53 protein-coding genes and 1 tRNA gene (2 of these 54 only partly in view) are annotated in these 56,108 nt (G+C 67.0%); 25 read left to right on the top strand and 29 right to left on the bottom strand.

The features are described from left to right. From tig to NU688_RS05310, 5 genes are all read right to left on the bottom strand, one after another. A protein-coding gene (tig, locus tag NU688_RS05330) for a trigger factor (RefSeq protein ID WP_257859484.1) crosses the window boundary here: on the bottom strand, positions 1 to 866 show its 5' portion. Its footprint begins 454 nt before the window's first position; the window shows 866 of its 1,320 coding nt (coding positions 1–866); the start codon lies at positions 864 to 866; its stop codon lies off the left edge, out of view. Between the two features lie 26 nt (positions 867 to 892). Next, a tRNA-Leu gene (locus tag NU688_RS05325) sits at positions 893 to 979 on the bottom strand. A gap of 108 nt (positions 980 to 1,087) precedes the next feature. Further along, positions 1,088 to 4,276: an efflux RND transporter permease subunit gene (locus NU688_RS05320; protein WP_257859483.1), complete on the bottom strand. Its 3,189-nt coding sequence runs from the start codon at positions 4,274 to 4,276 to the stop codon at positions 1,088 to 1,090. Next, positions 4,273 to 5,463, bottom strand: coding sequence for an efflux RND transporter periplasmic adaptor subunit (locus NU688_RS05315; RefSeq protein WP_257859482.1), 1,191 nt, complete (start codon positions 5,461 to 5,463; stop codon positions 4,273 to 4,275). Before NU688_RS05315 ends, NU688_RS05320 begins: the two co-directional genes overlap by 4 nt. A gap of 116 nt (positions 5,464 to 5,579) precedes the next feature. Further along, a complete protein-coding gene (locus NU688_RS05310; protein ID WP_257860524.1) occupies positions 5,580 to 7,424 on the bottom strand; it encodes a potassium transporter Kup in 1,845 nt (614 codons plus the stop codon). A 148-nt stretch (positions 7,425 to 7,572) separates the two neighbouring features. Here NU688_RS05310 and hpnC point away from each other — a divergent pair, with 148 nt between their 5' ends. The 4 genes from hpnC to NU688_RS05290 are packed head-to-tail and all read left to right on the top strand — an operon-like array spanning position 7,573 to position 10,878. Then, positions 7,573 to 8,487, top strand: a complete 915-nt coding sequence (hpnC, locus tag NU688_RS05305; RefSeq protein WP_257859481.1) for a squalene synthase HpnC — start codon at positions 7,573 to 7,575, stop codon at positions 8,485 to 8,487. Beyond that, a complete protein-coding gene (gene hpnD, locus NU688_RS05300; protein ID WP_257859480.1) occupies positions 8,484 to 9,323 on the top strand; it encodes a presqualene diphosphate synthase HpnD in 840 nt (279 codons plus the stop codon). Before hpnC ends, hpnD begins: the two co-directional genes overlap by 4 nt. Next, on the top strand, positions 9,320 to 10,579 hold the full coding sequence (gene hpnE / locus NU688_RS05295; RefSeq protein WP_257859479.1) for a hydroxysqualene dehydroxylase HpnE: 1,260 nt from the start codon (positions 9,320 to 9,322) through the stop codon (positions 10,577 to 10,579). The genes hpnD and hpnE overlap by 4 nt, the downstream gene beginning before the upstream one ends. Then, complete coding sequence (locus tag NU688_RS05290; RefSeq protein ID WP_257859478.1) at positions 10,576 to 10,878, top strand: hypothetical protein; 303 nt, start codon at positions 10,576 to 10,578, stop codon at positions 10,876 to 10,878. Before hpnE ends, NU688_RS05290 begins: the two co-directional genes overlap by 4 nt. Here the strand turns inward: NU688_RS05290 and NU688_RS05285 are convergent, their stop codons facing one another. Continuing rightward, positions 10,879 to 11,520: a LysE family translocator gene (locus NU688_RS05285; protein WP_257859477.1), complete on the bottom strand. Its 642-nt coding sequence runs from the start codon at positions 11,518 to 11,520 to the stop codon at positions 10,879 to 10,881. Positions 11,521 to 11,644: 124 nt separating this feature from the next. On the opposite strand from NU688_RS05285, the gene NU688_RS05280 reads away from it, so the two are divergent. After that, on the top strand, positions 11,645 to 11,950 hold the full coding sequence (locus NU688_RS05280; protein ID WP_093433255.1) for an NIPSNAP family protein: 306 nt from the start codon (positions 11,645 to 11,647) through the stop codon (positions 11,948 to 11,950). 3 nt (positions 11,951 to 11,953) lie between these two features. Here the strand turns inward: NU688_RS05280 and NU688_RS05275 are convergent, their stop codons facing one another. Then, the gene (locus tag NU688_RS05275) at positions 11,954 to 12,685 is read right to left on the bottom strand and encodes an HAD family hydrolase (protein WP_257859476.1); all 732 of its coding nucleotides are present in this window, start codon (positions 12,683 to 12,685) and stop codon (positions 11,954 to 11,956) included. Positions 12,686 to 12,700: 15 nt separating this feature from the next. Between NU688_RS05275 and hemH the strand changes: the two genes are divergently transcribed. Both hemH and NU688_RS05265 read left to right on the top strand, forming a co-directional pair. After that, positions 12,701 to 13,744, top strand: coding sequence for a ferrochelatase (hemH, locus tag NU688_RS05270; RefSeq protein WP_257859475.1), 1,044 nt, complete (start codon positions 12,701 to 12,703; stop codon positions 13,742 to 13,744). After that, the gene (locus tag NU688_RS05265) at positions 13,741 to 14,598 is read left to right on the top strand and encodes a bifunctional 2-polyprenyl-6-hydroxyphenol methylase/3-demethylubiquinol 3-O-methyltransferase UbiG (RefSeq protein WP_257859474.1); all 858 of its coding nucleotides are present in this window, start codon (positions 13,741 to 13,743) and stop codon (positions 14,596 to 14,598) included. Before hemH ends, NU688_RS05265 begins: the two co-directional genes overlap by 4 nt. Before the next feature lie 25 nt (positions 14,599 to 14,623). Here NU688_RS05265 and NU688_RS05260 read toward each other — a convergent pair whose 3' ends face one another. From NU688_RS05260 to NU688_RS05205, 12 genes are all read right to left on the bottom strand, one after another. Then, positions 14,624 to 15,181, bottom strand: coding sequence for a thioredoxin family protein (locus tag NU688_RS05260; RefSeq protein ID WP_257859473.1), 558 nt, complete (start codon positions 15,179 to 15,181; stop codon positions 14,624 to 14,626). 121 nt (positions 15,182 to 15,302) lie between these two features. Next, complete coding sequence (locus NU688_RS05255; RefSeq protein ID WP_257859472.1) at positions 15,303 to 15,809, bottom strand: DUF1993 family protein; 507 nt, start codon at positions 15,807 to 15,809, stop codon at positions 15,303 to 15,305. 57 nt (positions 15,810 to 15,866) lie between these two features. Further along, positions 15,867 to 16,751: an alpha/beta fold hydrolase gene (locus tag NU688_RS05250; protein WP_257859471.1), complete on the bottom strand. Its 885-nt coding sequence runs from the start codon at positions 16,749 to 16,751 to the stop codon at positions 15,867 to 15,869. After that, the gene (locus NU688_RS05245) at positions 16,748 to 17,815 is read right to left on the bottom strand and encodes a branched-chain amino acid ABC transporter permease (RefSeq protein WP_206178915.1); all 1,068 of its coding nucleotides are present in this window, start codon (positions 17,813 to 17,815) and stop codon (positions 16,748 to 16,750) included. Before NU688_RS05245 ends, NU688_RS05250 begins: the two co-directional genes overlap by 4 nt. 14 nt (positions 17,816 to 17,829) lie before the next feature. Then, positions 17,830 to 18,813 carry a branched-chain amino acid ABC transporter permease gene (locus tag NU688_RS05240; RefSeq protein WP_257859470.1) on the bottom strand — a complete coding sequence of 328 codons (984 nt, stop codon included), beginning with the start codon at positions 18,811 to 18,813 and terminating at the stop codon, positions 17,830 to 17,832. 148 nt (positions 18,814 to 18,961) lie between these two features. Continuing rightward, complete coding sequence (locus tag NU688_RS05235) at positions 18,962 to 19,690, bottom strand: ABC transporter ATP-binding protein (RefSeq protein WP_257859469.1); 729 nt, start codon at positions 19,688 to 19,690, stop codon at positions 18,962 to 18,964. 145 nt (positions 19,691 to 19,835) lie between these two features. Beyond that, entirely contained in the window at positions 19,836 to 20,609 is a 774-nt protein-coding gene (locus NU688_RS05230; protein ID WP_257859468.1) for an ABC transporter ATP-binding protein, read from the bottom strand. 44 nt (positions 20,610 to 20,653) lie between these two features. After that, positions 20,654 to 22,102, bottom strand: a complete 1,449-nt coding sequence (locus NU688_RS05225; protein ID WP_257859467.1) for a PHB depolymerase family esterase — start codon at positions 22,100 to 22,102, stop codon at positions 20,654 to 20,656. A 164-nt stretch (positions 22,103 to 22,266) separates the two neighbouring features. Beyond that, complete coding sequence (locus NU688_RS05220; RefSeq protein WP_257859466.1) at positions 22,267 to 23,454, bottom strand: substrate-binding domain-containing protein; 1,188 nt, start codon at positions 23,452 to 23,454, stop codon at positions 22,267 to 22,269. 157 nt (positions 23,455 to 23,611) lie between these two features. Beyond that, positions 23,612 to 23,875 carry a hypothetical protein gene (locus NU688_RS05215; protein WP_257859465.1) on the bottom strand — a complete coding sequence of 88 codons (264 nt, stop codon included), beginning with the start codon at positions 23,873 to 23,875 and terminating at the stop codon, positions 23,612 to 23,614. A gap of 21 nt (positions 23,876 to 23,896) precedes the next feature. Then, complete coding sequence (locus NU688_RS05210) at positions 23,897 to 25,015, bottom strand: DUF4272 domain-containing protein (RefSeq protein ID WP_257859464.1); 1,119 nt, start codon at positions 25,013 to 25,015, stop codon at positions 23,897 to 23,899. A gap of 36 nt (positions 25,016 to 25,051) precedes the next feature. Then, entirely contained in the window at positions 25,052 to 26,557 is a 1,506-nt protein-coding gene (locus NU688_RS05205) for a sigma-54-dependent Fis family transcriptional regulator (protein ID WP_257859463.1), read from the bottom strand. 138 nt (positions 26,558 to 26,695) lie between these two features. Between NU688_RS05205 and NU688_RS05200 the strand changes: the two genes are divergently transcribed. The 5 genes from NU688_RS05200 to NU688_RS05180 are packed head-to-tail and all read left to right on the top strand — an operon-like array spanning position 26,696 to position 34,598. Next, positions 26,696 to 27,463, top strand: coding sequence for a CerR family C-terminal domain-containing protein (locus NU688_RS05200; protein WP_374684617.1), 768 nt, complete (start codon positions 26,696 to 26,698; stop codon positions 27,461 to 27,463). Continuing rightward, the gene (locus tag NU688_RS05195; RefSeq protein WP_257859461.1) at positions 27,460 to 28,926 is read left to right on the top strand and encodes an efflux transporter outer membrane subunit; all 1,467 of its coding nucleotides are present in this window, start codon (positions 27,460 to 27,462) and stop codon (positions 28,924 to 28,926) included. The genes NU688_RS05200 and NU688_RS05195 overlap by 4 nt, the downstream gene beginning before the upstream one ends. After that, positions 28,923 to 30,140, top strand: a complete 1,218-nt coding sequence (locus NU688_RS05190; RefSeq protein WP_257859460.1) for an efflux RND transporter periplasmic adaptor subunit — start codon at positions 28,923 to 28,925, stop codon at positions 30,138 to 30,140. The genes NU688_RS05195 and NU688_RS05190 overlap by 4 nt, the downstream gene beginning before the upstream one ends. 19 nt (positions 30,141 to 30,159) lie before the next feature. Further along, positions 30,160 to 33,303 carry an efflux RND transporter permease subunit gene (locus NU688_RS05185; protein ID WP_257859459.1) on the top strand — a complete coding sequence of 1,048 codons (3,144 nt, stop codon included), beginning with the start codon at positions 30,160 to 30,162 and terminating at the stop codon, positions 33,301 to 33,303. A 44-nt stretch (positions 33,304 to 33,347) separates the two neighbouring features. Further along, a complete protein-coding gene (locus NU688_RS05180) occupies positions 33,348 to 34,598 on the top strand; it encodes an acyltransferase (protein ID WP_257859458.1) in 1,251 nt (416 codons plus the stop codon). Between the two features lie 117 nt (positions 34,599 to 34,715). Here NU688_RS05180 and NU688_RS05175 read toward each other — a convergent pair whose 3' ends face one another. From NU688_RS05175 to NU688_RS05165, 3 genes are all read right to left on the bottom strand, one after another. After that, positions 34,716 to 36,239 (bottom strand): tripartite tricarboxylate transporter permease, encoded by a 1,524-nt coding sequence (locus tag NU688_RS05175; protein WP_257859457.1) that lies wholly within the window; start codon positions 36,237 to 36,239, stop codon positions 34,716 to 34,718. 1 nt (position 36,240) lies between these two features. Then, entirely contained in the window at positions 36,241 to 36,792 is a 552-nt protein-coding gene (locus NU688_RS05170; protein ID WP_257859456.1) for a tripartite tricarboxylate transporter TctB family protein, read from the bottom strand. A gap of 98 nt (positions 36,793 to 36,890) precedes the next feature. After that, positions 36,891 to 37,850, bottom strand: a complete 960-nt coding sequence (locus NU688_RS05165; RefSeq protein ID WP_257859455.1) for a tripartite tricarboxylate transporter substrate binding protein — start codon at positions 37,848 to 37,850, stop codon at positions 36,891 to 36,893. A 150-nt stretch (positions 37,851 to 38,000) separates the two neighbouring features. Between NU688_RS05165 and NU688_RS05160 the strand changes: the two genes are divergently transcribed. From NU688_RS05160 to NU688_RS05140, 5 genes are all read left to right on the top strand, one after another. Continuing rightward, a complete protein-coding gene (locus NU688_RS05160) occupies positions 38,001 to 38,681 on the top strand; it encodes a response regulator transcription factor (protein ID WP_257859454.1) in 681 nt (226 codons plus the stop codon). 7 nt (positions 38,682 to 38,688) lie between these two features. Further along, positions 38,689 to 40,107: a sensor histidine kinase gene (locus tag NU688_RS05155; RefSeq protein WP_257859453.1), complete on the top strand. Its 1,419-nt coding sequence runs from the start codon at positions 38,689 to 38,691 to the stop codon at positions 40,105 to 40,107. A gap of 20 nt (positions 40,108 to 40,127) precedes the next feature. Continuing rightward, entirely contained in the window at positions 40,128 to 40,556 is a 429-nt protein-coding gene (locus tag NU688_RS05150) for an RNA-binding S4 domain-containing protein (protein WP_257859452.1), read from the top strand. A 59-nt stretch (positions 40,557 to 40,615) separates the two neighbouring features. Then, positions 40,616 to 41,422, top strand: coding sequence for a PPK2 family polyphosphate kinase (locus NU688_RS05145; protein WP_257859451.1), 807 nt, complete (start codon positions 40,616 to 40,618; stop codon positions 41,420 to 41,422). A 150-nt stretch (positions 41,423 to 41,572) separates the two neighbouring features. Then, positions 41,573 to 41,764, top strand: coding sequence for a hypothetical protein (locus NU688_RS05140; RefSeq protein WP_257859450.1), 192 nt, complete (start codon positions 41,573 to 41,575; stop codon positions 41,762 to 41,764). Positions 41,765 to 41,818: 54 nt separating this feature from the next. Here the strand turns inward: NU688_RS05140 and NU688_RS05135 are convergent, their stop codons facing one another. Beyond that, on the bottom strand, positions 41,819 to 42,490 hold the full coding sequence (locus NU688_RS05135; protein ID WP_257859449.1) for a hypothetical protein: 672 nt from the start codon (positions 42,488 to 42,490) through the stop codon (positions 41,819 to 41,821). A gap of 160 nt (positions 42,491 to 42,650) precedes the next feature. Between NU688_RS05135 and NU688_RS05130 the strand changes: the two genes are divergently transcribed. Then, entirely contained in the window at positions 42,651 to 42,995 is a 345-nt protein-coding gene (locus NU688_RS05130) for a c-type cytochrome (RefSeq protein ID WP_257859448.1), read from the top strand. A gap of 18 nt (positions 42,996 to 43,013) precedes the next feature. On the opposite strand, the gene NU688_RS05125 is transcribed toward NU688_RS05130, so the two are convergent. From NU688_RS05125 to NU688_RS05115, 3 genes are all read right to left on the bottom strand, one after another. Beyond that, on the bottom strand, positions 43,014 to 45,002 hold the full coding sequence (locus tag NU688_RS05125; protein ID WP_257859447.1) for an ATP-binding protein: 1,989 nt from the start codon (positions 45,000 to 45,002) through the stop codon (positions 43,014 to 43,016). 71 nt (positions 45,003 to 45,073) lie between these two features. Then, positions 45,074 to 45,532, bottom strand: a complete 459-nt coding sequence (locus NU688_RS05120) for a (2Fe-2S)-binding protein (RefSeq protein ID WP_042580097.1) — start codon at positions 45,530 to 45,532, stop codon at positions 45,074 to 45,076. A 10-nt stretch (positions 45,533 to 45,542) separates the two neighbouring features. Continuing rightward, positions 45,543 to 47,735: a xanthine dehydrogenase family protein molybdopterin-binding subunit gene (locus NU688_RS05115; RefSeq protein WP_257859446.1), complete on the bottom strand. Its 2,193-nt coding sequence runs from the start codon at positions 47,733 to 47,735 to the stop codon at positions 45,543 to 45,545. 187 nt (positions 47,736 to 47,922) lie between these two features. Between NU688_RS05115 and NU688_RS05110 the strand changes: the two genes are divergently transcribed. Beyond that, positions 47,923 to 48,639 (top strand): Crp/Fnr family transcriptional regulator, encoded by a 717-nt coding sequence (locus NU688_RS05110; protein WP_257859445.1) that lies wholly within the window; start codon positions 47,923 to 47,925, stop codon positions 48,637 to 48,639. A 30-nt stretch (positions 48,640 to 48,669) separates the two neighbouring features. Here the strand turns inward: NU688_RS05110 and NU688_RS05105 are convergent, their stop codons facing one another. From NU688_RS05105 to NU688_RS05095, 3 genes are read right to left on the bottom strand one after another with little or no spacing between them, the layout of a single operon-like run. Then, positions 48,670 to 49,245: a YceI family protein gene (locus NU688_RS05105; protein WP_257860523.1), complete on the bottom strand. Its 576-nt coding sequence runs from the start codon at positions 49,243 to 49,245 to the stop codon at positions 48,670 to 48,672. Then, positions 49,242 to 49,766: a cytochrome b gene (locus tag NU688_RS05100; RefSeq protein WP_257859444.1), complete on the bottom strand. Its 525-nt coding sequence runs from the start codon at positions 49,764 to 49,766 to the stop codon at positions 49,242 to 49,244. The genes NU688_RS05105 and NU688_RS05100 overlap by 4 nt, the downstream gene beginning before the upstream one ends. A 53-nt stretch (positions 49,767 to 49,819) precedes the next feature. Further along, complete coding sequence (locus tag NU688_RS05095) at positions 49,820 to 50,395, bottom strand: YceI family protein (protein ID WP_257859443.1); 576 nt, start codon at positions 50,393 to 50,395, stop codon at positions 49,820 to 49,822. Here NU688_RS05095 and NU688_RS05090 point away from each other — a divergent pair. From NU688_RS05090 to NU688_RS05065, 6 genes are all read left to right on the top strand, one after another. Further along, complete coding sequence (locus NU688_RS05090; RefSeq protein ID WP_257859442.1) at positions 50,355 to 51,377, top strand: LysR family transcriptional regulator; 1,023 nt, start codon at positions 50,355 to 50,357, stop codon at positions 51,375 to 51,377. The genes NU688_RS05095 and NU688_RS05090 overlap by 41 nt on opposite strands. 232 nt (positions 51,378 to 51,609) lie before the next feature. Beyond that, positions 51,610 to 52,146 carry a MarR family winged helix-turn-helix transcriptional regulator gene (locus NU688_RS05085; protein ID WP_257859441.1) on the top strand — a complete coding sequence of 179 codons (537 nt, stop codon included), beginning with the start codon at positions 51,610 to 51,612 and terminating at the stop codon, positions 52,144 to 52,146. A gap of 6 nt (positions 52,147 to 52,152) precedes the next feature. Further along, entirely contained in the window at positions 52,153 to 53,736 is a 1,584-nt protein-coding gene (locus tag NU688_RS05080) for an ABC transporter substrate-binding protein (RefSeq protein WP_257859440.1), read from the top strand. Positions 53,737 to 53,851: 115 nt separating this feature from the next. Then, positions 53,852 to 54,793 (top strand): ABC transporter permease, encoded by a 942-nt coding sequence (locus NU688_RS05075; protein ID WP_257859439.1) that lies wholly within the window; start codon positions 53,852 to 53,854, stop codon positions 54,791 to 54,793. Between the two features lie 34 nt (positions 54,794 to 54,827). Next, positions 54,828 to 55,763 carry an ABC transporter permease gene (locus tag NU688_RS05070; RefSeq protein WP_257859438.1) on the top strand — a complete coding sequence of 312 codons (936 nt, stop codon included), beginning with the start codon at positions 54,828 to 54,830 and terminating at the stop codon, positions 55,761 to 55,763. A 2-nt stretch (positions 55,764 to 55,765) separates the two neighbouring features. Further along, positions 55,766 to 56,108: the beginning of an ABC transporter ATP-binding protein gene (locus NU688_RS05065; protein ID WP_257859437.1), read on the top strand. The gene runs 1,307 nt beyond the window's last position; 343 of the gene's 1,650 nt are visible here — the first part of the coding sequence; its start codon is at positions 55,766 to 55,768; its stop codon lies beyond the right edge, outside the window.

The raw sequence follows: 56,108 nt of genomic DNA, 5'->3' as shown, positions 1-56,108 counted from the left end.
TTGTTGCGGGCCAAGAGGCGAAACTTCACTTCGCGCTCGAGGTTGCGCTTGATGTCGGCGCGCAGGCCTTCGACGGTGGCTTCAGCAATGCCGAGCGACTTGGCGAGTTGCTCGTTGACTTCAGGCAGGTGCGAGGCTTCGATCTTCTTCACGGTGACCATGAAGTCGGCTTGCTTGCCGGCCACGTCCTTGCCGTGATAGTCGGCCGGGAACGACAGCGGGAAGGTGCGGCTGTCGCCGGACTTCATGCCGCGCACGGCGTCTTCGAATTCCTTGAGCATCTGGCCTTCGCCGACCACGAACTGGAAGTCTTCGGCCTTGCCGCCCTGGAAGGGCTCGCCGTCGATCTTGCCTTCGAAGTCGACGGTCACGCGGTCGTCGTCTTGCGCGACGGCGTCTTGCGCGCGCTGGGCGAAGGTGCGGCGTTGCTTGCGCAGGATGTCGAGCGTCTTGTCGATCGCGTCGTCGCCCACTTCGGCCGAGAGCTTCTCGACTTCAGCGCCGGACAGGTCGTTGATCTTGACTTCGGGGAACACTTCGAACACCGCGTCGAAGGCCAGTTCGCCCTCGGGCGACTCTTCCTTCTCGGTGATGCGGGGCTGGCCGGCCACGCGCAGCTTGGCTTCGTTGGCGGCTTGCGAGAAGGCTTCGCCGACCTTGTCGTTCATGACTTCGTAGTGCACCGAATAGCCATAGCGCTGGGCCACGACATTCATCGGCACCTTGCCGGGGCGAAAGCCATCCATCTTGACGGTGCGCGCGAGCTTCTTGAGGCGCGAATCGACTTCGTTCTGGATGGTGCCGACCGGCAGGGTCAGCGTGATCTTGCGTTCGAGCTTCTCGAGAGTTTCAACGGTCACGGTCATGGTGTCTTCCTTGTGAGGGGTGTGGCTGGTGCGCGGGGCCGGACTCGAACCGGCACGTTCTTGCGAACGTCAGGACCTAAACCTGGTGCGTCTACCAATTTCGCCACCCGCGCTATTGCCATTTTTCAGGTGAATGCAAAAGCGGACGGCCCTGGTGCATCGGATACCGGGGTACCCGCTTGCCCAAAGACCGTCCGCCTGAAATCGGTCAACCGCGCATTTTAAACGCTAATTGGACCCGCTTTTGGCTCCCGCTTGACACGGAATGCGGCGGCGTACATTGCCGGCAATGCCAGCAGGGTCAATACCGTCGCCACGATCAGCCCGCCCATGATGGCCACGGCCATCGGCCCCCAGAACACGCTGCGCGAGAGCGGAATCATCGCCAGCACCGCCGCCGCCGCCGTCAGCACGATGGGACGCAAACGCCGCACCGCCGACTCGACGATCGCATCCCAGGCCGGCACGCCGGCCGCGCGGTCGCTCTCGATCTGGTCGATCAGGATCACCGCGTTGCGCTGGATCATGCCCATCAGCGCGATCACCCCCAGCAGCGCCACGAAGCCGAAAGGCCGGTTCAGCAGGAGCAGCGCAGCGGCCACGCCGGCAATGCCCATCGGCCCGGTGATGAACACCAGCAGCGAGCGGCTGAAGCTGTGCAGCTGCAGCATCAGCAGCGTGAACACCAGGAACAGCATGATCGGCACGCCCGCCACGATGGAGGCCGAGCCCTTGCTGCTTTCCTCGACCGCGCCCGCCACTTCGATGCGGTAGGCGCCCTGCCCGGCCGCGAGCCAGCCGGCTTCAAGCTGGCGCAGCTTGGGCAGCAGCTCGGCCGTCACGGTCGCCCCTTGCAGGCCTTCGGACACGTCGCCCTGCACGGTGATGGCGTAGTCGCGGTTCTCGCGCCACATCACGCCGGGCTCCCAGGTGAACACCGGCTTTGCGATCTGCGTGAGCGGGATCGAGCGGCCCGAGGTTGTCGGGATGTAGGCGTTGCCGATGTCCGAGATGGCCTCCCGCTCATCGGGCGACTGACGCAGCACGATGTCGATCAGGAGGTCGTTCTCGCGGTACTGGCCCACGTTGGTGCCGCTGAACATCGTGCGCGAAGCCTGCGCGATGGCCTGGCTCGTCACGCCCAGCGCGCGCGCCTTGGCCTGGTCGATCTCCAGGCGGATCACCTTCACCGACTCGTTCCAGTTGTCGTTCACGCCGCGCATGTTGGCGTTCTCGCGCAGCACCGCCTTCACCTCGTCGGCGTGCGCGCGCAGTTGCGCGGGCTCGGTGCCGATCACGCGGAACTGCACCGGGTAGGGCACCGGCGGCCCGTTCGGCAGCAGCTTGACGCGGCCGCGCACCTCGGGGAATTCCTCGGCCAGCAGCGCGGGCAAGCGCAGGCGCAGGCGCTCGCGCACCTTCAGGTCCTTGGCGAGAACGATGAGCTGCGACACGTTGGTCTGCGGGAACACCTGGTCCAGCGGCAGATAGAAGCGCGGCACGCCCGAGCCGACCCAGGTGCTCACGGTCTTGACGCCCTCTTCCTTCATCACGCGCTGCTCGACGCGCCTGGCCACCTCTTCGTTGGCCGCGAACGAGGTGCCCTCGGGGAACCAGATGTCCACCATGATCTCGGGCCGGCTCGAATCGGGGAAGAACTGCTGCTGCACCTTGCCCATGCCGAAGATGCCGAGCGCGAACACCAGCACCGTCGCACCGATGGTCAGCCACCGGTGCTGCACGCACCAGTCCACTGCATGGCGAAAGCCGTTGTAGAACGGTGTGTCGAAGAGTTCGTGCGGCGGTGCGTCGGGAGTCGACTGGTCAGGCGACTCCTGCGGAGCCGCGTGCGGCTTCACCTTGAGCAGCAGCGTGCCGAGGTAAGGCACGAAATACACCGACACGATCCAGGACAGCACCAGCGCGATCACCGTCACCGCGAAGATCGCGAAGGTGTATTCGCCCGTCACCGACTTCGCCAGGCCGATCGGCAGGAAGCCGGCGGCGGTGATGAGCGTGCCCGTGAGCATCGGCTTGGCCGTGACGTCGTAGGCATAGGTGGCGGCGCGGGCCTTGTCGTAGCCCTCTTCCATCTTCCGCACCATCATCTCGACCGCGATGATCGCGTCGTCCACCAGGAGACCGAGCGCGATGATCAGCGACCCCAGCGATATCTTGTGCAGCCCGATGCCGAAGTAGTTCATCGCGAGGAAAGTCACCGCCAGCACCAGCGGAATGGTGATCGCCACCACCAGCCCCGGGCGCATGTCGATGTACCAGCCGAAGCGCCCGCCCTTGTGCAGGCCGAGCGCGATGATGCTCACGGCCAGCACGATGGCCACGGCCTCGATCAGCACGCCGACGAATTCATTGACCGAACTGGCCACCGACACCGGCTGGTCCTGCACCTGCGCGAGCTTCACGCCAATGGGCAGGCGCTGGTCAATCTGCACGGTCGCCGCCTTCAGCGCCTTGCCCAGCGCGATGATGTCGCCGCCCTTGGCCATGGAAACACCCAGCGCGATCACTTCCTTGCCTTGGTGATGCACCTTGACGGCCGGCGGATCGATGTACCCGCGATGGATTTCGGCGATGTCGCCCAGCTTCAGCTGGTTGCCCGAGGTGCCGCGGATCGGCATGTCGCGCAGTTGGTCGACGCTGGTGAACTGGCCCGCCACGCGCACCTGCACCACATCGAGCGGCGACTGGATGGTGCCGGCGCTCTCCACCGCGTTCTGCGAGCCGAGCTGCGCGAGCACCGCATTGAAATCGAGCCCCAGCTGCGCCAGGCGCTTCTGCGAAATCTCGACGTAGACCTTCTCGTCCTGCACGCCGAACTGGTCGACCTTGGCCACGTCCTTCACGCGCAGCAGTTGCTGGCGGGTTTCGTCGGCCAGCGTCTTGAGCTCGGCGTAGCTGAAGCCTTCGCTCTCCAGCGCGTAGATCACGCCATAGACATCGCCGAAATCGTCATTGAAGAACGGCCCCTGCACGCCGGGCGGCAGCGTATTTCGCATGTCGCCGATCTTCTTGCGCACCGTGTACCAGACGTTGGCCACGTCCGCGGCTTTCGAGGAATCCTTGATCTGGAAAATGATCTGCGACTCGCCCGGCTTCGAATAGCTGCGGATCTTGTCGGCGTAAGGCGCCTCCTGCAGCGTGCGCTCGAGCTTGTCGGTCACCTGCTCGGCCACCTGCTGCGCAGTGGCGCCGGGCCAGTAGGTGCGCACCACCATCGCACGAAAGGTGAACGGCGGGTCTTCGTCCTGCCCGAGCTGGAAGTACGCGAAGGCGCCCAGCACCATCAGCACCACCATCAGGTAGCGCGTGAGCGGCGCGTGGTCCAGCGCCCATTTGGAGAGATTGAAGCCGGTGGACTTGGCAGGGGTGTTCGCTGCGCCTTCCGTCATTTGGCGGCACCTGCAGCGATCTCCTTCTTGGTTGCGGCGACGGGCTCGACGGCCTGCACGACATCCTTCGCATTGGCGGCGGCCGCGGCCGCCTCCTTGGACTGGTAGATGGTGACCTTCTGGCCGGGCGAGAGCACGTGCACGCCGGCGGCCACGACCATCATTCCCGGTGAAAGCCCACCACCGATCACGGCTTCGTTGCCGTCGGCGGTGGCGACCTGCACCGCCTGCGAGCGCACTGTCATCGTCGACTTGTCGAGCACCCAGACCGCCGAGCCCTTGCCTTCCTGGCGCAGCGCGCTGGTCGGCAGCTTGATCACGGCGGCGGCGTTGTGGGCCAGCGCCTGCGGGCGCGCGTAGACCGTGGCACCGAGCGGAGGCGAGGTGGCCGCATCGATGGCGACCTTGACCGAATACGTGCGCGTGACGACGTCGGCACTGGCCGCCACTTCGCGCACCTGCCCCTGCAATTCATTGCCGCCGGACCAGCCGCGCACCGTGACCGGCGAGCCGGGCTTGATCGATTGCGCGCGGTCCTCGGGCACCGCGAACACCACGTCACGCGCGCCGTCCTGCGCGATGCGCACGACCGGCGTGCCGGCCTGCACCACCTGGCCGGGTTCGGCCTCGATGGCGGTGATGACGCCCGCCACGTCGGCGACGAGCGTCGTGTAGTTGGCCTGGTTGCCTTGCGAAGAGAGCTGGGCCTGCGCTTGTTCGAGCTGCGCCTGGGCGGCTTTCCAGGTGGTTTCGCGGCGCTCCAGTTCGGCGCCGCTGATGAAGTTCTGCTCGCGCAGTTCGCGGTAGCGCTTCAGGTCGGCGGCGGCCAGGTCGCGGTTGGTGAGCGCGGCGGCCTGCTGGGCGCGGGCGGCTTCGGCGGCCAACCTGTAGTCCTGCGGATCGAGCTGGGCGAGCACCTGGCCGGCCTGCACATGCTGGCCAAGATCGGCCTGGCGCTTGGTGATCTTGCCCGCCACGCGGAACCCCAGGCGCGATTCGACGCGGGCCCGGACCTCGGCCGAGAACTCGGGCTGGGCGTCGAAGTCGCTGGTGCCGACGGTCACCAGTTTCACCGCTCGCACGGGCTCCTCGGCGGCCGGCTTGGGCGAACAGCCGGCCAGGATGAGGGACGGAATCAGCAGCCACAAGGCGCTGCGCACACGGGGAAAAGCGGTGGAGGCGGTCATGAGACACCCAAGAAAGGACAAACCCGGGCCTTTAATGACCCACTGGTTAGTAATCTAGGGTAAACGTTAAATACTGTCAATGACCCGCGGGTCAGTTGACAGGTACTTTCAGCCTCTCAGGTCCGCTGGCCCATCTCCACGAGCCGGTTGTCGGGCAGTTCGAAGTAATCCGACGCCCGCCCCGCATTGCGCTGCAGCCAGCCGAACAGCACGCGCCGCACCGGGTTCATGCCCGGCAGGTTCTCCTCGCCCACCGAGGCGCGCGAGACGAAATACGAGGTCTTCATCGAATCGATCGCCAGGGTCTTCTGGTAGGCCAGGATGCGGATGAACTCGGGCACGTCGGGCTGTTCCATGAAGCCGTGGCGCGCGGTGACCACCCAGATGCCTTCCATCAACTGCTCCGCCTCGATGCGGATGCGGGCATCGACGCGCGGCGTGTCGCAGGCCAGCACGCGCAGCACGATCACCTGGTCGTGCAGCACCTGGTTGTGCTTCAAGTTATGCAGCAGCGCATGCGGAACCGCCGTGGCGTCGGGGTTCAGGAACACCGCGGTGCCGCTGACCCGGTGCGGCATGTGCTGCGCCAGCGATTCGATGAAGGGCCGCAGCGGCAGGCTCTCGGCCGCTGCCGCCTCCAGCCCCAGCCGCCGGCCCTTGGCCCAGGTGGTGAAGAGCACCATCACCACGGCCGCCACCGCCAGCGTGAGCCAGCCGCCCTCGGCCACCTTCAGGCTGTTGGCGATCACGAAGGTCAGGTCGACCACCGCGAAGGCCAGCACGCCCACCACCACCGCCACCTTGTTCCACTTCCACAGGCCCCAGGCGACGATGCCGGCGAGCAGCGTGGTCGTCACCATCGTGATCGACACCGCGATGCCGTACGCCGCCGACAGCGCCCCCGAGCTGCGGAAGCCCACCACCAGCAGCAGCACGCCCACCATCAGCAGCCAATTGACCGCCGGCACGTAGATCTGACCGATGGCCGAGCCCGAGGTCTGCACCACCCGCATGCGCGGCAGGTAGCCCATGCGCATCGCGTGCGCGGTGAGCGAGAAGGCGCCCGAGATCACCGCCTGCGAGGCGATCACCGTGGCCATTGCCGCCAGCACCACCATCGGCAGCACGCCCCACGAGGGAAAGAGCCGGAAGAAAGGGTTGTCGATGGCCGCCGGGTTCGCCAGCACCAGCGCGCCCTGCCCGAAATAGTTGAGCACCAGCCCCGGCAGCGCAATGAAGAGCCATGCCAGGCGGATCGGCCTGGCGCCGAAGTGCCCCATGTCCGCATAGAGCGCCTCGCCGCCGGTGAACGCCAGGAACACCGCGCCCAGCACCGCGAGCGACTGCGCCCGGTGCTCGATCAAAAAGCCGAAGGCGCGACGCGGATCCAGCGCCGCCAGCACCTGCGGCTGCTGCAACACCTGCCAGAGGCCCGCCGCGGCCAGCACGATGAACCACAGCAGCATCACCGGCCCGAAGATCTTGCCGACCACGCCCGTGCCCTTCTTCTGCACCATGAAGAGCGCCACCAGGATGACGACCGTGATCGGGATCACCGCGCGCTGCAGCACCGGCGCCTGCACCTCCAGCCCCTCGACGGCCGAGAGCACCGAGATCGCCGGCGTGATCAGGCTGTCGCCATAGAACATGGCCGCGCCCACCAGGCCCAGCAGGCCGATCGCGTTCCACACCCAGGGCTTGGTCTTCGGCCCGGCGACGGCACTGCGCGCCAGCGCCTGCAGCGCGAGGATGCCGCCCTCGCCGTCGTGGTCGGCGCGCAGCACGAACACCACGTACTTCAGCGTCACCACGAACATCAGGCCCCAGAAGATCAGCGACAGCAGCCCCAGCACCGAATCGGGCGAGAACGGCACGCCGTGCTCGGGGTTCATCGTTTCCTTGAAGGCGTAGAGCGGCGAGGTGCCGATGTCGCCGAACACGACGCCCAGCGCCGCGATCATCAAGCCCGGCCCCGCCGGATGCCCTGCTGCGCCTTGCGCGGGTGTCTGGGCCTGGGAGGCCGGGGCCGGTGCGTTCATGGGCGAGCTGTTCGAAGTGGCAACGCACCGAGCATAGTGCCGGGGACATCGTGTCGCGGACAATCGTGGCGTGTCCGCCACTCCCCACCTTGCCGCCCCACCGGCGCACTACGAAAACTTCCCGGTCGCCTCGTGGCTCTGCCCGCCGCACCTGCGACCGCCGATTGCAGCGATCTATCACTTCGCGCGCACCGCCGACGACATTGCCGACGAAGGCGATGCGTCGCCCGACCAGCGCCTGGCCGAGTTGCGCGCTTACCGCGATGAGCTCGCCGCCGCCGCGCAGGGCGAACCACTCGCCACGTCGCGCTGGCCGCACGTGTTCGGGCCGCTGGCCCACAGCATCGCGCAGTACAGCCTGCCCGAAGACCTGCTGGCCGACCTGCTGAGCGCCTTCATGCAGGACATCGAGAAGACGCGCGACCACGGCACCTATGCCGACCGCGCCGAGCTGCTCGACTACTGCCGCCGCTCGGCCAACCCGGTCGGACGGCTGCTGCTGCATCTCTACGACGTGCACGATGCACAGGCGCTGGCGCAGAGCGATGCCATCTGCAGCGCGCTGCAGCTCATCAACTTCTGGCAGGACCCGAGCGTGGACCTGCCGCGCGGACGCTTCTACTTTCCGTTGACCGACTGCACCCGGCGCGGCCTCACGCGCGAGCACTTCAAGGTGTTCGAGCCGCTGTCGGCCGCGCCGCCGCCGCAGGAGGCCATCAACCTGGTTTCGGTCGTGTCGTTCTGGGCGCGCGAGCTCATGGAGGAAGGCGCCCCGCTGGTGCACCGCCTGCCGGGCCGCGCCGGATGGGAACTGCGTCTCGTCGTGCAAGGGGGCCTGCGCATCCTCGACAAGATCACCGACCTGGGCTTCGACACCTTCTCCCAGCGCCCCACCATCGGCAGGGCCGATGCGCCCGTATTGCTCTGGAAAGCGCTGCGGATGCGGAGACAATGGCGCCCCATGAAAGCAGCGCCTCCCCGATGAATCCCGAGCAATACGTGCAAGACAAGGCCGCCGCCTCGGGCAGCAGTTTCTATTACGCCTTCCTGTTCCTGCCCAAGCCGCGCCGCGCGGCGATCACGGCGTTCTATGCCTTCTGCCGCGAGGTCGACGATGTGGTCGACGAGGTCAGCGACCCCGGCGTGGCCGCCACCAAGCTCGCCTGGTGGCGCACCGAGGTCGCCCAGGCCTTCGCGGGCACGCCGCGCCATCCGGTGATGCTGGCGCTGATGCCGCACGCCGCGGCCTACGGCATCGAGGCGCGCCAGCTGCTCGAGGTGATCGACGGCTGCCAGATGGACCTGGACCAGACCCGCTACCTCGACTTCCCCGGCCTCGCGCGCTACTGCCACCTGGTGGCTGGCGTGGTGGGCGAGGTCGCGGCGCGCATCTTCGGCCAGACCGATCCGCAGACCACGGCCTACGCCCACAAGCTGGGCCTGGCGCTGCAGCTCACGAACATCCTGCGCGACGTGGGCGAAGACGCGCTGCGCGGCCGCATCTACCTGCCGGTCAACGAGCTGCAGCAGTTCGACGTGAAGGCGCACGAGATCCTCAACCGCGTGCACTCGGACCGCTTCGTGGCGCTCATGAAGTTCCAGGCCGAGCGCGCGCATGCCGCCTACGACGAGGCGCTCGCCCTGCTGCCGGTGGCCGACCGCCGCACGCAGAAACCCGGCCTGATGATGGCCAGCATCTACCGCACGCTGCTGCGCGAGATTGAACGCGACAGCTTCCAGGTGCTGAACCAGCGCGTGAGCCTGACGCCGGTGCGCAAGTTCTGGCTCGCATGGAAAGTCCAGGCGCTGGGGCGGATTTGAAGACAGCCGTCATCGGCGCCGGCTGGGCCGGCCTCGCCTGTGCGGTCGAGGCCACGCGGCTCGGTCATGCGGTCACGCTGTTCGAGGCCGCGCCCATGCCGGGCGGCCGTGCGCGGCGCGTCGACCACATGCACGGCATGGCGCTCGACAACGGCCAGCACATCCTGATCGGCGCCTACACGGCCACGCTGAAGCTGATGCGCGAAGTCGGCGTCGATGTCGAAAAGGCACTGCATCGCCTGCCGCTCTCGCTGCGGTTCGCCGATGGCGGCGGGTTGAAGCTGCCGCGGCTGCCTGCGCCGCTCGATCTACTGGCGGGCATCTTCACGGCGCGCGGCTGGACTTGGCGGGACAAGTCTTCGTTGCTGCGGACGGCCGTCGGCTGGCGCCTCGGCAGATTCCGCTGCGCGCCCGACACCACGGTGGCCGCGCTCTGCACCGGCCTCTCGCCGCGTGTGATGCAGGAACTGATCGAGCCACTGTGCGTCTCTGCGCTCAACACGCCGGTCGCCCAGTCGAGCGGCGAAGTGTTCCTGCGCGTGCTGCGCGACGCGCTCTTCAGCGGCAGCGGCGGTGCGGACCTGCTGCTGCCACGCGTGGACCTCGGGGCGCTGTTCCCGGATGCCGCGATCGCGTGGCTGACGAAGCACGGCGCGACGGTGCGCATCGGCACGCGTGTGCGGGCCATCGCACCTGAAGACGGCCAGTGGCGGGTCGACGACGAAAGCTTCGACCAGGTCATCCTGGCCTGCGCACCCTGGGATGCCGCGCGGCTCGTCCGCGCATCGGGCTTGCCGACAGATCGCTGGTGCGAAACCACCGAGGGGCTGCGCTTCGAAGCCATCGCCACGGTCTATGTGCGCGGCGCCTCGAAGTTGTCGGAGCCGATGCTGGCCCTGCGCAGCGATCCGGCCGCGGCGCCCGCACAGTTCGTGTTCGACCGCAGCCAGCTCGGCGGCCCGGATGGCGTGCTCGCGCTGGTCATCAGCGCCAACGAGGCATCACGCGAAACGCTCGAAGAGCAAGTGATCGCGCAAGCCGCGACGCAGTTGGGGCAGACCGCGCTCGAGATCATCCAGACCGTCGTTGAGAAGCGCGCCACCTTCGCCTCCACGCCCGCGCTCGCACGGCCGCCGATGCGCATCGCGCCCGGCCTGCAGGCCTGCGGCGACTACACCGAAGGCCCCTACCCCGCTACGCTCGAGGGCGCGGTACTCAGCGGGCTGGCGGCAGCCAAGGCATCGACCACCTCATGACCGAACTGCGTTACCTCGACTTCGACTACAGCGAAGACACCGAAGGCCACGGCACCTTCGACGCCATGGCTTCGACCGCGCCGGAGAAATCGCCCAAGGTACATGCCGAGATCGAACAGGTACTCGCCTGGGCCGAAGCCACGTTTCCGCATGCGCGCGGCGCATTGGACGAAGGCGCGACCTGGGACTGCGACCTGCAGGAAACACGCGAAGACCCGCGCTTCACCACCGTCACCTTCTCGCTCAGCGGCACCGCCGACTTCTGCGCCGCGCTGCGCGAGCAATTCGCGCTCGATTGATCAGGCCGCCTTGTTCGGCAAGCGCAGCAGGCTCAAGCCCAGCAGCACGAAGGCGCCGCCGGACACGCGATTGAAGAGCTTCGACCGGCGCGGATCGGACAGCTGCTTCTTCAGCATCCGCGCCAGCAGCACATAGAACGCGTGCGACAGCACTGAGCCCGCGGCGAAGGTGGCGGTCAGCACCGCGAACTGCCCGAGGATCGGCGCGTCGTGCATCAGGAACTGCGGGAACAGCGCCGAGAAGAACAGGATGCCCTTGGGATTGGTGAGCGCCACCGTCACGCCGTTGCCGAACAGGCGCCACGCAGCGCGCGGCGCGGCGGGCGTTCCGGGCGCTGCCAAGTCGGAGAACACGCTGGCCCGGTTGCGCCACTGCTTCACACCCAGGTAGACCAGGTACGCCGCACCCGCCACCTTCAGCACCATGAACGCGGACGCCGAGGTCGTCAGCACCACGCCCAGCCCCGCCATCGCGGCGGCCGACACCATGAACAGGCCCACCGCATTGCCGAGCGAACTGATCATCGCGCGTCGCGGGCCCACGGCGATCGAGTTCGAGACCGCGAGCAGCACGGCCGGACCCGGGGTGAAGGCGACGAGCAGCGTCACGCCGCAGAAGATGAGCCAGTTGGAGAGGTGCACTTTCGGAGTTCCTGCGCGAAAGGTGATCAGGGGATGCGGAGACGGGGGAGCGGGAAACTATAGTCCGACGGCCCGCAGCCCGCCGAGGCTGGGCCGATTACCCCTCACCTCCGGAAACAAAGACATGGTCACCTGCTACCTGCGCTACATCGTCGACGCCTACAAGCTCAAGGAATTCGAGCACTACGGCAAGCTCTGGATTCCGCTGGTCGAGAAGTTCGGCGGCACGCACCACGGCTACTTCCTGCCCTCGGAAGGCGCGAACGATGTCGCGCTGGCGATGTTCAGTTTTCCGAGCCTCGCGGCCTACGAGAAATACCGCGCCGACTCGATGCAGGACCCCGAATGCCAGGCCGCTTTCAAGTACGCGCAGGACACGCGCTGCTTCCTGAGCTACGAGCGCAGCTTCTTCCGGCCCGTCTTCGAATAAGCCTCAGGCGCCCAACGCCACGCACAGCGCGTGCAGGTTCGGCACGATCAGCTGCGGCCGCGCGCCATGCACCCAGGGGCGCTCGTCGCGCACCAGCCATGCGGCCTGCATGCCGGCATTGAGCGCACCGACCACGTCGAGCTCTGCGTCGTCACCCACGTGCAGCACGTCCTTGGGCAGCAGGCCGACCGAGGCCGCGGCGGCGCGGAAGATCGGCGCATGCGGCTTGCCGCTGCCGAAGGCGCGGGCATTGAACGCAGTGCGGAACCACCGACCCACGCCGGTCAGGTGGATGTCGGCATTGCCGTTCGATACGGCAATCAATGGATAACGTTCGCTGAGCCACTTGAGCGCGGGCAGCGCATCGTCATAGAGCGTCACGCGCTGGCGCTCTGCGAAGAAGGCATCGAAGGCCGGGTCGGCCAGCGCCGGGTCTTCGCCAGAGCGCTTCAGTGCCGTGCGGATCGACTCGCGGCGCAGCGCGCTCAGGTCGTGCGCGAGGTCCGAGCGCTCCTTCTCTGTGGCTTCGCGCAGCTCGCGCAGGATGCCGGGCGTGAGCAGCAGCGAGGCGGTCTTGGGTGCCTCGCGCAAGAGCCATTCCTGCAGCACAGCCTCGGCGCGCTCGATGGTCGGCCAGATGGGCCAGAGGGTGTCGTCGAGGTCGAGCGAGATCGCGGAAATGCGCTGAACGTCGAGCGGCGCGGCGCTCGCGGGCGCAGGGGAAGCGGAGGTCATGCCCGAGAATATCGCATGCCCCACATCGCGACGAATGACCCGACGAACGCCAGTTCCTCCAATGACCGCACCGCCGTGCTCTGGTGCAACCTAGGCTCTCCCGATGCTCCCACCGCTGCGGCCGTTCGCCCCTACCTCGCCGACTTTCTGGGCGACCCGCGCGTGGTCGAGATTCCGAAATTGCTCTGGGCGCTGATCCTGCACGGCGTCATCCTGCGCACGCGGCCGGCCAAGTCGGCCGCCAAGTACGCGAGCATCTGGATGACCGAAGGCTCGCCGCTCAAGGTGTGGACGCAGAAGCAGGCAACGCTCCTGGCCGGCTGGCTCGGCGAGCGCGGCCACCGCGTGACGGTGCGCGATGCGATGCGCTATGCCAACCCGTCGATCGCCTCCCGCCTCGATGCGCTGCAAGCCGACGGCGTGACGCGCGTGCTCGTGCTGCAGGCCTATCCGCAGTACTCGGCCACGACCACGGCCAGCGTGATCGATGCGGTGAACGACTGGAGCCGCAAGCAACGCAGCATTCCCGAATTCCGCTTCGTCAATGAGTACCACCAGGACCCCGCCTACATCGATGCGCTCGCGCAAGGCATCGAGCGCCACTGGAAGACCGAGGGCCGCGGCGAGCTGCTGCTGATGAGCTTCCACGGCATCCCCGCGCGCAACATCGCGCTCGGCGATCCGTACCAGGCGCAGTGCCTCGCCACCGCGCGCCTGCTCGCGGCGCGTCTCGGTCTTTCCGACGCAGAGCATCGCGTCACCTTCCAGTCGCGCTTCGGCCGCGCCAAGTGGCTCGAGCCCTACACCGAGCCGACGCTGCGCGAACTCGGTGCGAAAGGCATCAAGCGAGTCGATGTGGTGTGCCCGGGCTTCCCGGCCGACTGCCTCGAGACACTCGAGGAAATCGCCATGGAGGGCCGCGAGGCCTTCCTGCACGCGGGCGGCCAAACGTTCAATTACATCCCCTGCCTCAACGACAGCCCCGCGTGGATCACTGCGCTCGCGGGCATTGCCGAACGCAACCTCGCCGGCTGGCCGACCCAGCGACAGAAGACATGAAAAAAGAACTGCACGAGGCCAACCGGCTTTCATGGAACGCGGCAACGGTCGCGCACAACAGCCACAAGGGCGACCAGGCCGCGTTCTTCCGCGCGGATGGCTCCACGCTCTTTCCCGAAGAGACGGCGCTGCTCGGCGACGTGAAAGGCCTCGCCCTCCTTCACCTGCAATGCAACGCGGGCCAGGACACCCTGAGCATCGCGCGCTTGGGCGCCAAGGTGACGGGCGTGGACATCTCCGACGAAGCCGTCGCCTTCGCCACGCGGCTGTCGGCGCAGTCGGGCATCCCGGCGCGCTTCGAGCGGTCCGACGTCTATGACTACTTTCGCGATGCCGGGGCGCGCGGCGAGCGCTACGACATCGTCTTCTGCTCCTACGGCACGCTGTGCTGGCTCTCCGACATCTCGGCCTGGGCGCGTGGCGTGGCGCAGTTGCTCGAACCCGGCGGGCGCTTCGTGTTCATCGACTTCCATCCGTACGCGATGGTGTTCGACGAAACCTGGCAGTTTCACTACGACTACTTCAACGATGCGCCCGTGCCCGAAGCAGGCGTGGGCGACTACGTGGTCCAGTCGGGCGACGGCCTCGTGCGCGATGACTATGAGCCGGGTGTGCAGGATTTTCGCAATCCGAACCCGAGCTTTGAATTTGCATGGGGCGTCGGCGAGGTGATCACCGCGCTCGCAGAGGCCGGTCTCGCGGTCGAGCGCTTCGACGAGTACCCGTACGCCAACGGCTGGAAGCCCTTCGAAGGCATGCGCGACATCGGTGGCAAGCGCATGGCGCCACCGGAAAGCATGCCGCGCATTCCGCTGATGTATTCGCTGGTGGCGCGCCGGCCAAAAGCGCCGTAGTTCACGCCTTGGTTCGCGCCGCAGTTCAGGCGGCCCGCTTCTGCGCCAGCAGCGCCTGGATCGCCGCCTCCATCTCGGCGTACTCGCCCTCGCCGAAGTGCTGGCGCATCACCTGCCCCTTGCTGTCGACCAGGTAGAACGCCGGCCAGTACTGGTTGTTGTAGACCTTCCAGGTGGTGAAGCCGTTGTCCTGCGCCACCGGATAGCGGATGTTGAAGCGCTCGATCGCGTCCTGCACGTTGCGTGTCGACCGCTCGTAGGCGAACTCGGGCGAGTGCACACCGACGACGACGAAGCCCTGGTCCTTGTACGTCTCGTACCAGCGCACCACATGCGGCAAGGTGCGGATGCAGTTGATGCAGGTGTAGGTCCAGAAGTCAACCAGCACCACCTTGCCGGCGAGGCCTTGCATCGTGAGCGGGCCGGAGTTGAGCCATTTCTCGATGCCCGCGAACTCGGGCGCGCGGCCGTAGTCCTGGAGGCCCGGTGATGCGGCGAGCGCACCTTGCATCGGCCAACCGACCGCTGCGGCCGCACCCGCGGCAAGACCTGAAAACGCCCTTCTCGACAGCAACTTGCCCATGATCGCAACCTCGCTCGTGTCAGACCGACAGCGGTCTGGCGCGATTGTTGGGCGCGCGCCCCGTCGGCGCGCATGTGTCACGGCAATTTGAAGTTTGTCGCGAAGCCGTGACGAACTACGCTCAGAACTTGCCGAGGTAATCGAGCTTGCCGATCGGCATGCCGCTGTGGCGCAGCACGTCGTAGGCCGTGGTCACGTGGAAGAAGAAATTGGGCAGCGCGAACTGCAACAGGTAGCGCTGCGCGGTGAAATGCGCCTCGCCTTCGCGCTGCTTGATGGTCACGGGGCGTTCTTCCTGGCCGTCGATCAGTGCGCGGTCGATGGTCGCGAGAAAGTCCTGTGTCTTCCGGATGCGGGCCACGAGGTCGTCCCAGGTCTTTTCTTCATCGAGAAAGCTGGGGGCCGTGATGCCCGCGATGCGCGCCGCGCCGAGCTTCGATGCATCGCTCGCGCGCTGCACCTGGCCGGCCAGCGTGAGCATGTCGGGCGCCAGACGCGCCTCGACCAGCGTGGCGGTGTCGATGCCGTTGGCCTTGGCATGCGCCAGGCTCTTGTCGAGCAGGTGGGTGAGCTGGCCGAGTCCGCGGGTGAAGACCGGGACCGAAATGTCGTACATCGAGAGCGCCATGGTGAGGTGAGCCTTGTAGTGGGTGAAGCCGGCGGCGATTGTGCTGCCGCCATGCATTCAGCGACCGGCCGCCCGGATAAACCCCTCGATGGGCTCCAGTTGTTCGGGCACGTTGAGCGCGGGCGCGTGACCGCACCCCTGGATTTCGATGACCTGCAGCCGCCCCTCGGCGCCCGGCCCGCGACGGCGCATCTCCTCGACCACCTCGGGCAGCACGAGGTCCGACTCGGCGCCGCGCAGGCACAGCACCGGCACGTCGATCAGGTCGTAGTGCGGCCAGATCAGGTAGTCGTTGTCGTGCGCGCTGAACTGCTTGACCATCGCCGGGTCGTAGTGCGGCGTCACGCGGCCGTCGGCGAGGCGGCGGGTGGAGCTTTCGGTGAGACGCCGCCACTGCGCATCACTGAGCCAGCCGTAGGGCTTGTAGACGGTGCGAAAGAACACCTCCAGCTCGGCCACCGTGTCGAACGAAGGCGGCTGGCCCGCATAGGCGCGGATGCGCTCGATGGCCGCTTGCGCAAGCTGCGGCGCGTTGTCGTTGAGCGTGAGGCTCGCGATGCGCGCCTTCATGCGCGGCTCGAACAGGCCCGAGGCGCACACCATGCCGATCGCGCCGCCCATCGAGGTGCCGACCCAGTGCACGCGGCCCAGGCGCAGTTCGTCGCACAGCGCATTCGCGAGCCGCGCGTAGAAAGAAAGCTGGTATTCCTCGTCGGGCAACGGGCTCCATTGGCTCAGGCCCCGGCCAATGGTGTCGGGGCAGATCACCCGAAAGCCGCGCGCGGCAAAGTGCTGTGCCAGTTCGTCCATGTCGCGGCTGGTGCGCGCGAGGCCATGCCAGGCGATGACCACCGGCGCATCGGGCGCGCCCCATTCGAGCCAGTGGATCTCGCGGCCGGCAAGCTCCGCGTAGTGTGATGTGGGGATGAGGGGCGCGCTCATCGTGCCGCCCTCGCCCGCAGCTTGCCGACGATGCCGGTCGGGAAGTAATACACCGAGAGCACGAACAGCACGCCGAGCCACAGCAGCCAGCGGTCGGGCGACAGCAGCGCCGCGAGCCACGGCAGCCCGCTCGCCGCCTCGCTGCCCAGGCGCAGCAGGTCCTGCAGGTAGCTCTGCGCCACCACGAACAGCACCGCGCCGATGGCTGCGCCGTAGATGGTGCCCATGCCGCCGATCACCACGATCAACAGCACGTCGATCATGATCTCGAAGCTCAGCGAGGTGTCGGGTCCGTTGTAGCGCAGCCAGATCGCGAGCATCGCGCCGGCCAGCGTGGCGAACAGCGCCGACAGCACGGCCGCCGTCGTGCGGTACACCACCACGCGATAGCCGATGGCCTCGGCGCGGAACTCGTTCTCGCGAATCGCCTGCAGCACGCGGCCGAAGGGCGAGTTGACGATGCGCAGCAGCGCGAGCACCAGCACCACGGCGGCGACGAACAAGAGGTAGTAGCAGAGCAGCCGGCCATCGAGCGAGACGCCGAGGAACGGTTCCTCGGCAAACTCGAAGCTCGGCGAGATCAGCTCGGGCAGCTTGAAGGTCAGGCCGTCTTCGCCGCCGGTGAAGTCCGACAGCTGCGAGGCCAGCGTCTGGAACGCCGAGGCCACGGCCAGCGTGATCATCGCGAAGAAGATCGCGCGCACACGCAGCGAGAACAGGCCGATGGCAAACGAGAGCACCAGCGATATCGCGAGCGATGCACCCAGCCCCACGAGCACCGCGCCCCAGTTGGGTCCGAGTCGCGACGCGGAAATCGCGATGCCATACGCACCGATCCCGAAGAACATCGTGTGCGCGAAGCTCACGATGCCGGTGTAGCCCAGCAGCAGGTCGAAGCTCGCGACCAGCACCACGAACACCAGGATCTTGGCCGCAACGCTGAGCGCCTTCACGCCCGGGAAGATGAACGGCGCGAACGCAAGCGCGAGGAACAGCGCCACGAGCAGCAGCGCCAGGAGGCGGCTGCGGGGCATGTCGTTGGAGAGAAGTCGTTTGAGAAACATGAGCGTCTTCTTCCTCAACGGTTCGCCACGGGATACACACCCTGCGGCCGCCACAGCAGCACGGCCACCATCAGGAAGATGCTCGCGAACTGCGTGAGCGTGGGCAGCAGGAAGCCGATGTAGTTGGTCATGAGCCCCACGAGCAGCGCGCCGATGAGCGCCCCGCCCGTCGAGCCCAGCCCGCCGATGATGATGACGATGAAGATCAGCACGTTGACCTGCGCGCCCATCTGCGGCACGAGGTTCTGCTGGAACAGCCCCCACATCACGCCACCCAGGCCCGCGAGTGCGCTGCCCACCACGAACACGCCGACGAAGAGCCGTCCGATGCGGTAGCCGAGCGACTCGACCATCTCGCGGTCTTGCACGCCGGCGCGGATCAGGAGGCCGATCTTGGTGCGGCCGAGCGTCCATGCCAGAACGCCGAACACCACCACGCCCACAGCCACCGCGAGCAGCCGGTACTTGCTGATGGCCGCATCGCCGATGAGCAGCGAGCCGCGCAGTGCCTCGGGCAACGGCAGCGGCACCTGCGCGGGGCCCCAGATCACCTTGATGAGCTCCTCGCCGATGATCATGCCGCCCATCGTGATGAGAATCTGCTTCAGGTGCTGGCCGTACACCGGCCGCACGATGAAGCGCTCGAAGGCGAAGCCGACCGCGCCCGCGACGGCCATCGCGACCAGCATCGCGGGGAACACCGCAACGAGGTTGCGCCACAGTTCCTGCGAGCCGGTCCAGTCGCCCATGAGCCCGAGCACGCTGCTCGCCACGAAGGCGCCGAGCGCGATGAACACGCCGTGGCCGAAGTTCAGCACGTCCATGAGGCCGAACACCAGCGTGAGGCCCGAGGCGATGATGAAGATGATCATGCCCATCGCCAGGCCCGCGACCGTGAGCGTGAGCCAGGTCGAGAACGAGCCAGTGAGCGGCAGCGCGACGAGCGCGAGCACCGGTGCCAGCAGCAGCGGCTTCCAGTCGAAGTCGAGTGCTTTCATTTCTGCGCTCCCTTTTCTTGCTCCTTCCCCCTCTGGGGGAAGGCTGGGATGGGGGCTGACGGCGCTTGCAAGGCCGCGCTGTATCGAAGGCTGCGAGCCCCCACCCCAACCCTCCCCCAGAGGGGGAGGGAGTAGTACGTCGAATACTTCATAAAGCCAGTCCTAGCAGCGATTGCTGCAGTTGCGCATCGGCGGAGAACGCCGCCATCGAGCCGCTGTGCACCACGCGGCCGTTGTCCATCACCGCGACGTTGTCGCCCAGGCGTTGGGCGAAGTTGATGTTCTGTTCGACCAGCAGGATCGTCACGCCGCTGCGCTTGAGCTCGGCGAAGGCGTCGATCATGTTGTTGATCATCACGGGCGCGAGGCCCTTGCTGGGCTCGTCGATCAGGAGCAGCTCGCGCGGCTCGACGATGGCGCGCGAGACGGCCAGCATCTGCTTCTGCCCGCCCGAGAGCTTGCCGGCCGGGTGGTTCCAGAACTTCTCGACCGCGGGGAAGAGCTTGAAGATCCACTTCAGGCGCGTGTCGTCGATCTGCCCGGCGTTCTTCGCGGCGCGCGCAGCGAGCAGCATGTTTTCCTTCACCGTGAGGTCGGAGAAGATGCCCATGTTCTCGGGCACGTAGGCGATGCCGAGGCCCGCGATCTGCGGCGTCTGCATCGCGGTGATGTCCTTGTCGGCAAAGCGCACCCTGCCTTGCGATGCATGCCACAGGCCCATGATGGTTCGCAGCGTGGTCGTCTTGCCCGCACCGTTGCGGCCCAGCAGCATGGTGAGCTGGCCCTTGGGCACGGCGAGGTCCACGCCATGCAGGATGTGATACGCCCCGATGTGCGTCTGCACGCCTTCGAGGATCAGAAGATTCGGAGTGCTCATAGGTCTTGCTCCTTCCCCTTCCGGGGGAAGGCTGGGATGGGGGCAAGCGGCGCTGGCACGGCCGCGGCGGGGTGGAGGCCGCGAGCCCCCACCCCGGCCCTCCCCCGGGAGGGGAGGGAGAAATTCAAATTCATCATCAGGCGTTTCATGCCGTGGCCTCCTTCGCAATGCCCAGGTAGGCCTCCTGCACCACCGGCGAGGCGATCACCTCGGCCGGTTCGCCGTCGGCCACCAGCGTGCCGTTGTGCAGCACGATGATGCGGTCCGCGAGTTCGCGCACCACGTCCATCTTGTGCTCGACCAGGAGGATGGTCTTGGTCTTGGTCTTGTCCTGCTTGAGCTTGCGGATCAGGTCGAGGATGACCGGCGCCTCGGCCGCGTTCATGCCGGCCGTGGGCTCGTCGAACATGAAGACCTTGGGCTCCAGCGCCATGAGCAACGCCACCTCGAGCTTGCGCTGGTCGCCGTGCGGCAGGCTCGCGACCGTCGCGTGTTCGCGCGACTTCAGCGCCACGTCCGCGAGGATCTGGTCCGCGCGCTCGGTCAGCGCCTTGTGGTCGCTCCAGATGCTCCAGAGATTGAGGCCGCGCCGATGCGCGCCCTCGCGGGTGGCCTGCACCGCCAGGCGCACGTTCTCCAGCACCGTGAGGTTGGGGAACAGGTTGGTGAGCTGGAAGGCCCGCCCCAGCCCCGCGTGCGTGCGCGCGGACGGCGACAGGCCCGAGAGCGATTGCCCGTCGAGCGACACCGTGCCGGCGCTCGCCTTGAGCTGCCCCGAGATCAGGTTGAAGTAGGTGGTCTTGCCCGCCCCGTTGGGGCCGACGATGGCCGTCAGCGTGCCCGGCGCAAAAGCGCAGCTCACGCTGTTGACGGCCACGTGCCCACCGAAGCGGATGGTCAGGTCTCGGGTCTCAAGCATCGTTGGTCATTGCGAAAAAGAAAGAGTGTCGATGTCGACCGGCCTCAGCAGGTGCCGATCACGTAGTAGTTCGGGGCGGTCTGCTTCAGCGTGGTGGTGATGTAGATGTTCCACAGGCCCATGGCCTGCGCCGAGCCGTAGGCATACGTCAGGCCCCACAACGCATAGGCGCGCCCGGCCAGTGTGTGCGCATAGTTGCTCGCGGTGTAGCAGGTGCCGCCGGTGCCGCCCGAGGTGGTGGTGCCGGTGGCGGCCGTCGACATCGCGCCCTGCGCGTTGCTGGCGTCCAGCGCGGCCACGGTCCAGCTGTAGGTGGTGGATGCGGCGAGGCCCGTGTCCGTGTAGTTGGTGCCTGCGACCGGTGCCGCGTTGACCTTGCTGCCGCCGCGGTACACGTTGTAGCCCGTGGCGCCCGAGACGCCCGCCCAGCCGATCACCATACTGCTGGCGGTCGCGCCCGAGGTGCCGACGCCGGTGGGTGCCGTCAGCGACGAGCCACCGCCCGAACTGGTCACGCGGTCGACCATGGCCTTCATCGCCGCCATCTGCGGGCCCGACTTCTTCGCGTAGTTCGCGCTGTCATAGCCCCACCAGTCCCAGCAGCTGTTGGTGGCCGCGGTACTGGTCTGCGGATAGATGAGCACGATGTTGTTGGTGTCGGCCCAGCGGTTGTAGCCGGTCTTCTTGACGTACTGGTCGCCCACGTCGGTGTAGTTCTGCTTGCAGCCGTGCAGCACCAGGTGCACGCGGCACGAGGCGGTGGTGCAGGCCTGCGGCACGTAGATCCAGCCCGTGGCGGCCGCGCCGTGGCCGGTGATGAACTCCGACTGGTTGAACTCGGTGAAGGTGCCGCCCAGCGTGCCGTTGTTTCGCGGGTTCAGCGGACCGTACAGGTGCGTGAGGATCTCGCCCGCGAGGTCGAAGCCGCAGTTGTTGATGTAGGGCGAGGCGGTGGTACTGCAGGCGCCGCCGTAGTCGTCGGTGACCATCGCGTGGCCCGCGCCCAGGTTGTTCTTGTAGACCGTGTTGGCGGCCGGCACGAAGCTCTGGTAGTAGGTTTTCAGGTCGTCCATCACCGCCTGCTTGACGGTGTTGTCGGCGGTGCCGGAGAAAAGGTAGACCTTGGAGCCGGTCAGGTTCGAGACCGGATCGATCGTGCCGCTCGCGGCCCAGCTGTTGGTGGTGCTCACGAGCGTGGACACCGGGATGCTGGTGCTGTGCGTCATGCACCGCCCCGTGGCATTGAGCACCGAGCCTTCGGCGCAGTAGTACGGGCCGCCGGCGACCACGCCCGCGCCGCGCTTGAAGGTGGCCGAATAGGCCACGTGCAGTTGCACCGCCATGAAGCCGCCCGCCGAGAGGCCCGACACGCTCACCTCCGCCGGGTTGGCGTTGAGCGCGGGCAGCGGCACCGCCGCCATGGCGGCATGCGCCGCCACCGTCATTGCCGCTGCCGCGGCCAGTCCCTTCCAGTTCCTTCTCATCGCTTGCATCGCTGTCTCCTAATGTTGTGGGTATCGAACGCTTGCTTGCAGACTGACGAATCGGCCGTGGAAACACGCCGGCTTGCGCGGACGCAGGCTGGCGCTTCGCCCGGCGGCCATCCGGGGCGAAAGGAAATGCGGCCGTCCTCAGGGCCGCGGCATCGGGTGGGCGCTCAGCGCTTGTTTTTGATGGGGATGTCCATCTCTTCCGGCTTGATCTCGTGCACCAGCTCCGGCACGCCCCAGGCGAACGCCGGGTCGACCTTGATCTTGAAGTGGTACATCGACTGCATCGCCTGGTGGTCTTCCTTGCGGAAGGTCATCTTGCCCTTGGGGGTGTCGAAGCTCATGCCTTCCATGGTGCTGATGAGCTTGTTGGTGTTGGTGTCGCCGCCCGTTTTCTTCAGCGCCGTCACCACCGCCATCGCGGCCGAGAAACCACCGGCCGTGAAGAAGTCCGGCGGCGTCTTGAACTGCTTGTAGTGCGCCGACACCATCGCCTCGTTCACCGGGTTCTTCGGGATGCCGAAGTAGTAGTAAGCGGCGCCCTCCATGCCCGGCAGCGCCTTGTACGCGGCCATGGCCGGCAGGATGTTGCCGCCGGTGGAAATCTCGATGCCGTAGCGCTTGAGGTCCAGGTCGACGATCTTGAACGGGTTGCCCGCGCCGGCCCAGACGATCCAGATGATCTTGCGGCCCGGCTGGTCTTTCAGCTTGTCGATCAGGCGCTGCGCACCGGCGGTGAAGTCGGTGGTGGCGGGCGGCAGGTACTCCTCGTGCACCAGCTTCGCCTTCTTGAGCGCGGCGCCGAAGGCCTTCACGCCGTCGCGGCCGAAGGCGTTGTCCTGCGCGAGCGTGGCGACAGTGACGCCGGCCTTGTCGACCGCCACGGCATTGGAGATGGCGTCCTGGCTCGAATTGCGGCCGGTGCGGAAGATGTACTTGTTCCACTTGTCGCCCGTGATCGAGTCGGCCACGGCAGGCTCGACCAGCAGGATCTTCTTGTATTCCTCGGCCACCGGCAGCATCGCGAGCGCGACGCCCGAGGCGGTGGGGCCGACGGCCAGCGCGGCCTTGTCATCCGAATACGCGGCGGCCAGCAGCGACTTGCCAAGGTCTGGCTTGCCCTGGTCGTCCTTCTCGATGACCACCAGCTTCTTGCCGTTGACCGTCATCGTGCCGCCGGTGGCGTAGTCCAGGCCCATCGCGAAACCGGTCTGGGTCTGCTTGCCGTAGGCCTCGAGCGGACCGGTCTTGCTGTAGATGTGGGCGATGCGGATTTCGTTGGACTGGGCCCAGGCGGGAGCGGCAGCGGCGCAGGCGGAAAGCGCAGCCAGCGCGACGAGGTGGCGACGGATCATCGTTATGTCTCCTGAAAGTGGTGACTGAATATTGCACAGTTCGTGCCACCCACCCAACTCATTGATAACAAAGGTTTCTTCATTGGGAAGAAGCCCTTGACGCCTGATTTCAGAACACTTGTTGTGACTGAATTTCAGGCAATTGTCTTTTTATCAGTCAGGGTTTGCCAGAAGCCTGCCGCGCCGAAATCCAGCGCTGGAATTCGCGCTCGGCCTGCATCCGGAATTCGTTGCGCGTGTGGTTGCAGATGGCGTGGGCGAGGCGCCGGTGCTTCTGCGCGCGCACGCCGCCCAGGGTCGAGTCGATGAGGTGCTCGATGGTCGCGGACTCGGGCCGGCCGTAGGGCTCGTCGAAGTCCATGGGGAGGCCGCACCAGTGGCAGTTGGGGCCGAAGGTGGAACGCAGGGCTCGGACGCTCATGGTGCGGATCTCATGGCGGCGTCAGGTCGACGTATCGACTTCATCCCATTCCTTGTTCTCGAACCGGACCAGCCAGTTCAGCACGCGGTGACGCTCGAGAATCACGCCGGCATCGAGCCCTGCTGGCACGGCCTGCTCCTTGACCTGGGCCTGACGCGTCAGCCAGTGGAGTCGGTAGTGCAGATCGAGGGCATCGAGGATCTCGCTGTCCGGCCGCATCCGCATTGCGCGCATCAGTCCTTGCTCGTCGTGCGCGTCCAGCAGGAGGCGGGTCGTCAACGGCACGTCGCAGATGGCAGCGGGAAACGGCAGCTCGTCCACCAGGCCCATGACCCATTCCAGGAGGAACACGCATTCGTAGCGCCAGCCGAACTGAGCGACCTCCGATTCCGATGGCGCCTCCTGCAGCAGAAAGGCCTGCTCCTTCGGCGTCAGGTGGGCCCGCGCCGATGGCAAGCGCTCGAACAGGGTCTCGACGGGAAACGGGTCCTTGGCTGCCATCGACTCGGCCTGCACCGCCACGGCAAGCAGCGCGAACGCCCTGCCCGCGATTTCCTGCGGCGTGCGCAATCGCAATTCAGGCTCCGAGACAAGCGGCGGTAGCTGTTGGAGCGGCGGCATCTGCTTTTCCGAAAGAAACGCCTCCGTGCGCGCTTTTCTTTCCCATGCCTGCGGTGGGTACGGGAGAGCGGCGCTCTCATCCCCCTCCTCGCCGCCCGCGGACAGCAGCATCACGCCGTGGGGATCGCGGATGCCCCCGTCGCGCAAAAACAGGATCGCGTTGGCCTGCACGGCCCAATCGGCGAAAGCATCGAGTTGCGCGTCTTCGACGACAAGACTCAGGTGCTGCCGCACCCGTTGGATGTGCCGCATCACGTGATAGCGGTTGCGCGACATCTCGCCGTTGCCCCGGCTCAGCACGTAGCCGATGAAACCTTCGAGGTGCGGGGCAAGCTCCGGATCGGAGAGGTCGCGGCGCGCCACCATCGTGTGCGCGAATTGGAGCGCCGGGACATCGGCGCAGGTGCAATAGGCGTTGATCAGCATCCCTTTATCCGGGCTTTCATCGGCCTGCACCACTGGCGCGGGCGCCGCGGGTTTCACCAGCGCGTCTTTCAGTTTCGCGAACAGACCCTTCATCGAATCCTCTCCCTCGTGGTGGTTGTCGGTCGGAGCTCAGCGCTCCTGATTCGTCATGCGTTCGTACAGCGTCGCACGCGAAATGCCGAGCAGCCGCGAGGTCGCAAGCTTGTTCCCACCCGTGCTCGCCATGGCCGCAGCGATGGCCTTGCGCTCCAGTTCCGCGACCTGCTGTGCCAGCGGCCGCAGCAGCGCGGCTTCTTCATCGCCATTCGCATGCGACAGGTCGGGCAGCTCGATCTGCTCCAGCCCGGCTTCGCGCAGGATGCGTTCGAGCTGCACGGCGTCGATGCGTTGCGAGTCGCTGCGCATCGTCACCTGCTCCAGCACGTTGCGCAGCTCGCGGATGTTGCCGCGCCAGTGCTGGCCCGCGAGCAGCGCGAGCGCATCGGGCGTGAGTTCGGGCGGTGCCTCGCCGCTGCGCAGCGCCATGTCTTCGCCCAGCGCCTCGACCAGCGCAGGGATGTCGCTGCGGCGTTCCCGCAACGGCGGCACGCGCAATGGCAGCACGTTGAGGCGGTAATAAAGGTCTTCGCGAAACAGGCCGCGGCGCACCAGTTCGGGCAGGTCGCGCGAGGTGGCGGCGATCACGCGCGCATCGAAGGGCACGAGCTTGTTGGAGCCCAGCGGCTCGATCTCGCCCTCCTGCAACGCACGCAGCAGCTTGGCCTGCAGGCCGAGCGGCATGTCGCCGATCTCGTCGAGGAAGAGGCTGCCGCCGTCGGCCAGCTTGAACTTGCCTTCGCGCCCTCGCCTGTCGGCACCGGTGAAGGCCCCCGGGGCGAAGCCGAAGAACTCGGCCTCGAGCAGCGTGTCGGGCACAGCCGCGATGTTGACGCTGACGAACATGCCCTTGGCACGCGCCGACGACGCATGGATCGCATGCGCCAGCAGTTCCTTGCCGGTGCCCGTCTCGCCCAGCAGCAGCACGGGGCTGGTCGACTGCGCCGCGCGGCGCGCATGGCGCTTCACCTCCACCGCCGCGGGGCTGCTGCCGATGAAGCTTGCGAAGGTGTATTTGGAACGCCGCTGGCCGTCGGGCGCGTGCTGGTAGAGCGGGTTGTTGCGCTGGCTCGCGAGTTCGCGCCGCGCGTCGTCGAGGTCGCGCTGCAGCAGCGCGAACTTGCTGATGAGCGGCTGCAGCGTGGTCTCGGGCTGGTCGAACAGCACGATGCCGATGGCGCCGATCACGTCGCCCGCGCCGCCCTCCCGTTCCTCGCGCAGCGGAATGCGGCTGACCACGAAGGTGCCCGCCTTGTTGGTCAGGAGGTCCACCAATATCGGCTCGCCGGTCTCGAGCACGCGGCGCATCTGCGTGTTGGGGATCACGTCCTCGACCATGTGGCCCTGGAACTGGTCGATGGACGAGAAGCCCAGCGCCGGCAGGAAGCGTCGGTAGCCCTCGTTCACCCACACGATGCGCCCGCTGCTGTCGACCAGGAACATGCCCTGGCTGATGCTGGAGAACAGATGGAACATCGAGCGCGCGGCGAGCGCGAGGATGCCCTCGGCATCAAGGGGCAAGGCGGGGGGAGCAGGCATGGGCGGATCGTAACTGTGCATCGAAAGACAACAAATCCGGCGTCGATGCAGCGCCGGAAATGCCCGGAATGCCGTCGAGGAAAAAAAGGCTTCAGGATCCCTTAAGTAAATCAATCGTTTGATTTCGCCCGTGGTTTAATGCCGGGCATGAACGCGAGGGATCCCATCACTTCCACGCCGCCCCGCGCGCCCCGTGCCCCGCGCGCAGACGGCGCCGAGGCGCGCCATCGCCTTCTGCACACCGCGCTGCGGCTCTTTGCGCAGAAGGGCTTCGCCAAGACCTCCACGCGCGAGATCGCCCGCGAGGCCGGGGTCAACATCTCGGCCATCAGCTACTACTTCAGTGACAAGAACGGCCTGTACGGCGCCTGCTTCACCGAGCCGATGGGCGGCGACTCCGACGACCTGGTGGCGATCTTCGACACCCCCGACCTCACGCTCGAGACGGCGCTGCGCATCTGCTTCGCCTCGGTGATCGAGCCGCTCAAGCAGGGCGAGATCGTGCGGCAGTGCATCCAGCTGCACATGCGCGAGATGCTGGAGCCGACCAGCCAGTGGGCCAAGGAAATAGAGCGCGACATCAAGGGCCCGCACCGCGCCATCGCCGACCTGCTGTGCCGCCATCTGAAGCTGGAGCGCGCCGATGACGACATCCACCGCCTGACCTTCGCGATCACGGGGCTCTCGATGCAGCTCTACGTGAACCAGGATTTCATCGAGGCCGTGCGCCCCTCGCTGCTGCGCACGCCGCGCAGCATCGACACCTGGGCCGATCGCCTCACCGTCTACGCTCTGGCGCTGGTGCAGGCGGAAGCCACGCGCCGGCAGGCCGCGGCCGCCGACCAGAAAGCCGCCGCAACCGCGCCCGCGCCCTCACCTGCACGCGCAGCGAGAAAGAAGCCATGAGACGACTCCGACCGATTGCCTCCCTCTGCCTGCCCCTGGGCTTGAGCCTCGCCCTCGTGGGCTGCGGCCTGACGCGCCCGCCGGCCACGGTCGAGGCACCGTTCCCTCCGCAATGGAATGCGCCCCTGCCGCACGGCGGCTCGCTCGCATCGCTGGCCGACTGGTGGCGCCAGCTCGACGATCCGCTGCTGGTCGAGCTGATCGCCGCGGCCGAAAACGCCAGCCCCAACCTCGCGAGCGCCGCGGCGCGCGTGGCCGAGGCGCGCTCCACGCGCGTGCAGGCCGGCGCGGCGCTGCTGCCCAGCCTGGACGGCACGGCGTCGGCGAGCCGCGCGTCCCCCGGCTCCTCGGTGAGCGGCAGCAGCACGAGCACCGCGCCGCTCACCACGCTGCAGGCCGGGCTGCAATCGAAGTGGGAAATCGACCTCTTCGGGCGCCTGCGCGCCGACCGCGACTCGGCCCAGCAGAAGCTGGACAGCGCCACCGCCAAGTGGCACGACGCACGCGTGGCCGTCGCGGCCGAAACCGCCAACGCCTATTTCGCCGAGCGCGCCTGCCGGCAACAGTTGCGCGTGTCCGAGTCCGACGCCAAGTCGCGCAGCGAAACCTCGCGGCTCACCGACCTGTCGGCGCGCGCCGGCTTCACCGCGCCGGCCGATGCCGCGCTGGCTCGCGCCAGCGCCTCGGACGCCTCGGGCCGCCTCACGCAACAGCGCGCCCAGTGCGCGGTGCAGCGCAAGGCGCTGGTGGCGCTCAGCGGCATCGACGAACCCACGCTCGCGCAGAAGCTCGCCGTCTCGTACACGCAGCGCGCGCTGCTGGTGATGGGCAGCATCGAGAGCGTGCCGGCCCAGGCGCTGTCGCAGCGGCCCGACGTGTATGCGGCCGAACTCGCCGTGGCATCGGCCAGCGCCGACGTGGGCTCGGCCGAGGCCGAGCGCTATCCCAAGCTCAGCATCTCGGGCTCGATCGGCCGCATGCAGGTGCGCTCCAGCGGTTTCCGCGAAGCGTTCGACACCTGGTCCGTCGGACCGATCTCGCTCACCGTGCCGCTGCTCGACGGCGGCGCCCGTAAGGCCAACACCGACGCGGCCAAGGCGCGCTACACCGAGGCCGTGTCGCTCTACCGTGCGAACGTGCGGCAGGCGGTGCGCGAAGTGGAAGAAGCGCTCGTCAACCTCGACGCCACCAATGCGCGCACCACCGACGCCGACAGTGCGGTGAAGAACTACCAGGCCTCCTTCGACGCCACGCAGGCCCGCTACAGCAGCGGCCTCGCCAGCCTGTTCGAGCTGGAGGATTCGCGCCGCACCCTCTTCACCGCGCAGACCGCGCGCGTCACGCTGCAGCGCGAACGCGCCGAAGCCTGGGTTTCGCTGTACCGCTCGATGGGCGGCGGCTGGAACCGGACCGCCCCGTCAATGACCTCTTCCTCGACCTCTACGGTTGCGACGTCACCATGAAAACAATGAAGCGTTCCACCCTCGTCATCGCGCTGCTGGCGCTCGTCATCGTCGTCGTCGCAGCCGTGTGGCTCGTGCGCAAGCCCTCGGGCACGCCTGCCGAACAGGCCGCGGCAGCCAAAGCCAAGGACTCCAAGGACGGCGCACCGGCGCCCAAGCCCGCGCTCACCGTCACCGTCGCCAAGCCCGAAGCCACCGAGCTGACCGTGACGCTCGCGGCCAACGGCAACGTGGCGGCCTGGCAGGAAGCCGTGGTCGGCTCCGAGTCCAACGGCCTGCGGCTCGCCGAGGTGCGCGTGAACGTGGGCGACGTGGTCAAGAAGGGCCAGGTGCTCGCGGTCTTCTCGCCCGAGACGGTGCAGGCCGACATCGCCCAGTCGCGCGCCTCGCTGGCCGAAGCCCGGGCCACCGCGGCCGATGCCGCCGGCAACGCCGCGCGCGCCCGCACGCTGCAGGCCACCGGCGCGTTGAGCCAGCAGCAGATCAACCAGTACCAGACCACCGAGCAGACCGCCAAGGCGCGCGTCGAAGCCGCCGAGGCCGTGCTCGCCGCGCAGCAGGTGCGCGGGCGCAACACGCAGGTGCTGGCGCCGGACGACGGCGTGATTTCCGCGCGCACCGCCACGGTGGGCAGCGTGGTCTCGGCCGGCACCGAGCTGTTCCGCCTGATCCGCCAGGGCCGCCTCGAATGGCGCGCCGAAGTCACCTCGGCCGAGCTCGCCCGCATCGCGGTGGGCACGCCCGCCTTCGTGGTCAGCGCCAGCGGTGCGCAGGTGCGCGGCAAGGTGCGCAGCATCGCGCCGACGGTCGATCCGCAGACGCGCGCGGCGCTGGTCTACGTCGACCTGCCCACGGTGCTGCAGAACACCGGCGTGAAGGCCGGCATGTTCGCGCGCGGCGACTTCGACCTCGGCCGCAGTTCCGCGCCCACGGTGCCGCAGGCTTCCATCGTTCCGCGCGACGGCTTCAACAACGTGTTCGTGCTGCAGCCCGACAACCGCGTCTCGCAGATCAAGGTGCAGATCGGCCGCCGGCTGAACGACCGCATCGAGATCACGAGTGCGCTGCCCGAGGGCGCGCAGGTCGTCGTGCAGGGCGCTGGTTTCCTGAACGACGGCGACCTGGTGCGCGTGGTGGCGGCAGCACCACCGACCGCAGCAGCGGCAGCAGCCCAGCCGGCGAAATCCGCAGCCTCTGCCGCGGTCGCCAAGTAAGACAAACAAGGACACGCTCATGAACGTTTCCGCCTGGTCCATACGCAACCCGATTCCGGCGGTGATGCTGTTCGTGCTGCTCACCTTCGGTGGGCTGCTGTCGTTCAACGCGATGAAGGTGCAGAACTTTCCGGACATCGACCTGCCGACCGTCACGGTCTCGGCGTTGCTGCCCGGTGCCGCCCCTTCGCAGCTGGAAACCGACGTCGCGCGCAAGCTCGAGAACTCCATCGCCACCGTGCAGGGCCTCAAGCACATCACCACCAAGGTGCAGGACGGCGCCGCCACGCTGATCGTCGAGTTCCGCCTCGAAAAGCCCGTGCAGGAAGCCGTGGACGACGTGCGCTCCGCGGTGCAGCGCGTGCGCGCCGACCTGCCGGCCGACGTGCGCGACCCGGTGGTCACCAAGCTCGACCTGGCGGGCCAGCCGGTGCTGGCCTTCACCATCGCCTCGTCGCAGATGGATGCCGAGGCGCTCAGCTGGTACGTGGACAACGACGTCACCAAGAAGCTGCTCGCGCTGCCCGGCGTGGGCGCGGTGAACCGCGTGGGCGGCGTCACGCGCCAGGTGCACATCGACCTGGACCCGAGCAAGCTGCAGGCGCTGGGCGCCTCGGCCGCCGACATCTCGCGCCAGCTGCGCCAGGTGCAGGTCGAAAGCGCGGGTGGCCGCTTCGACCTGGGCGGCAGCGAACAGCCGGTGCGCACGCTCGCCACCGTGCAGTCGGCCGACCAGTTGAACGACATCCAGATCGTGCTGTCCGACGGCCGCCGCGTGCGGCTCGATCAGGTGGCGCGCATCAGCGACACCATCGCCGAGCCGCGCTCGGGCGCCTTGCTCAACGGCAAGCCGGTGGTGGGCTTCGAGGTGGCCCGCAGCCGCGGCGCCAGCGAAGTGGAAGTGGGCCACGCGATACAGAAGGCGCTGGGCGAGATGCGCGCGCAACGCCCCGACATCGAGCTGACCGAAGCCTTCAACTTCGTCGACCCGGTGGAAGAGGAATACAACGGCTCGCTGCACCTGCTGTACGAAGGCGCCATCCTGGCGGTGATCGTGGTGTGGCTGTTCCTGCGCGACTGGCGCGCCACTTTCGTCTCGGCGGTGGCGTTGCCGATGTCGGTGATTCCGGCCTTCATCGGCATGCACCTGCTGGGCTTCTCGGTCAACGTCATCTCGCTGCTCGCGCTCTCGCTGGTGGTCGGGATATTGGTGGACGATGCGATCGTGGAGGTCGAGAACATCGTGCGGCACTTGCGCATGGGCAAGACGCCGTTCCAGGCGGCGATGGAAGCGGCCGACGAAATCGGCCTGGCCGTGATCGCCACCACCTTCACGCTGATCGCGGTGTTTCTCCCCACGGCCTTCATGAGCGGCGTGGCCGGCAAGTTCTTCAAGCAGTTCGGCTGGACGGCCTCGCTCGCGGTGTTCGCCTCGCTGGTGGTCGCGCGGGTGCTCACGCCAATGATGGCGGCCTACATCCTCAAGCCCATCGTCGGCGAAGAAAAAGAGCCGGGCTGGCTGCGCTGGTACATGCGCGCCGTGGAGTGGAGCACGCACAACCGCTTCAAGACGATGGTGATGGCCACCCTCTTCTTCTTCGGCTCGCTGGCGATGATTCCGCTGCTCAAGACCGGCTTCATTCCGCCGGACGACAACTCGCAGACGCAGGTGTACCTGTCGCTCGCGCCGGGCTCCACGCTCGCACAGACCACCGCGGCCGCCGAGGAAACACGCAACCGCGTGATGAAGATCGCGCACGTCAAGAGCGTCTACACCACGGTGGCCGGCGGCAGCGCGGGCGGCGACCCGTTCGCGAGTTTCGGCACGCCCGAGACGCGCAAGGCCACGCTCACCATCAAGCTCGACGAGCGCGGCGACAGGCCGCGCAAGCAAGTGATCGAGAACCAGATCCGCACTGCCCTGGAGACCCTGCCCGGCGTGCGCAGCACCGTGGGCCTGGGTGGTTCGGGCGAGAAGTACATCCTGGCGCTCACGGGCGAAGACCCGATGGCGCTGGCGGCCGCCGCCAGCGCGGTCGAGAAGGACCTGCGCACCATCGCGGGCCTGGGCAACATCACCTCCACCGCGAGCCTGATCCGCCCCGAGATCGCCGTGCGGCCCGACTTCGCGCGCGCCGCCGACCTGGGCGTGACCAGCGCTGCCATTGCCGAGACGCTGCGCGTGGCCACGCTGGGCGACTACGACCAGTCGCTCGCCAAGCTCAACCTCGCGCAGCGGCAGGTGCCGATCGTGGTGAAGCTGGAAGACTCGGCGCGCAAGGACCTCGACCTGCTCGGCCGCCTTTCGGTGCCCGGCGCACGCGGCCCGGTCATGCTGAGCCAGGTGGCCTCGATCACCATGGAAGGCGGCCCGGCCGTGATCGACCGCTACGACCGCTCGCGCAACGTCAACTTCGAGATCGAACTCTCCAGCGTGGGCCTGGGCGATGCGAAGACCGCGGTGATGAACCTCCCCTCGATCCAGAAGCTGCCGCCCGGCGTGCGCGTGACCGAGGTGGGCGACGCCGAGGTGATGACCGAGCTCTTCGCGAGCTTCGGCCTCGCGATGCTGACCGGCGTGCTGTGCATCTACATCGTGCTGGTGCTGCTGTTCAAGGACTTCCTGCACCCGGTGACCATCTTGTGCGCGCTGCCGCTCGCGCTGGGTGGCGCCTTCGTGGGCCTCCTGATCGGGCAGAAGGCGCTCTCGATGCCGTCGCTGATCGGGCTCATCATGCTGATGGGCATCGCGACGAAGAACTCGATTCTTTTGGTGGAGTACGCCATCGTGGCGCGCCGCGACCACGGCATGAGCCGCTGGGACGCGCTGCGCGACGCCTGCCACAAGCGCGCGCGGCCCATCATCATGACCACGCTCGCCATGGGCGCCGGCATGCTGCCGATCGCCGTGGGCTTCGGCACCGCCGACTCGAGCTTCCGCTCGCCGATGGCGATGGCGGTGATCGGCGGGTTGATCACCTCGACGGTGCTGAGCCTGCTGGTGGTGCCGGCGGTGTTCACCTACGTGGACGACATCGAGCACTGGATCCGGCGCACCGTGCGCAGGCTGCGCGGGCAGCCGGCCGATCCGCACATCGACGACGACCTGCGCGAGACCACGGCGGACAGCAGCGGCGGCACGCCCGCCCGCACGGGCGCCTGAATCCCCTGCCTTTCCACGGCATCGAACACGACACGAGGTAAGCGATGAGCGTCTTCTCCGTCTGGCCATATGTCGTGCTCATGGGGGTGGTGCTCGTCGCGCTGGCCCTGCCGGTCTTCCGCGCCGCCGACGAGCCGCCGTCGCGCGACCAGCGCACCACGACGCTCGACGGGCTGCGTGGCTTCCTCGCGCTCAGCGTCTTCGTGCATCACCTGATGGTGACCCACGGCTACCTCGAAAGCGGCGTGTGGACGTTTCCACCCGCGGGCTTCCCCACGCTGCTCGGACAGATCGGCGTGGGGGTCTTCTTCATGATCACCGGCTTCCTGTTCTGGGGCAAATTGCTGGACACCAAGGGCCGGCCTGACTGGCGCGGCCTCTACATCGGCCGGCTCTGGCGCATCGGCCCGATGTACCTGGTGGCGATCGGGCTGATGCTCTTCATCGTCGCCTGGAAGACCGGGTTCACGCTCAGGGAGCCGGTCTGGTCGGTGCTGGGCGGCGCGCTGCAATGGCTGGCGCTCGGCATCGTGCCGACTCAGCCCGACATCAATGGCTATGTCGGGACGGCGTTCATCCTCGCCAGCGTGACCTGGACGGTCTTCGTGGAATGGCTGTTCTACGGATCGCTCCGGTTGATGGCGCCGCTCGCGCGCGGCAATCGGACGCCGCGCTTCGTCGCCGGGGCCTTGCTGCTGTGCCTGTTGGCGCTGACGTTCGCGGCGCTTCAGTCGGCCGGTGTTTCACCGACGCACCCCACGCTGGCGCTGGTGATCGGCGCCCTGCTCTGGGTGCTGGCGTCGTTCCTCATGGGAATGCTGTCGGCCTGGCTGGTGCGGCACGAAGGCGCGAGCCGGCTCGCTTCGCGCCTGCCGGCATGGGCTGCTTCGCTGCTCGCCCTGGCCTGCCTGGGCGCCGTGTTCCTCGGGTTCCCGCACATGGCCGGCCCCATCCAGGTCGTGCTGCTCTGGATCTTCTTTCACCTGGTCTGCGCGGGCAGCACGCTCTACGGCCTGCTGGCCCTGCGCGCGGCGCGCCGGATGAGCACGGTGAGCTACAGCATCTACCTGCTGCAGGGCATTGCGCTGACCGCGGTCTTCGCGGTGCCGCCGGTGCGGGATTTCGCGATGGCCGGTGCAATGCAGTACTGGCTGGTCGGCACCGTCTGCGCGCTGCTGCTCGTGGCCGCCTCGGTGCTCAGCTACCGGCTGGTGGAGAAGCCGGGCATCGCGCAAGGCAAGCGTGCGCGATCCGGCTTGCGGGGTCTCCCAGCGGCGCAGGCCGCCAACTCCTGAACGAGACAGCTCGGCCGTACGTCCTCGCGCTCGTGACGGCGACCTGAAAGAGCCAAAAAGAAAATGCCGCGGGGCCAGGGCGCCGCGGCATTTCAAAGAGGAAGCGAGGAAGGAGCGTCAGGCGTCCAGTTGCGCCAGCCGCTTCAGCTTGCGTTCGCTCATGCGCTTGGCCAGGCGCGGCAGCACCAGCACGGCCACCACGACGACCACCAGCGCAATCGACATCGGACGCTGGAAGAACACCGCCGCACTGCCCTCGCCGATCGACATGGCATTGCGCAGTTGCGCTTCGGCCAGCGGGCCGAGGATCATGCCGACCACCACGGGGGCGGTCGGGAAATCGAAGCGGCGCATCACCACGCCCAGGAGGCCGATGGCGTAGAGCAGGAACAGGTCGAACGCGCTCTGGCGCATGCCGTACGCACCCACCGTCGCGAAGATCAGGATGCCGGCGTAGAGCTGCGGCTTCGGAATCTTCAGGAGCTTGACCCACAGGCCCACCATCGGCAGGTTCAGCACCAGCAGCATGACGTTGCCGATGTAGAGCGACGCGATCAGCGCCCACACCAGCGCGGCCGATGTCGTGAAGAGCTGCGGGCCCGGCTGGATGCCGTAGTTCTGGAACGCGCCGAGCAGGATGGCGGTGGTGTTCGAGGTCGGAATGCCCAGCGTGAGCAGCGGGATCAGCGCGGCCGTCACCGTGGCGTTGTTGGCAGCCTCGGGGCCGGCCACGCCTTCGATGGCGCCGGTGGTGCCGAACTCGGCCTTGGCGTCCTTGTCCTTGGCGAGCTTCTTTTCCATCGCATAGCTCAGGAAGGTCGGGATCTCGGTGCCGCCGGCCGGGATGCAGCCGAACGGCGTGCCGATGGCGGTGCCGCGCAGCCACGCGGGGATCGAGCGCTTCCAGTCGCGCTTGGTCATGTGCACGCGGCTCAGCTTGTTCTGGCCCTCGGTGACCTTGCCTTCGTAGAGCACCGCGTACAGCACCTCGGCCACCGCGAACAGGCCGACCGCGACCAGCACGATCTCGATGCCGTCGAGCAGCTCGGGCACGCCGCCGGTGTAGCGGCCCTGGCCGGAAATCTGGTCCAGGCCCACGCAGCCGGCCGCCAGGCCGACGAACAGCGCCGTCATGCCGCGCAGCGTGCTCTTGCCGAGCACCGCGCTCACCGTGGTGAAGGCCAGCAGCATCAAGAGGAAATACTCGGGCGGCCCGAGCTTGACCGCGAACTCGGCCACGAACGGCGCGAACAGCGTGACGATGACGGTGGCGATGGTGCCGGCCACGAAGGAGCCGATGGCCGCGGTGGCGAGCGCAGCGCCCGCCCGGCCGCTCTTGGCCATCTTGTTGCCCTCCATCGCGGTCACCATGCTGGCGGTTTCGCCGGGCGTGTTGAGCAGGATCGAGGTGGTCGAGCCGCCGTACATGGCGCCGTAGTAGATGCCCGAGAAGAAGATCATCGAGGCCGTGATGTCGACCTTGCCGGTGATCGGCAGCAGCATGGCCACGGCCACGGCCGGGCCGATGCCGGGCAGCACGCCGACGGCCGTGCCCAGGGCGCAGCCGACCAGGCACCAGAGAAGATTGATGGGGGTGATCGCGGTGGCGAAACCCGCCATCAGTGCGTTGAAGATTTCCATGTCAGAGCCACCCGGTCGTTGTGAGGCCCGGCAGGCTGATGGCCAGGAACTGCGTGAACATCCAGAACACCGGGGCGGCGATGAGCGCGCCGGTGATGAAGTCGATGACGAAGGTGCGCGGCGAATTCACGCCGGCCTGCCCGCTCGCGCGGCGCAGGCCTTGCACGGCCAGCACGTAGCACAGCGTGCAACTGAGGATGAAGCCCAGCGTGGTGATCAGCGCCGCGTTGAGCAAGAGGCCGGCCGAGACCCAGACGAAGCCGGGCCAATAGGCGCGGTCGGCGCCCGTGGGCGCGTCGAGCTCGCGAAAGCCGCCGGTGCGCGCCTCCCAGAGGATCCAGGCGCCGCAGAGCACGAGCACCACGGACACCATCCAGGGCAGGAAGTTGGGACCGACGCCGCCGTAGCCGGCCTCGGAAGAGATGTCGATGGCACCGAAGGCCAGTGCGAGGCCGGTGAGCAGGACGCCCGCACCGACGAGGGTTTGCGGCCAAACCGCCGCTGCTTGCGCCGCCGCGTCGGGCGGCGAGACCGAGGAATCTGGAGTTGTCATTTTTGCTCCCGGAATGTGGTGCTGGATTTGAAAACGGCACGCTGTCGTCTCTTGCGAGGACAGCGTGCCATTCGGCAGGCGGGTAGTGCCGGTGCGCGTCAGACCATGCCGGACTTGGTCATGATCGCCCGGAGGCTCGCGAAGTCGTCGTCCACGAACTTGGCGAAGGCTTCGCCCGAGATCACCGCCGGCGTCCAGTCGTTCTTCTTGAGCGACTCGGCCCACGACGGGCTCTTCATGGCGGCCAGCACCATGTCGGTGAGCGCCTTGCGCTGCTCGGCCGAGATGCCGGGGGCGCCGTACACGCCGCGCCAGTTGCCGATTTCCACGTCGATGCCCTGCTCCTTGAGCGTGGGCACGTTGATGCCCGGCAGGCGCTGGGCGGAGGTGACGGCAATCGCCTTCATCTTGCCGGCGGCGATGTACTCGGCGAATTCGCTGTAGCCGCTGCCGCCGATGGTGACGTTGCCGCCCAGGATGGCGGCGGTGGCTTCACCGCCTCCGCGGAAGGCCACGTAGTTGATCTTGGAGGGATCGGCGCCGACCTTCTGCGCGATCATGGCCGCGGCGATGTGCTCGGTGGAGCCGCGCGAACCGCCACCCCACTTGACGCTGCCCGGGTCCTTCTTGAGTTGCTCGACCACGTCCTTCATGGTCTTGAACGGCGAGTTGGTCGGCAGCACGAACACGTTGTATTCGGTGGTCAGGCGTGCGATGGGCGTGGCCTGTTCCAGCTTGACCGGCGGCTTGCCGGTGATGATGCCGCCCAGCATGACCGAGCCCATGACCATCAGCGCGTTGGCATCGCCCTTGGAGCCGTTCACGAACTGGGCCAGGCCCAGCGCACCGGCGGCGCCGCCCTTGTTGTCGTAGGTGACGGTGTCGGCCACCTTGGCATCGCTCAGGGCCTTGCCCAATGCGCGGCCGGTGGTGTCCCAGCCGCCGCCCGGGTTGGCGGGGATCATCATCTTGACGTTGGCTGCGGCACGCGCCGAGAGCGGCAGCGCTCCGGCGGCGGCCAGAGCGGCCAGGGACTTCAAAAAGGTATCGCGACGCATTGTGGTTGTCTCCAGGGGCTGAAAGGAAAGTGGCAGGAACCTGACTCGGACCTGAGCCGCTATCATGCGCCGCCCCGCTGTCAGTTGGCTGTCCGCCGGACTGGGGAAAACACCAAAGTATCCATTCCGCTAACCCCGTATGCCTCCCGTATGAAGCTGCTGCTGGTCGAAGACGATCCCTCGATGCAAATCACCCTGCAGCGCACGCTCGGCCGCCGCCGCATCGATGTGCGCGTCTGTGGCGATGGGGCCGAGGCGGTGGCGCAGTGGCGCGCCATCGAGCCCGACGTGGTGGCGCTCGACCTGAGCCTGCCCAACCTCGATGGCCTGCAGGTGCTGGCGCAGGCCCGCGCCGAAGGGCTGCGCACGCCGGTGCTGCTGCTGACCGCTCGCGGCACGGTGGGCGACCGCATCGTGGGCCTCAACGCCGGCGCCGACGACTACCTGCCCAAGCCCTTCGACCTGGACGAGCTGGAGGCCCGCATCCGCGCGCTGCGGCGCCGCAGCCAAAGCGCCGGGCCCGACACGGGCTTGAACCCACAGGAGATCGGCGGCCTGCGCTTCGAGCCCGACAACGGCGCCATCTACCACCGCGCCGACCTGCTGGAGCTCACGCCGCGCGAGCTCGCGCTGATGAAGGCGCTGATGATGAAGCCGGGCCATGCGGTCACCAAGGAGCGCCTGTTCGAGCTGGTGTTCCCGGGCGAGACGAACGTGCAGTACGAAGCCATCGAGGTGGTGGTGTATCGCCTTCGCAAGAAGCTCGTGGGCACGGGCGCGGTGCTCATGACGATGCGCGGCCTCGGTTATCTCCTGCGGCCCGAGACATGAAGGCCGCATGAAGAAGGTTTCTTCGCTGCGCGCGCGGCTGCTGTTCGGCATCCTCGCGCCGGTGGCCGTGTTCATCGTGATCAACAGCGTGAGCCTGTACCGCCAGAGCCTCGCGGCCGCCACCACCGCCTACGACCGCACGCTGCTCGCCTCGGCCAAGACCATCGGCGAGCAGCTCGACGTGGAGGGCTACGACGAGAAGGCGCAGCTGCGCGCGATCGTGCCCTACTCCGCGCTCGAAGCCTTCGAGGCCGACAACCGCAGCCGGCTCTTCTACCGCGTGTCCGCGCTCGACGGCGAGTTGATCTCGGGCTTCGTCGAACTGCCCTTCTGGCGCGGCCGCATTCCGGACCGCAGCGCGTATGCGGCGCTGGTCGATTTCTACGATGCGCAGTTCCGGGGGCAGCCCGTTCGCGTCGCAGTGCTGCTGCAGCCCGTGGCCAGCGCGCGCGGTCGCGGCATGGCCGTGGTGCAGGTGGCCGAGACGCTCGAGCTGCGCGAGACGCTGGTGCGCAAGCTGCTGCTCGACACGCTCTGGCGCCAGTTGCTGCTGATGGGCGTCATCGCAGGCGTCACGGTGTTCGTGGTGCACCGCGCCACGCGCTCGGTGCGCGAACTGGGCGAGGCCATCGAGAAGCGGCCGGCCGACGACCTCTCGCCCATCGATGCGCCGGATGCGCCCCGCGAGCTGCTGCCGCTGATCGACGCCACCACCGAGGTGATGGGCCGGCTGCAGCGGCTGCTCGATCACCAGAAGCGCTTCGTGCGCGACAGCGCCCACCAGCTGCGCACGCCGCTCGCCGTGCTCAAGGCGCAGGTGCAGTCGGCGCGCCGCGGCGACGTGGCGCCCGAGCAGGCCTTCGGCGAGATCAGCCAGACGGTCGAGCGCGCCACGATGCTGGCCAACCAGATGCTCTCGCTCGCCAAGGTGGAGCAACTGCGGCAGCAACCCGAATCGGTGACGCTGGACCTCGGCGAAGTGGTGCGCGGCATTGCGCTCGACCTGTCGCCACTGGTGGCCGACAAGGCGCTCGATTTCGAACTGGCCGCGGGCGAACCGGTGGCGGTTCGCGCGCACCAGTGGATGCTGCAGGAACTCACGCGCAACCTGCTGCACAACGCGATCAAGCAAAGCCCGCAGGGCGCGGCGCTGTCGGTGAGCGTGCGCGCCGTGGATGGGTACGCGGTGCTCACGGTGCGCGACGAGGGGCCGGGCATTTCGCCTGAGCTGCGGCAACGTCTGTTCGCGCCCTTCTCCGCCGGCAGTACCTCCAGCGGATCGGGGCTTGGCCTGGCGATCTGCCGCGAGATCGTGCTGGCGCTCGACGGGGGCATCCAACTCGACAACCGCACCGCGCAGGACAACGCCGCACAGGTGGTCGGGCTGGACGCCGTCGTGCATCTGCCGCTCTGGCGGCACAATTGATTTCCTGACCTATGGAACCCATGGAACGTCTGCGCATCGACAAATGGCTCTGGGCCGCCCGCTTCTTCAAGACGCGTTCGCTGGCCGCGGAGGAAATCGGCAAGAACCGGGTGCAGGTGAACGGCGACGTCGCCAAGGCCTCGCGCGAGGTGAAGGCCGGCGACACGGTGACGATGCGCCAGGGCGTGCAGACGCGGACCGTGACGGTGCGCGGCATCAGCGGCCAGCGCGGCCCGGCGCCCGTCGCCCAGTTGCTCTACGAGGAAACGGCCGAGAGCATCGCCGCGCAGGCCGCCATCAGGGAACAGCGCCGCATGGGCAGCGAGCCGGCCCTGGCCATCGAACAGGGCCGCCCGACCAAGCGCAACCGGCGCGATCTCGACGGTGCGGTGCGCCACGCCGAATGGGACAACCGCTGGAGCGCGTCGATCGACCCTGAAGATACCTAGTACGCCGCCCGGAGATTCGCTTACGCTGCCGGCTTTCCTTCTTCAAGGGGTTCCGCTTCATGGCCAGCTTCAAGAAATACCGCGTCGGCAGCAAGTTCAAGCTTTCGCAGATCGATCCCGGCGACACCGCCTTCTGCGAGGGCGATGAAGCCGCACAGCGCGAAGAGGTCGACGCCATGGCCGTCGAGCTCGACGAACTGCAGAACCTGCTGCACGCCGAAGGCCGTCGCAAGGTGTTGCTGGTGCTGCAGGGCATGGACACCAGCGGCAAGGACGGCACGGTGCGCTGGGTGTTCTCGCGCACCTCCCCGCTGGGCGTGCGCGTGGCCGCCTTCAAGGCGCCGACCGAAGAAGAACGGGCGCGCGACTACCTCTGGCGCTGCCACGCCGTCGTGCCGCGCAACGGCGAGATCGCGGTGTGGAACCGCAGCCACTACGAAGACGTGCTGGTGCCGGTGGTCGAGGGCTGGATCGACAAAGCCGAGGCCAAGCGCCGCTATGCGCAGATCAACGACTTCGAGCGGCTCCTGACCGAGACCGGCACGGTCATCGTGAAGTGCATGCTGCACATCGACAAGGACGAGCAGCGCGAGCGCCTGCAGGCCCGCATCGACACGCCCGGCAAGCAGTGGAAGTTCAGCATGGGCGACCTGGAGGTGCGCACGAAGTGGAGCGCCTACCAGCGCGCGTATGACAACGCGCTCTCGGCCACCTCGACCGAGCATGCGCCCTGGTATGTGATTCCCGCCAACAGCAAGCGGCACCGCAACCTGATGATTGCGCAACTGCTGATGAAGACGCTGCGGCAGATGAAGTTCAAGGCCCCGCCGCCGGACCCGGCGCTCAAGGGAATGATCGTCAAGTAAGACGGGGCGCCGTTGGTTGCAGGCGGCGTCGTGCCGCTGCAACGTCCTGTTTGTAAAGTGCTTGGCCGCCTACGAGGCCACACACCGCCGCAAACTAAGGTTCATGCCGTACCTGCTCCAGGTGCATCCATCAACCCGAAGGACTCCAACATGAAAAAGATACTCTTCGTTCTCGCCGCCTGTGTCATCTCCAGCGCGGCCCTGGCACAGCCCATGTCGCCAAATCGCGGACCGGGCTACGACCGCTCGCATGCTGGACAGAACCACCGCAAGCACAAGGTCTGGGTGCCGGCGCACCGTGAGCACGGCCGCCGGGTGCCGGGACATTACGTCTGGCGTTGAGGCCCCAAAAAAGAAGCCGGCATGGGAGCCGGCTGTTCTCTGGCTTGAAGAAACTCAGGAGCGGCGGACCGGCGCCTGCGCCAGCACGCGGCACTTGCCGAATTCGCAACGCACCGCCCAGGTGCCGCCGTTTTCGCAAGGCACGTTGTACGACTCGAAGCCCGGGCCCTTGGCCGTGAGTTCGGCGCGCGGCTGCACGTTGCAGCGGCCGGCCTTGGCGAGCGTCTCGACGTTGTAGGTGTCGATACCGGTGCGGCGCGGCTTGGCGGCGACGACCGGATCGAAGGTGTGGCCGTAGAAGGTGTCGCGCACGTCCGGATCGAGGTTGCGATAGCCGCGCTTGGCCATGCAGTGGACGATCGCGATCTCCTGGTGCTCGGCCATGAGTTCCGACGTCGGGCGGCCGTTCCAGTCGATGACGGCGGCGCTGATGCCGGTGTACGAAGCAGCGGCAACGATGCCCTGGCCATGCACCGTGATGAGGCCCAAGCCCAGCGCCAGCCACATGGCATCGCCGGTCTCGCTGCGCGCGGTGATGCGGGTGGCTGCGGTGCGGCAGGCCTGCACGTCGTTGTCGTAGCGCACCTTGTCGACGCCTTCCATGGCGACCAGGGGCACGTAGGTGAGTCCGGACCCCGTGCCGGGTTCGGTCGGCACCAGCGGCGCCCTGGCGGTGCAGCCCATCAGGGCCACAGCGGCGAACGCAATGCTCAGCAACAGCTTCATGGGATTCCCTCGTCCTCTTTCGCGGTAGTTCCGCGGATTTAACCATACATATAGTTACTCTTGAATCGACTTGTCGCGAATGCACGACGACCGACGGAGCGGCATGCGACCATGCGTTCCCGCTCTCGGCGGGCCGCAAATCAAAGTACCTACAACCTGCATGAAGCTCCTCCCGATCGCCGTCCTGCTGTTGCTTTTCAACAGCGCATCCATCGCCATCGCGCAGACCGTGCCGGTGGACCTGCTCAGGAAGAACGGCTGCATGGCCTGCCACGGGCTCGTCCACAAGCAGGTCGGCCCGGGTTTCGCGCAGATCGCGGAGCGCTATCGCAACGATCCGGGGGCACCACCGCGTCTTGCGGAGAAGATCCGCGACGGCAGTGTCGGCACATGGGGCCGCGTCATCATGCCGCGGCAAAGCCTGGTGTCGGAGGCCGACTCGCGGGTGCTGGCGACCTGGGTGCTTTCGCAGCCTCCGCTGGCAAAGAAAGAAGGCCCGAAGTAGCGCCGAGGCCCCGGCTCATCAAGCAGCAGCCCGCACTGCCTTTTCTGCATCGACCTTGCGCTGAAGCGGCAGCCACAGCGTGAAGCGTGTTCCGCCGCTGCCGGACTCCCAGCTCGCCGCACCGCCGATCGCCAGTGCGCGCTGCTGCTGGTTGCGCAGCCCCCGGCCGCTTCGCTGCAGGGCCTCTTCCACAGCGAAACCCGTGCCGTTGTCCTCGATCACCACAGAGACGCCCTCGCCCGCTGTCGCGGTGCTGAAGCGGATGGTGGTGGCCCGCGTGTGGCGCAGCACGTTGGCGATGCACTCCTGCATGATCCGCAGGATGTGCAGCGCGCTGCCCGGGTCCAGCCAGGGCAGCGCGGGCACGGGCTGCACCTCCCATCGCAGCGCCACCCCGGCGCTCTCGATGCGCGGCGCCAGGCGAAAGCGCAAGGTGGCGAGCAGCAGCAGCAGATCGGCGTCCACGCTCTCCATCGAGTCGATCGCCAGCTTCAGGTCGTCCATGCAGCCCTTGAGCACGTCGGAGATCTCGGCATCCGTCATGGCGCCCCGCTCCACCGAACGGATGGCGCTGATCAGCGAGGAGCCGAGGCCGTCGTGCATGTCCTGCATCAGGCGCCGGCGCTCGGCGTCGAGCATCTGCTGGTTCTCGATCACGCGCAGCCGCTGGTAGCTTTGCTCCAGTTCGGCTTCGCGCACCTGCAGGCGCTGCGCCAGGCCCTTGTTCAGCCGGGCCACCTCGGCGAACGCGCCGGTGTACCGCTGGAACATGATGTACGAGAAGACGAAGAACAAACTGATGATCGCGTAGGGCGAGGTGTAGACGCTCTCCGGGCTCACCAGGTTGTTCTGCAGCAGCCCGTCGGAGGAAGTGAACGCGACGGCAAAGACCGTCCAGCCCGCCACCAGCCGCCCCTCGGGCAGTTTGGCGCGCAAGGCCTTGCGCAGGTTCACCGCGAAGATCAGCACCGCGACGGGCAGCACCATCAGGTTGAGCAGCGGCGTGATCAGGTAGAGGCTCGCGATGGACGGCGACAGATGCGGCAGCGTGGCGATGCTGCAGGCCGTTACCAGCGCCACCGACAGGCGGGTCAGCCAGGGCGAGGGCTGCTGGTGCAGGCGCTCCAGGAAGAGGTGGATCGCGATGATCAGCCAGAGCAGCGAGGCCACCGTCATCCATTCGAACAGCTCGTCCGAGATCGGAAAGTAGTTGCCGCCCGCGTAGTAGTGAAGCGTCCGCAGGAAGGCCAGCGCCGAGATGACGAAGAACAGCAGGTAGAGCGATTCGCGCCGCTTGCCCAGCCACACCGCGAAGGCGAAGGCCCCCACCGCCAGGAACCCGGCACTGCCCATGGCCGGCACCTGCACCTGCAGCAATTGGCGAATCTGGTAGCGCCAGTTCAGCGACGCCTGGTCGCCCACCCACACGGTCGAGAACCCGCTCCCGCTGCTGCGCAGACGGTCGACGCGGATCAGCACCGAGGCCGGAGAAAACGCGTCTTCGGTCGCATTCAGCGGCAGCAGCAGCGGGTGGTTGTAGCCGTTGTGGATCGGACTGCCATGCGATTGATAGAGCAGGACGCCATCGCCATACACCGCGATATGGCCCAGCGTCTTCCAGCGCGGAAGGTAAAGAAGGCGCGGCTCTTTCGACGGCAGCTGTCCGGTCAGGTCGATGCGATACCAGTCGGTGAGGGTCCGCACGCCACCCAGCGGCGTGGGGACCAGTTCACGCGCGGCCGTGTGCGGGAGATCGACCTCCTGCCATCCGTCGATCGGAAGCCGGGCGTCCTCGATGCGCTGCGGAGGCGCGGAATAGCCCGTGCCGGGGACGGACAGCAGTTCGGCACGGGTGATGTGGACGGCGCCATCGGACTGCGGCGCGGCATCGGCAGCGTGTACCGCGTGCGCAAGGAACACCGCAGCCAGCGACAGGGCCAGGCACACCTTTGCGATCCAGCGGCCCAGCCCGGTGCGGCGGTCGGAATCGGCGGGAGATGTGTGCATTAGTTAACAATTATGTCTCCCGACCCATCCATCCGCATGACGGGTACGCCCTTTGGCGGGCGTCCTGCCCGCTACCCCATCATGGCCGCGGCCGCCTTGATCGCCTCCCGGATGCGCCCGTAGGTGCCACATCGGCACACGTTCTCGATGGCATCGATGTCCGCATCGGTCGGGTTGCGGGTGCGCCGCAGCAGGTCGACCGCCGCCATGATCTGCCCCGGCTGGCAGAAGCCGCATTGCGGCACGTCCAGGTTCATCCAGGCCTGTTGCACCGGATGCAGCACGTTGCCGTTGGCCAGTCCCTCGATGGTCGTCACCTGCCGGCCGCGCACGTCGGCCACCCGCGTCGAGCAGGCGGTGACCGCCTTGCCGTCCACATGGCAGGTGCAGGCCTTGCACACGTTGATGCCGCAGCCGTACTTCGGGCCGGTGATGCCGAGCTTGTCGCGCAGCACCCAGAGCAGCGCCATGTCGTCGGGCGCCTCGACGTCGACGTTGCCGCCGTTCACCTTGAAAGATTGCACGGGCATGGTGGGCTCCTCAGGCGGGGACCGGCACGACGACCGGCGTGGGCAGCTTGCCCGGGGGGATGGGGGTGAAATCGACCGGGAAGTTCAGTGGGAAGCTGCGCGGCTTCCGCCCGGTGGCGCGCGCGTAGGCATTGGCGATCGCGCCCGAGCTGGCCGAAAGCCCGACCTCACCCAGCCCGCCGATCGCCTCGCCGGTGCTGGCCGGCATGATGATGACCTTCACGTCCTTCGGGTAGTTCTTCATGCGCGCGAAGTGGTACTGCGAATAGCTGCCCTCCAGCGGCAGGCCGTTCTGGATGTGCAACCCCGCCGTCAGCACGATGGAGATCGACTCGCACAGCCCCCCCTGCATCTGCGCCTCGATGCCCGAGGGGTTGATGGGCGTGCCCACATCGATCGCGATGGTGGCGCGGATGACCTTGATGTCGGTCGGCACCCGCGCGTCGATCTCGACGATGCAGGCGGTGAACGACTTCGACTCCTGGTGCACGCCCACGCCCTGCGCAAAGCCCGCCGGCATCGCCTTGCCCCATTGCGCCGCCTCGGCCGCCGCCCTCAGCACCGCGCGTGCGCGCGGCAATCGCAGGTACTCGAGGCGGAACGCGACCGGGTCCTTGCGCAGCGCCCGGGCCATGTCGTCGACCAGGATCTCCTCCACCAGGCGCGAAGGCTGGATGTGCACCGAGCGGTAGGAGCAGGTGTTCATGTCCATCGCCACCGGCGTCAGGAGCTTGGTGGTGACGCCGAAGTTGTACGGCGAGGTGACCATGGTCTTGAACATGATCTGCTCGATGGCGAAGTTGCCTACCGTCTGCGGAAAGCCGTTGGGCAGCGCAATGGCCGCGGCGCCCAGCATCTCGCCGAAGCCGTGGCGCGTGTCCAGCCGCACCCCGGCGATGCGCTGCTCGAAGGCGATGACCTGGCCCAGCAGCATGGTGGCGCGCGCCCGGTGGAACATCGGCGGGCGCACGCGGCCGTGGCGCATGTCGTCGGTGCGGTGATACATCAGCCGGCAGGGTCGGCCCAGCGCCTTGGAGGCCTGCACCGCCTGCAGCGTCGCGTCCCAGAACAGCCGGCGCCCGAAGGAGCCGCCCGAGGGCACCGCATGCACCTTGACCTTGCTCAGCGGCAAGCCCAGCTCGATGGCAATGGCCTCCTGCGTGACGATCGGGCTCTGCAGGCCGGACCAGATCTCGGCCCGGTCGGCGCGCACGTCGGCGATGGCGCATTCGGTCTCCATCGGGCAGTGCGAGACCGCCGCAAACTCGAACTCGCCCTCGACCGTGAGCGCGCCCAGCGGCGGCAGCAGGAACGGCAGCAGCGCACTCTTGAGCTTCTGCTGGATGCTGGCGTTGGACTCACCAGCGACGGGCCCGGCGGTCCAGGTGACATCGAGCGCATTCACCGCGGCCCAGGCCTGCCCGAAGGTCTCGGCCATCACCGCCACGCCGGGCGGCGTGGGCACGATGCCGTTGGTCGCGGGGATCGGTGCGATGCCGAGCACGCCCGGCATCGCCGTCACCGTGTTCAGGTTGTTGATGCGCACGAACTTGCCGTTGATGGTCGGCGGGCGGCACACCATGGTCGGCTTCGCCTCGGGCACGGCCTGGTCCATCGAGAACTTCTTGCGGCCGGTCACGATGTCCAGCGCATCGAGCCGCGTCGTGCGCTGGCCGACCACCGCGTTCGCGCTGCCCGAGAGCAAGCCGCCCAGGCCGCCGAGCAGCGGCATGCCGGCATGCAACGAACGCACGCTCGACGAGCCGCCGGTGAGCTGGTTGAAGATCAGCTCGGGACTGGCGTCCGCCGAGCCGACCTCGATCGCGCTGAGCGGCAGGCGCAGCTTGTCGGCCAGCATCATCGCGGCGGCGGTGGCGATACCCTGCCCCGACTCCAGCCGTGGAAGTTCGAGCCGCACGCGGCCGTTGGCGATGTGGGTCACCTTGACCAGCGGCATGGTCGGCAGCGCCGTGAGCGTGACCGCGTCGCCGATGTCGATCAGGTCGGTCGTGTCGGGGGGTGTCATCGGCAGGAGCGCGGCCTCGGCCGGCGATGAAGCCGCGAGCCCGCCGAGCCCCACGGCTGCGGCTGAAACCAGCGGCGCGGAAGCCGCGTATCCCAACAGGTCGCGCCGGCGCATGCCGGGTGGTTCGTCTTGACGCGGCACATGCGTGGGGACCGCGCCGGATTCGGAATGTTCCATCCTTGTCTCCTGTCTTCTGGTTGTGGCGAACAGGAGTCAATATGTCATGATCGTTTCGCCGAGAGTGTCGTTTCAAAGACATTCCTTACACGCGGATCCGCGGGCCTTTCCATGCAGGTCCACGCGGGCGAAACGGTGAGCAAGCCAGCCAGCTGAAAAGCAAGCAAGCGAGCGAGGAAAAGCACGTATGTCATCGAACGCCATGGAGACCATGCTCCGCGAGAGCCTGTGGGCACAGACCCTGACGGCCGAGGAGCTCGACCGCGTGGTGCGCGAGTCGCACGAGCGCGAAGTGCCGGCCGGCGGTTTCGCGCTGCGCCGCGGCGAGCCGGCCGATCTCTGGCTCGGCGTCATCGAGGGTCTGGTGAAGATGTCGGTCTCGCTGGCCGATGGCCGCGTCTCCACCTTCACCGGCGTGACCACCGGCGGCTGGGCCGGCGAAGGCTCGCTGCTCAAGCCCGGCCCGTGGCGCTACGACGGCGTGGCCATGCGGCCGACGCACATGGCCTGCGTGCCACGCCACACCTTCGAACGGCTGCTCTCGACGAACATCGAATTCAACCGGTTTCTTCTGTTGCACATCAACGCACGCCTGAGCCTGTTCATCGGGCTCATGGAGTTCGATCGACTGCTGGGGCCCGATGCGCGCGTCGCGCGCTGCCTCGCGAGCCTGTTCGACCCCATCCTCTACCCGAAGACGAGCAGCTTCGTGCGCCTGAGCCAGGACGAGATAGGCCTGTTGTCCGCCGTCTCGCGCCAGCGTGCGAACCGGGCGCTGCACGAACTCGAGCGCGCGGGGCTGCTGCGGGTGGAGCATGGCGGCGTCGAAGTGCTCGACCTTGCGGGGCTGCGCGGTTATCTCGGCGAGGCGGAATCCGTCGTCATGACGTACGCGCGCCGATAGACAGCGCGGCGCCCTGCCCTGCCCTGCGGCTTACCGTGGCGGCGGCAGCCCGCGCAGAACGAACCGGAACCCCACGTTGACTTCGTTGGCGACCAAGGACACGTCTTCCCACTCGCCGATGCCGATCCCGAAGTCCTTGCGGCGCAGCATGAATGCGCCAGTCACGACGGCGTCGCCGGTCTGCGCCGAAAGATCGAAAGGCACGACGACCTCGCGTGAGACGCCCTTCATGGTCAGCTTGCCCCGGGCCTCGAACTTTCTCGCGTCGAGCGCCTTCACCGACGTGCTTTCGAACGAGGCCTTCGGATGCTTCCTGCTGTCGAACCAGTCCGCTCGTGCAAGCAAGGCCTCGTTGTCGGACGAGCCGAGCGCCACACTGGTGAGATCGACGACGAGCCCGATCTTGCTGGTCTGCGGGCGCGAGGGTTCGAAGTTCAACGTTGCGTCGAAGCGCTTGAAACGGCCCGAAACGCTCACGCCCATCTGCTTGTTCGTGAATGTGATTTCGCTACCGGCTGCGACCAGTTGCTGCTGTTGTTGGGCATTGGCGCCCCCTGCGACACAGGCCAATGCAAACAGGGCAAAACGCACGGCCAATTGCTTCATGCGGATCTCCGAAAAGGAGATGAAGGGAGCATCCGTGCGAGAACGCCATCCCGATCGACGAACCGGTGCTTCAGTGCCGCAGCGATATGCAGCAGGATGAGTGCAGAAAGTGTCCATGCGAGCCAGTGGTGTGTGATCTTGAGAACGTCGGCCAATGCCGGGTTCACAGGCACGAAGTCCGGAAGCGGAAATCGACCGAACAGAACAACGGGACGCCCTTCGGCCGTCGTGTACGCCCAGCCTGAAAGCGGCACCAGGAAGCACAGCGCGTACAACAGGAAATGCACGGCACGCGCGGCAAGAACTTCCAGTGACTTCATGACGCCATCAAGTGGCGGCGGCGGTGCGTGCCGGATGCGCCATGCCACTCGCAGAACCGTGGCCAGCAACAAGCAAACGCCCAGCCACTTGTGCCAGTTGTAGACCCGGAAGCGCAGCGGGGTGATCGGCGGGCTGGTCATGTACAGGCCCATGCCGATCGCCGCAAAAACCGCCGCGGCGATCAACCAGTGAAACAGCATGGCCGTGCGTGTGTACCGGGCAACCGCCTCGACCGGTACGCGCTCCTCCCGGCTCACGGCTTCTTATTGAGCTCTGTCTGCAGCCGCAATTCGACCTCGTCGGCAACGGCCGGCAGGAATTTGGTCATGCCGAAATCCGTTCGCTTGATGCGTGCCGTCGCCACCAAGCCCACCGACGGAATCTTGAGGAACGGGTTGTTGATGATGTCCGTCAACCGGGCATTGAAATCCACCGGCAGCGTCTTGCCTCGAATCGTCAAGTCGCCCGAGATGACGATGCGCCCATCTTCCGAGCGCTTGACCGTCTTCGAGACGAACGTGATGTTCGGATGTTGCTCGGCATCCAGCCAGGCCGCACGGCGCAATTCGCTGTCTCGCACGGTCGCCAGGGTGTCGATCGAGTGGGCATCGACCGTGAAGTTGACGCGCGATTTCTCGATCTGCTGTTCATCGAGAAAGACGTCGGCACTGAACTTTCGGAACTGGCCCGGCGTCTTCGTCAAGCCGAGATGATCGACCTCGAAGGTGACGTTGGTGTGCGTGGGCTCGATCTCCCAGCCCGCAATTGCAAACCCAGGAAACAAAGCGATGGCTGCGAGCGCAGCAGCGAGGGTTGAACGGTATTTCATTCAGGAATTTCGAGTTAAAAGATGCCTCGATGTTGAAGGGCGGTCCGCATGCTGTGAACCGCCATTTCTGCAAACCCAATTCACACAAATGAACAAGCTCGACTGGAACGATCTGCGCTATGTGTTGGCCGCCGTGCGCAACGGATCGGCCGCCGCCGCAGCCCGTGCGCTGCGGATCTCGCATGCCACCGTCTTGCGGCGAATCCAGGGAGTCGAGGCCGGTTTCGGGTTGAAGATTTTTGGCCGCACGACCAGCGGGCACGAGTTGACGAAAGAGGGCCGGGTCATCTTCGAGCTGGCCGAATTCGTCGAAGCCCAGGTGACCAAGACGCAGCGCCTCGTGGACGCGCAGGGTTCGGAAATGGAAGGAGAAATCCGTTTCACGACCACTGACGCACTTTTCGCTGCGGCAGTCATGCCGCTCCTGGAGTCGTTTCACAAGCAGTTTCCCGCCATCAAGGTCCAGACCTCCGTCGGCAGCGCGGTGCTCGACATCGAGAAACGCGAAGCCGACATCGCGCTTCGCCCTTCCATCGAGCCGCCGGATTCGCTGGTAGGCCTCAGGCTGTGCCGTCTCGATTTTTCCGTCTATGCGTCCCCGCTCTACCTGTCGCAGAACACCGCCAGGTTGCCCAGGGACATGGCCTGGCTCATGCCGGACGAATCGCTGTCGCGCACACCCATCGCCCGTTGGCTGAAGGAGAACCTGGCGCCTTCGCACGTGCTGCACACCTTCAACTCCTTCATTGCGCTTCGCCAGGCCGCCGAAGCCGATCTGGGCGCCACCGCGCTGCCGAGATTCCTCGGGCGCGCATCGACGTTGCTGGTTGCCGTGGCCAGCATTCCCCGGTCGGCGTCCACGGACCTGTGGCTGCTGACCCATCCCAATTTGCGCCACACACGGCGTGTGCAGGCCTTCATGGACCACATTGCGCAGGGGATTCGTGCGCAGCGGACGGCGTTCGAGTCGAGCGCAGACTGAACCTCGGGCTCTACCGCCAAGTGCCGGCATTCTGGTGCACGCGCCGCACCAGGCACGTGCCTCATGACCCCAGCCATGTGATCGCCCTGGCCTCATCACAAGCAGCGCCTCATCCGTCTTCCCCTCGACAGCATCGCTCGTAGGTGATTTCCCTCGTCACCTGGCCCGGCACTTGCATAAGCACCCCAGATAGTTGAATACTTCAACTATTGAAGATTTCTCTCATCCGGCCATGCACGCACCACTCGAACTGAAAACCGACTACATCAACGTCCTGCTCGACCTGGCCTCCGAGCGAACGAGAGACCGTGGTTCCCGCATCTACGAGATCGAAGTCGGCCTGTCGATCCGCGACGTGCGACTGCTTCGCATGATCGGCGGCGCACCCGGCATCACGATGGGCCAGTTGGTGCAGACCTGCGGCATCGAGAAGACGCTGGTCTCCAAGCTCGTGGGCTCGCTGGTGCAACGCGAACTGGTGCAGCGCCAGATCGGCAGTGAAGACGCCCGCCAGATCCACCTGTGCCTGACCCAGACCGGCATCGACCTCGTGCTGCAGGCCGAGCCCATCGGGAAGGAAATGGAAGCGCGCTTTCTCGATTGCCTCAGCGCGACCGAGGTCGCCACGCTGCACCGCATCCTGCACAAGATCATCGAAGCGGAAGCCGGCTCGCGCGACATCTTCGAATTTCTGCTGACCCAGTTGCGCGAAAGCAAGTCTGCGGATTCCTCTTCAACACCTCCCTCTGGCACCTCCCGAAAGAAGTAAGGCTTCATGGCTATTCCACTCTCGCTGCGCCGCGCATTCGCGGCCGCCCTGCCGGCACTGGCCCTCGCATTCTCGGCCACGGCCTCCGCAGACACCGTGCTGCGCACCGTGCCTTCGTCGGACCTGAAGATCCTCGACCCGATCTGGACCACCGCCAACATCACGCGCAACCATGGCTTCATGATCTACGACACCCTTTTCGGCATGGACGAAAAGGGCGCGATCAAGCCGCAGATGGTGGACAAATACACCGCAAGCCCCGACAACAAGGTCTGGACCTTCACGCTGCGCCCGGGCCTGAAGTTCCATGACGGCGCGCCCGTCACCTCGCAGGACGTGATCGCCTCGCTCGCTCGCTGGGCCAAGCGCGACACGCTCGGCCAGAAGATGTACGAGGCCATGGACAGCATCACCGCGGAAGGCCCCAACACCTTCCGCATGAACTTCAAGCAGCCCTTCGGCGTGGTGCTCGATGCGCTGGGCAAGCCCAATCCGCTGGTGCCGTTCATCATGCCCAAGCGCGTGGCCGACACGCCCGCCGACAAGCAGATCGAAGAAATGATCGGCTCCGGCCCCTTCACGCTCGCCAAGGCAGACTTTCGCCCCGGCGACCGCGTGATCTATCGCAAGAACGCCGCCTACGTTCCGCGCAAGGAGGCGCCTTCGGGCCTCGCGGGCGGCAAGGTGGTGAATGTGGACCGCGTCGAATGGGTGCTGCTGCGCGACCCGCAAACGCAGGTCAACGCCCTGCTCAACGGCGAGGTCGACATGCTCGAGACCGTGCCCTCCTCCGGCTACACCGACATGCGCACCAACCAGAAGATCGAGCTGGTGGACGTGATGCCCGCAGGCCCGTTCACCGTGATCTACAACCACAAGGTCGCACCCTTCAACAACCCGAAGGCGCTGAAGGCCGCCATGCTCGCCATCAACCAGGAAGCAATGCTGCGCGCCCAGGCCACCTTCCGCGACTTCTACAAGCCCTGCACCTCGATCTACCTGTGCGGTTCGATCTATGCGAGCGACAAGACGGGCTTCTTCACCGGCAAGCCGCAGTTCGAGGAGGCCCGCAAGCTGCTGAAGGAATCGGGCTACGACGGCAAGCCTGTCGTCATCCTGCTGCCGGGCGATGCGCCGGCGTTGAACAAGATGCCGGCGGTCTACGGACAATTGCTCAAGCAGGTGGGCTTCAACGTGGACGTGCAGACCACCGACTGGGCCACGCTCGTGACGCGCCGTACCAAGAAAGACCTGCCGGAAAACGGTGGCTGGAATGCCTTCATCACCTTCTGGGGCGGCGTGGATGCCAGCAGCCCCATCACCTACGGCGCACTGACCGGCAACGGTGACCAGGGCTACTTCGGCTGGCCCGTCGATCCCGAACTGGAAAAGCTGAAGACGCGGTTCATCGAGACGGCCGACATCGCGCAGCGCAAGGACATCGCGACGCAGATCCAGCTGCGCGCGCTCGAAGGCGGCGTGATCGCGCCGCTCGGCGAAGGCAAGGCGCCCACTGCCGTGCGCCGCGGCGTGGTGAGCGGATTGCTGCCATCGCCCGCCGTTCTGTACTGGAACGTGCGGAAAAAGTAGGCCGACGCTCTCACCTCTTTCACCGAGGCGCTGGGCCGGTTGCACCCGCTGCAACCGGTCGGGGATTTCCTTTGCCCGCGTCAGCTGTTCAACCGCTCGAACGAGACCTTCTCACATGCTCAACTTCCTGTTGCGGCGCGGCCTGGCCACCGTGCCCGTGCTCCTGATCGTGGCCGTCATCGTCTTTCTCCTGCTGCGCATGACGCCCGGCGATCCGGCTGCCGCCATCGCGGGCGACGCGGCCAGCGTGCAGGACATCGAACGCATTCGCGCCCAACTCGGCCTGGACGCACCGGTCGTCAGCCAGTTCTTCGGATGGCTTGGCCACGTGCTGCGCGGCGACCTGGGCTATTCCTACTTCTACAAGATGAGCGTGACCGAGTTGATCGGCCAACGGCTGGAGCCCACGCTGTCGGTGGCTGCCGTGACCGTCGTGCTCACCGTGCTCATCGCCGTGCCGCTGGGCGTGCTGGCGGCTTCGCGGCGCGGCGGCCGGCTCGACCGCTTCATCATGAGCGCGTCGGTCCTCGGCTTCTCGGTGCCGGTGTTCGTTGCGGGCTACCTGATGATCTGGCTGTTCTCGATGCAGCTGGGCTGGCTGCCATCGCAGGGCTACAACCGCATCGGCGAAGGCGTCGGCCCGTGGCTGCGCAACCTGGTGCTGCCCTGCGTCACGCTGGCCGTGATGTATGCGGCGCTGATCGCGCGGGTCACGCGGGCCGCGGTTTCCGAGGCGCTGACCGAAGACTACGTGCGCACCGCGCGCGCCAAGGGCATCTCCGAGCGGCGCATGCTGATTCGCCACGCGCTGGCCAATGCGGCCGTGCCGATCGCCACCATCATCGGACTGAGCGTGGCCGGCCTCATCGGCGGCGTGGTGGTGACCGAAACCATCTACGCCATACCGGGGCTGGGCCAACTGACGGTGGACGCCGTCCTCTCGCGCGACTACCCGCTCATCCAGGGCATCACCCTCTTCTTCTCGCTCGTCTACGTGGTCGTGAACCTGCTGGTGGACCTGAGCTACCTGCTGCTCGATCCGCGCATCCGCTACTGACGCACGCGGCCATCTTCTTTCGGAGACCCTTTCCATGACTTCGATTTCTCCACCGGTGGACGCGACGACGGCAGCGCCGCGCCGCCATCGCAAGCCCTCCCTCCTGCGCCGCGTCTTCGCGAACGGCGCCGTGCGCATGGGCAGCGTGCTCCTGTGCCTCATGGTCGTGCTGGCGGTCGCGGCGCCATGGCTCTACACCATCGACCCCAACGCCATGGACCCGGCCAACTCGCACCTGTCGCCGGGCGCGCATGCCGAATTCACGACGCTGGCCGGCGACAGCTTCCAGCGCTTCTTCCCGATGGGCACGGACAGCATGGGTCGCGACATCTGGAGCCGCACGGCCTACGGTGCGCGCATCTCGCTGTCGGTGGGCGTGGCGGTCGCGCTGGGCTCGATCGCGCTCGGGATGTTGGTGGGCATGGTCGCGGGCTACTTTCGCCGGCTCGACGGCACGATCATGCGGGTGATGGACGGGGTGATGGCGATCCCCGGCATCCTGTTCGCCATCGTGCTCGTCGCGGTCTGGCGACCCAGCCTGTGGACGGTGATCCTCGCCATCGTCGTTCCCGAGACACCGCGCGTGGCAAGACTCGTGCGCTCGGTCGTGCTGTCGGTTCGCGAGGAGCCGTATGTCGAGGCAGCCATCGCGCTGGACACGCCCGCCTGGAAGCTGATGCTGCGCCACATCCTCCCCAACACGGTGGCGCCGCTGATCGTCCAGGGCACCTTCGTCTGCGCGGCGGCCATGCTGGCGGAGGCGGTGATGTCGTTCCTCGGTATCGGCCTGCCTTCCGACGTGCCGACCTGGGGAAACATCATGTCCGAGGGCCGCGCGTATTTCACATCGCACCCGTCGACCGTGCTGCTGCCCGGCGTCTTTCTCGCGGCCACGGTGCTGGCAGTGAACATGCTGGGAGACGGCCTGCGCGATGCGCTCGATCCCAAGTTCAACAAGCGCGGGAGCTGACCATGGCACGCACGCTTCTTTCCACTCCCCGGCCCGCCGCCGGATCGCCCTGCCTTGTCGTGCGCGACCTGTGCATCGACCTGCCCGAAGGCGCGGACCGGCCGCATGCCGTACACGGTGTTTCCTTCGACGTGATGCCCGGCCAGGTCGTGTGCCTGCTGGGCGAATCGGGTTCCGGCAAATCGGTGATCGCCCAGGCCGTGATGGGACTACTGCCCGACGCGCTCAAGCCCTCGGGTGGACGCATCGAGGTGCTGGGCGAGAACGTCCTTGCGGCCGACGCCGCGCGCCTGCGCGCATGGCGCGGCGCCCGCATGGCCATGGTGTTCCAGGAGCCCATGACGG

The organism is Variovorax sp. ZS18.2.2 (assembly GCF_024701975.1).
In the GTDB taxonomy this organism is placed as follows: Bacteria; Pseudomonadota; Gammaproteobacteria; order Burkholderiales; family Burkholderiaceae_C; genus Variovorax.
The sequence above is the reverse complement of the archived record's forward strand: the minus strand, read 5'-3'. Positions and strand labels throughout refer to the sequence as shown.

Bases quoted from the DNA above. Each gene is read 5' to 3' on its own strand.
- NU688_RS05110 (WP_257859445.1), top strand. From the start codon at position 47,923: ATGTCATCGAACGCCATGGAGACCATGCTCCGCGAGAGCCTGTGGGCA.
- NU688_RS05165 (WP_257859455.1), bottom strand. From the start codon at position 37,850: ATGCGTCGCGATACCTTTTTGAAGTCCCTGGCCGCTCTGGCCGCCGCC.
- NU688_RS05280 (WP_093433255.1), top strand. From the start codon at position 11,645: ATGGTCACCTGCTACCTGCGCTACATCGTCGACGCCTACAAGCTCAAG.
- NU688_RS05240 (WP_257859470.1), bottom strand. From the start codon at position 18,813: ATGAAAGCACTCGACTTCGACTGGAAGCCGCTGCTGCTGGCACCGGTG.
- NU688_RS05075 (WP_257859439.1), top strand. From the start codon at position 53,852: ATGCTCAACTTCCTGTTGCGGCGCGGCCTGGCCACCGTGCCCGTGCTC.
- NU688_RS05215 (WP_257859465.1), bottom strand. From the start codon at position 23,875: ATGAGCGTCCGAGCCCTGCGTTCCACCTTCGGCCCCAACTGCCACTGG.
- NU688_RS05200 (WP_374684617.1), top strand. From the start codon at position 26,696: ATGCCGGGCATGAACGCGAGGGATCCCATCACTTCCACGCCGCCCCGC.
- NU688_RS05290 (WP_257859478.1), top strand. From the start codon at position 10,576: ATGACCGAACTGCGTTACCTCGACTTCGACTACAGCGAAGACACCGAA.
- NU688_RS05265 (WP_257859474.1), top strand. From the start codon at position 13,741: ATGAAAAAAGAACTGCACGAGGCCAACCGGCTTTCATGGAACGCGGCA.
- NU688_RS05195 (WP_257859461.1), top strand. From the start codon at position 27,460: ATGAGACGACTCCGACCGATTGCCTCCCTCTGCCTGCCCCTGGGCTTG.
- NU688_RS05250 (WP_257859471.1), bottom strand. From the start codon at position 16,751: ATGAGCGCGCCCCTCATCCCCACATCACACTACGCGGAGCTTGCCGGC.
- NU688_RS05170 (WP_257859456.1), bottom strand. From the start codon at position 36,792: ATGACAACTCCAGATTCCTCGGTCTCGCCGCCCGACGCGGCGGCGCAA.
- NU688_RS05150 (WP_257859452.1), top strand. From the start codon at position 40,128: ATGGAACGTCTGCGCATCGACAAATGGCTCTGGGCCGCCCGCTTCTTC.
- NU688_RS05255 (WP_257859472.1), bottom strand. From the start codon at position 15,809: ATGGCGCTCTCGATGTACGACATTTCGGTCCCGGTCTTCACCCGCGGA.
- NU688_RS05140 (WP_257859450.1), top strand. From the start codon at position 41,573: ATGAAAAAGATACTCTTCGTTCTCGCCGCCTGTGTCATCTCCAGCGCG.
- NU688_RS05190 (WP_257859460.1), top strand. From the start codon at position 28,923: ATGAAAACAATGAAGCGTTCCACCCTCGTCATCGCGCTGCTGGCGCTC.
- NU688_RS05235 (WP_257859469.1), bottom strand. From the start codon at position 19,690: ATGAGCACTCCGAATCTTCTGATCCTCGAAGGCGTGCAGACGCACATC.
- NU688_RS05210 (WP_257859464.1), bottom strand. From the start codon at position 25,015: ATGAAGGGTCTGTTCGCGAAACTGAAAGACGCGCTGGTGAAACCCGCG.
- NU688_RS05100 (WP_257859444.1), bottom strand. From the start codon at position 49,766: ATGCTGTTTCACTGGTTGATCGCCGCGGCGGTTTTTGCGGCGATCGGC.
- NU688_RS05230 (WP_257859468.1), bottom strand. From the start codon at position 20,609: ATGCTTGAGACCCGAGACCTGACCATCCGCTTCGGTGGGCACGTGGCC.
- hpnD (WP_257859480.1), top strand. From the start codon at position 8,484: ATGAATCCCGAGCAATACGTGCAAGACAAGGCCGCCGCCTCGGGCAGC.
- NU688_RS05205 (WP_257859463.1), bottom strand. From the start codon at position 26,557: ATGCCTGCTCCCCCCGCCTTGCCCCTTGATGCCGAGGGCATCCTCGCG.
- NU688_RS05160 (WP_257859454.1), top strand. From the start codon at position 38,001: ATGAAGCTGCTGCTGGTCGAAGACGATCCCTCGATGCAAATCACCCTG.
- NU688_RS05120 (WP_042580097.1), bottom strand. From the start codon at position 45,532: ATGCCCGTGCAATCTTTCAAGGTGAACGGCGGCAACGTCGACGTCGAG.
- NU688_RS05080 (WP_257859440.1), top strand. From the start codon at position 52,153: ATGGCTATTCCACTCTCGCTGCGCCGCGCATTCGCGGCCGCCCTGCCG.
- NU688_RS05175 (WP_257859457.1), bottom strand. From the start codon at position 36,239: ATGGAAATCTTCAACGCACTGATGGCGGGTTTCGCCACCGCGATCACC.
- NU688_RS05275 (WP_257859476.1), bottom strand. From the start codon at position 12,685: ATGACCTCCGCTTCCCCTGCGCCCGCGAGCGCCGCGCCGCTCGACGTT.
- NU688_RS05070 (WP_257859438.1), top strand. From the start codon at position 54,828: ATGACTTCGATTTCTCCACCGGTGGACGCGACGACGGCAGCGCCGCGC.
- hemH (WP_257859475.1), top strand. From the start codon at position 12,701: ATGCCCCACATCGCGACGAATGACCCGACGAACGCCAGTTCCTCCAAT.
- NU688_RS05220 (WP_257859466.1), bottom strand. From the start codon at position 23,454: ATGATCCGTCGCCACCTCGTCGCGCTGGCTGCGCTTTCCGCCTGCGCC.
- NU688_RS05320 (WP_257859483.1), bottom strand. From the start codon at position 4,276: ATGACGGAAGGCGCAGCGAACACCCCTGCCAAGTCCACCGGCTTCAAT.
- NU688_RS05185 (WP_257859459.1), top strand. From the start codon at position 30,160: ATGAACGTTTCCGCCTGGTCCATACGCAACCCGATTCCGGCGGTGATG.
- NU688_RS05180 (WP_257859458.1), top strand. From the start codon at position 33,348: ATGAGCGTCTTCTCCGTCTGGCCATATGTCGTGCTCATGGGGGTGGTG.
- NU688_RS05095 (WP_257859443.1), bottom strand. From the start codon at position 50,395: ATGAAATACCGTTCAACCCTCGCTGCTGCGCTCGCAGCCATCGCTTTG.
- NU688_RS05085 (WP_257859441.1), top strand. From the start codon at position 51,610: ATGCACGCACCACTCGAACTGAAAACCGACTACATCAACGTCCTGCTC.
- NU688_RS05090 (WP_257859442.1), top strand. From the start codon at position 50,355: ATGGCTGCGAGCGCAGCAGCGAGGGTTGAACGGTATTTCATTCAGGAA.
- NU688_RS05130 (WP_257859448.1), top strand. From the start codon at position 42,651: ATGAAGCTCCTCCCGATCGCCGTCCTGCTGTTGCTTTTCAACAGCGCA.
- NU688_RS05125 (WP_257859447.1), bottom strand. From the start codon at position 45,002: ATGCACACATCTCCCGCCGATTCCGACCGCCGCACCGGGCTGGGCCGC.
- NU688_RS05315 (WP_257859482.1), bottom strand. From the start codon at position 5,463: ATGACCGCCTCCACCGCTTTTCCCCGTGTGCGCAGCGCCTTGTGGCTG.
- NU688_RS05145 (WP_257859451.1), top strand. From the start codon at position 40,616: ATGGCCAGCTTCAAGAAATACCGCGTCGGCAGCAAGTTCAAGCTTTCG.
- NU688_RS05245 (WP_206178915.1), bottom strand. From the start codon at position 17,815: ATGTTTCTCAAACGACTTCTCTCCAACGACATGCCCCGCAGCCGCCTC.
- NU688_RS05310 (WP_257860524.1), bottom strand. From the start codon at position 7,424: ATGATCGCGGCGCTGGGCGTCGTGTTCGGCGACATCGGCACCTCGCCG.
- NU688_RS05135 (WP_257859449.1), bottom strand. From the start codon at position 42,490: ATGAAGCTGTTGCTGAGCATTGCGTTCGCCGCTGTGGCCCTGATGGGC.
- NU688_RS05225 (WP_257859467.1), bottom strand. From the start codon at position 22,102: ATGCAAGCGATGAGAAGGAACTGGAAGGGACTGGCCGCGGCAGCGGCA.
- NU688_RS05260 (WP_257859473.1), bottom strand. From the start codon at position 15,181: ATGGGCAAGTTGCTGTCGAGAAGGGCGTTTTCAGGTCTTGCCGCGGGT.
- NU688_RS05155 (WP_257859453.1), top strand. From the start codon at position 38,689: ATGAAGAAGGTTTCTTCGCTGCGCGCGCGGCTGCTGTTCGGCATCCTC.
- NU688_RS05115 (WP_257859446.1), bottom strand. From the start codon at position 47,735: ATGGAACATTCCGAATCCGGCGCGGTCCCCACGCATGTGCCGCGTCAA.
- NU688_RS05105 (WP_257860523.1), bottom strand. From the start codon at position 49,245: ATGAAGCAATTGGCCGTGCGTTTTGCCCTGTTTGCATTGGCCTGTGTC.